Genomic DNA, 52,761 nt, shown 5'->3' with positions numbered 1-52,761 from the left:
TGGCCCTGTGTCTGGTCGCCAGAAAGACCATACTTGTCAACAGTTTCCTGTGCCCAGGTCAATGTTGCTGTGTTAGTCGGTGCAAGATATAAGGCCCCTCCTGTTCTATTTGTACCCCATGCAAGGTTAATATCTCCTCCATATTCAGAAATAGGCATGCCATTAATTATTAGAGTGCCTTTTACATTATCCGCTGCATAAAACATACTATCGACAATACATCCACCCGGAACAGTTAAAATACCAATGTTATATTCAGAGATAGTTGGAGAAGTTCCGGACATTCCCATCATCTGAAACATACCGGACAGATTTGCATGATTATTGATTTTCCACTTATCAAAGCCTAAAAATGTGACTTTGCTTGCTGACATTCTAAAACAAGAAAACATATTATTCATATTTTCGATTTTGGATACATTCCACTTTGATACATCAAGAGCAAATTCGCATTTGTCTGCACTTGCGCAACTTTCAAACATACTTACTGCGGTTTTAACATTTTCAAGATTTAAGTTTTCTAAACCGGAAATCGTAACAGCTTCAGCTTCATATCCAAGCATATAGAACATTTTCTGTGTCGTTGTAACATTTCTTGTATCCCATCCATCCAAACCCGAAATCATAATAGATTCAGCACGATATCCGATTGAATCAAACATCTCTGACATATCTGTAACATTTGAAACATTCCAGTCTTCCATTCCTAAAATGGCTATGTTACCAGCGTTTTGTCCTACCCACTGGAATGTACCATGCATGTTTTTCACATTTGACATATCCCAAGTTTCAAGCCCGGAAATTGTTACGCTCAAAGTCTGACTTCCAAAGCTATAGAACATTCCGTCAGTAGAGGTTACGTTTGACATATCCAGATTTGAAAGTTCTGCTGAAGAAGCATTGGTGCAGTTAAAGAACCATTTTGAAGTATCTGTTGGCGAAATTTTACTGCCTATTTCAACACGTTTTATATTATATCTTGAATTAAACCATGGAACCCCGGTATCTCCAAAGGCATAGTCGTTTTCTGTCCCATCCCAAGCTGGAAATTCCTTGCTGGCCGCACCATGCTTTGCTTCGTTGTTCTCTTGATCTGAATCAAGTTCATTTAGAATGAGAGTACCATCTTCATATAAAACAGTCCTTGTTCCATCAACTACCACAACTTTCGCAACTGCCTTTTTCAGCTTCTCTATAGAAACTTGTTGAGAATTCTGAATCTCAGAATCCTCCAAACTAGAAGCATCTACACCTTCTATATCAGCTTCTCGCACTTCATCAATCGGAATTTGCTCAATAGAACTATCCGGTTCTTCTGCAAAAACCGGGACCGCCATAGTCAAAAGCATAGCCATTATTAGTAATATTGACAACCATCGCTTAGATCTCTTTTTCACATCTTCCTCCCTCATTTCTTTAAAAAAGAACGTCTCAATGGGGACGTCCTGCTCATTAGTCGTTCAGATAAAGGTCGATAATCGTGTTAGTCTGACCAATCAACTCATTATCCATGTCGTAATTGTAAATTTCTGCAATTGCTTGATTCTTCCCTTGTTTAAGGGTGGATGTATCTACAATATCCGCCTGTATTGCATCTCCGGATTTAACAAGTCCGGAATCATATACGTAGGAATCCCCTACTTTAATTCTACATTGTAGCTGCCTTCCTTCATTGAGATTTGCAAAAGCAAGATCCTGCATGGTATCCTCATAAATCTGCACCGCAGAATTGATGCGAATTCTCACCTGCCCGCCGCTTGTATCGCTTAGTTTTTCATCAGTATGCACGATAACAGCTGTTTTGCTGGTTTCAAGCCTGTTCGAGTTTAGGACATAAAACAGTCCTGCTCCCATGAAAGCAACTGCAATCAGTAAAATGATAATCAGTATTTTTTGCTTCTTGTTTTTTTCATTTTTAGTTTCCATTACGTCCTCCTATCTGTCTAAGTAATACTGAATTATATCAGACTTAAGGTAACCACGATACTAGCTGCCTGTTCATGGTTTACAGCTGTTGTTACAACGCCGGTTTTTCCTGTAAAGGTAATATTTTTTGATGCTCCAGCTGCAACACTACTTTCATCCTTTGCAAAGGTCGGACAGGTCTTGATAATATCCCAGGTGGAACTGCCCAATGTCGAAGTCAGCGACAACTTCTTCGCATTTGCATTTAATAACTTAAAGTTGGTAGTTGCGTCAACAAAAGACCATCCGGTTGCAGCAGTAGCAGTAACCTTGTCAATGTTAATAACTCCAGCTGTACCGTTATTGGTGATAGTTACTTTATCAACAATCAAATCAACAGAATTTGCAGAGCCAGTCATATCAATGGATTCTGTCACTGATACATCGATTGCCGTTGCCGGCACAGTCATATATGCTACCACATTGCTTTCATCAGCAAAGGCAGCGACAGAAGTGCTAACCATCATAAGCAGCACACATAGAATAGATAAAATCCTCTTTTTCATTTCATGTACCTCCTTGTGCTTTTACTTACGATTATTTCACTACAGAAACGGTTGTAACGAAGTTAGCAACCTTAGTCTTTTCCTGTGCAGTAGTTACTCTACCAGTCTTGCCTGATAAAGCTACTGTAACTTTTTCGGTTGGGTCAATATTTCCTGCACCAGTGTATGCGCTAGTGGACATATCGTGGTCTCCAGCGACCATAATGCTAATCTTTTTCGCATTAGCTCCCAATCTTGTAAAGTCAGTGGAATCTGCAACTACAGTCCATCCATTATCGCCAGTTACTTCAATGCTTGCTGTCAGCACACCAATTTTGCTATTGTTGATGACTTCCAGGTCATTTGCAACTAAATCAGCGGAATCTGCAGTACCAGTGAAGATGATTTCCTCAGTTACACTAAAATCGATTGCTGTAGCAGGTACATTGATGTAAGCCTGTGTTGTCTGCGGATTAGTTTCGACTGCAAAGCAGTTAACAGCGGTTCCGAGAGTTAACGTTAGTGCGCAAAGCGCAGTGATCATTTTCTTTTTCATTTTTGTTTTTCCTTTCGTTTTTTAAATTTTAATGGTTAAATATATTTTTTCGTGCCAGATTAAGCGACACGTAATGGACTTTCAGTATTGCCAAAAACGTTTTCCATTAGAAACAGATATGTCGTTGACGCCTTTTTCTCTAGTCTTTCTGGTTCTTTAATGAGGATGTTAATGCACTCAGCAAGCCATTCATCCGCATTACTCATATAGTACGAACCGAGCTGTAATCTCCCATTCTCTTTGATTAGCTATTCCAGTTTCTTAATGCTTTGTCCTGGCCATAAATGCCAACTTATACTCCAAATTATATGACGAAGTTTCTTTCACATAGATTGTTGCTTTTACTATGGTGGATGTGATATAGCCACCATTACCATTCGTTTAAAAAGCCCGTCTCACATATAGGATGGCAAGAGTGCGTATTCATATAAATTCTTGACTTCACCGATGGTGTAAACGCTTGTCTCGTTATTTCCTTCCTTTAAAAAACCAGCCACGCATCGAACACGTGGCTGGTTTTTACAAAAAAAGTATTTCGACAAGAGTTTATATCTCTTGTCGAAATACTTTCTACAATGAATCACTTCTGACATCAAAACGCGCTTCAACTCTTTGGGCAATCCTATCAAAGCGCCGCTCGATTTTCAAGCTTTCTCCAATGATAACAGCTGAAACATCTGTAACTACTACAATCATGTTTCTTATTTGGCCTTTTTGCTATTGGCTTTTGTCTGGAATTTCTCATTTTTTATGATAAATCTCTCGTGGGTGCCTTCTCCAATCAAACCCGCTTCATCATAAGCTGCCACTTTAAATACCAGTTTACGTCCATCAATTTCCACAAGTTCGCTTTCGCAGCGAACCACCATATTAAGTGGTGTTGCGGAAAGATGTGCTACGTTAAGCAGGGTTCCGACAGTGCCTTCGTCTTCTCCGAGGTATGGTGCCACACTCTCCCATGCAGTTTTTTCCATCAGTGCAATCATAGACGGTGTTGCAAAAACCTCCAACGTGCCGCTTCCCATAGTAAGTGCTGTATTTTCAGCAGTTACCTTTATTTCCAGCGAGCCTTTAATTCCCTTTTCCAGCATGTTTAATATCCTCCTATTATTTGGTACAAGTCCCTATTTATTTCTATTAGTATATCTTAATTGCTTGCTGACTGCAACAATATACCAAAGATTCTCATTTACATTTTTTCGCTTTTAAGGTATAATTGCTTAGCTAATGACATCTACAAGGAGGATTTATATGAACTTCTATACAAAGAACGGAAAAGGTTTACTACTGTGTATTGCACTCGCTATCCCATCTTGGTTTGCCGGCAAAGCATTCCCGATTATTGGCGGTGCAGTAATTGCTATTTTAGCCGGCATGGTCGTCACACTTTTCTTCAAAGAAAAAGGCAGCTTCGAACCCGGTATTAAGTTCACCTCTAAAAAAATTCTGCAGTGGGCAGTAATTCTTTTAGGCTTCGGGCTGAATCTTAACGTAATTGTTGAAACTGGCAAGCAGTCTTTGCCAATTATCGTATGCACCATTGCAACCTCGTTAATTATCTCCTATACTTTGCACAAGATCATGAAAACGCCAGCTAATATTTCTACTTTAGTCGGCGTTGGCTCTTCAATCTGCGGCGGATCTGCCATTGCAGCAACCGCTCCAGTTATTGAAGCAGATGACGAAGAGGTTGCTCAGGCTATTTCCATCATATTCTTTTTTAATGTCCTTGCTGCAATTATTTTCCCTACTTTCGGAAATGCTATTGGCTTTGATACTACTTCAGGAGAAGCTTTTGGCATTTTTGCAGGAACTGCAGTCAATGACACCTCCTCAGTTACAGCCTGTGCTGCAACCTGGGACAGCATGTGGAGCCTCGGTTCTGCTACTCTCGACAAAGCTGTCACCGTAAAACTGACGCGTACTCTTGCAATCATCCCAATCACTTTAGTACTTGCCTTTATGCGCACGAAAAGGGGACAATCTGCCGATGGAAAAAGTGTTAGCATCAAGAGCATCTTCCCGTTCTTTATCCTTTATTTTATCGGCGCGTCCATCATTACTACGCTTGCAATATCCGCGGGTATCTCCGCAGAGTTCTTTGCTCCAATCAAAGAACTTTCTAAGTTCTTTATTGTCCTTGCCATGGCAGCAATCGGGCTGAATACTGATATCGTAAAGCTCATCAAAACCGGTGGTAAACCACTGATTATGGGACTTTGCTGCTGGGTTAGTATTACCGGAGTCAGCTTGATTTTACAGCATATGATGGGTATTTGGTAAATATATAAAAAGTAAAAGCACGCCTACATGCAGCCAATCTGCAAAGACGTGCTTTTTTAATACTCATTCTTCCAGAATTGCCTCTGAATGCTCTCTATCTAAAATCATAATTTCACATACGCCTCCCAGTCTTGACTCTACTTCTCGTTTCAAGTCAGTCAACACTTCCATCAATTCTTCATACCGTTCTAAATCTATAAGTTCGCAGCATAGCATCGCATTCTTTGTTTTTTCTGTCAGCATGGTGCGCTCAGCCTCTCTCCAGGTCCAGCATCTGCAAACAGCACCGGCGTCGTCTTTGTAGATCAGTTCTTCTGTAAGCGGAGGTTCATTGTTTTCGCCACCGATGACATAAAACATTTCATCGCCATCAGCTTTCGTCAGCAGCAAATTTCCTTCCAAGCAGTCTATGTCCTCGCCGCCACAAGGCATCGCATGGCTCAGAGATACACTGTTATAAATATCCACAATCGGATTAATTGTTCCGAGATGATTTTCCTTGGAAATACGTTTCATCAAAGCTTCGATGGCACATCTTGCGCCCTTCTTGGTCTTAAACTTCATGTAAGCTTCTCTCCAGACTTTAATCACTCTGTTATCTGTGAAGTTAGGTTCTGTCAAAAACGTCAAAGCTTTCCGTTCTCCTTCTCGAATCAGCTCCTCATACTTTACCTCATCATTATGATATTCGTTGGTAATGCCCTTACAGATTACAATTCCAATTTTACAGTCCGGAAATAATCCCCAGAAATCATCTTTACAAATTAGCTTTTTCATCGTTGGTAAACCTTCCTTTCATTCTGTTGATTCAAGTATATTTTACCTGAACCGACCTGTCAAGACTCCCAGTTGCGAACTTACTGCACCATCCATTCCTCAAGCCAAGCTTCTGCAGTTTCCTGAAAACTTTTTATTGCACTGGATGCTGGACCTGCCGCCCTAATCGCAAATCCGATTTTACGGCTTTCCGGTGGATTAAAAGACTTCGCCAAAATGGGAAAATTTAAGTGTCTAAGCAACAGCTCTGGAAAAATCGCAAATCCAAACCCGCTACTAATCATAGACAACATAGTAAAGTCGTTATCTACTCGATATGCAACATCTGCTTTCTTGCCATAACGTTCAAAGATGTCATCTACTTCTCGCTCCGAACTTACCAAAGACTGAATATATGGATACTGATCCAGCTTGCTGGCAGGAAAGCAAGGCTCATCTGCTAAAGGATGATTCTCTCCGACGACTGCAACCACCGGGTCTTCATAAAATTCCGTCACTTCCATCTTTTTCTTTGCAGGAAGGACTACAAAGCCACAATCTACTTCACCTGAGCAAATCATTTCCTCCAGTCTATCATAATCGTCACAGCATTTCATCTCGACCTCTACTCCCGGATAGTGCTTCTGATACTCTTTTACCATGGCAGGCAGCCAATTAGTATGAACACTGCTGAAGCTCCCAATTCGCAGCAACCCAGAACTCAAATTCTTTATCTCATGGACCTTGTTCATCAGAAGGTTTTCACAATTGCATACACTGCGAATATATGGTAGCAGCAGTTTTCCTTCTGCGGTAAGCACTGTACCTCCATAATTGCGAACAAACAACTCTACACCAAGTTCTTCCTCCAAAGAATTAATCAGATAGCTGACACCGGTTTGTGTGTAGCCTAAACTCTCAGCTGCCTTTTTCAAACTGCCCATTTCTACTACAGCTAAAGCCGCTTCATATTTCGGATTCGGCATGTTCGTCCTCCTTTCTCCCCACAAGCAAAAGAGGGGGGGTATAAGTTTTTCTTCAAATTCAGTGAACAATTTCTCGTTTTACATTTACCCTATTTTCGATTATACTATTCTCGAAGAACAAGTGCAAGAGAAAATCCAAGCTCTCTATGTGCTTTAATCGTCATAGCAAGTCAAACACTTCTGTCATGTTTTACTATGCCGACGATGTCTACCCATAAGCGAGATCAAAATAGGGAAGTTGGTCTCGTTTTTTCTTTTTAAATATTTTAATCCTCTCCTCGTATGTCTAGGCTTCAATATTATTTCTGCCTTTATTTTTTACAAATAGAATCAATATAAGCATAGCTGCGCGGGGCGGCAATTGACAGCCAGTCCGGCTTCATCATATAAATCGCAAAGAGTTCTGCTGCATACTCTGTCTGCGTCTGATAGTGTTCTCCCAAATTCAGTCTTCTTCTCTCTGAGAAACAAGAGAAAAATGATTTACCTGTACCATCTAACAGCTCTGGCTGCAGTCTCGTCATGACATGTCCCACCTCATGAAAAAAACTGCCTTCCAACAAATAAGGTCTCTCTGTTTCCTTCAAATAAATTCTTGGTCTTTTTTGTCGACTAGTTGTATACCCACTATAACCTGCTTCTTCAAAAGCATCATTTGGTAATTTCTGTGTTATGGTAATTTGTAACCTTCGCAGATTGCAATGTTTCCTCACTTTCTGCGGAAGCATTGCATATTGATACCTCACACGATTTCTAACATTTTTTTCTTTCTCCATAGGCTGCTTTATTTTCAAAGGAAATTCCACAGCTCGTACATCAATAATAGCTTTCTCTGCCTTAGAAATAAAACCTGTCTTTCCATTCACAAATACTTTATACCAGTTCTTCGTTTGCCCAATAGTACAAATGGCATTTTCTTGATATTCTCTGCCACTACTGTTTCTACAGGGGCTATCATAAACCATCACCCCATCATCAAAGATTAGTTCTTTAAAATATGTACTGCTTGTATAACTCAGTTCTGGCTTTATATTGGTTAAAAATTTCCCGTCAATATATGTTTTTTCTCCAAAAAAGCGGGTTTCATAATAGGTGCGTATCTTTCCATCTTTATCTTTGTGCCTGCTTCTCCCATATACTGCCACACCTTCACCTTCTCCATAAACACCCAGGATATTGCTATACTGGGTACCTTTGTAATAACTACTAAAGCCTGCTTTCTTGAAATACATCTTCTCTGCTGTTCCTGCATAGCCTATCTTAGCCTGCAGACAGAATAAAACACATATTGTAAGTACTATGATAACTACTCTGACACCTAAATTTTTCTGTAATGCACCTTTAATCATCCTGCTCTTTTCTCCTTCTGTAAATCGTTACGAAAACATCACCTGCCCCAAACAAAACCAAAAGGTAAATTCCCAAGGACTGTAAGTCTCCTGTTTCTGGAATTATTATTCTACCTAATTGCTTTGTTCTTTGTTCTGAGTTAATCATGCTTTCTTCTTTTTCAGATTCATTCTTTGGAATCTCTTCCGGCTGAATTTCCACCGTATCCTGTATATAAACACTTTTACTTTCCGGAAGATTAAGATATCCTCCGGTCTCTGTCTGCATATTTTTTTCTACTGCACAAACCGGGGCAGCCATCGTTAAAATAAACAACAGTATACTAAACAGGAAGCAATCCATTCTTAAGATTTTTATTCTCACTCTATCCTCCTACTCTGCCTCCACAGTTACAGCCAAACTTGCAATATGTTTCCTGCTAAGCGGCACACTGACCATACCAGTTTTCCCTTTAGTTTAAACTTTCTCTGCTGTCTCTTTACCCTCCCTTCTCTGCTTGTATAGTTTTTTCTAGCTAAGTTTATGTACTCTGCACGCTTCCTTCCGTCACAAAACTGCTTGAAGTAGCCCCCATCGTTAATACAAGTGCGCAAAGCGCAGTCATTATTTTCTTTTTCATTTTCTTTTCCTTTCATTATTTAAAATTATATATAGCTTTCGTGTCTCCCGTTTCTTAGGCAACATGCAACGGATTTAATATACGTTCAGCACCTGTCGCATTAAAAACAAATAGGATCTAGGGGCCTTTTCTTTCAATTCTTTTGGAGATTTCACCAGTACTCGCAAAATTTCAGCCGCCCATTCTGACATGGACTTTGCATAATATGGCTCTAACTTCAATTTCCTTTGCTCCAGCAGCAGTTTATCCAAGTCCTTATCTTCATTCAATAAATACCTGGTGACAGCATGTCCTACTTCATGGATAAAGCTGAACTCAATCCCTTCATCTTTCAAATAGATTACAGCCTTGTGAGGTCGACTTTCTGTATATCCCAAACTTCCGTTTCCTTCAAAAGGCTCTATAAAATGTTCCTTGCAATAAATTTCCACATTTCGCTGCATCAATCTCTCGCGAATTTTCTGAGATAATTGTGCATACTGCAAATAAATTCTTTCTTTCATATTGGTTCGCTCTGCTGTATCAGGATACTCTTTGTCAGAAATCCTAATCGGAATATAATCAGGTTTTCTGACATTTTTGATGGAATCCGAATTTTTTCGAATATAACCGATTTTTCCTTCAATATAAACAACATACCAATTTCCAGCCTGTCCGATAGTATAAATGCTGCGGTCCTTTGTCTTTAAAACTTTGCCTGAAATGCTTGGTCTGTCATGAATTTTTATTTTATCGTCTACTTTCAATTCTTTAAAAAGATATCGAATTGATACAGGTTTAGCTGGTTTTCTGGAACTCACCTTAGATCGAGGAATATAAAGAATTTGTCCCAAACATTCCACCTCATAATAGTAGACCTTTCTACCGCCAGATAAAATCGCCTTTACAAGACCTTTTGTGGCTACTTTTTGGTTTTTTCCAATGGGCACTACCGCATATCTTGCAGTTTCATGCCCACTACTATATAGCCAGGTCTGTTCTTTGGCATACATGATTTTTTCTGTGTCTCCAAAAGAAACTCTGCTGTTTCCCAAAAGCAACAATCCAATAAAAAATACACTGATTACTTTTCTTTTCATATATTCCCTCTTATTTCATTTGAATTTAAACTAATACCAACTGCTAACAGGTTCGCATTTTATTGACATATGTTCAAAACCCTGTTATAATACTTTTATAAATAACATATGCTAATAATGATGACAGAAGGAGCTTCCATGCCGAGACCCAGAAAAAACAGAATGGTAAACACCATGCCGACAAGCGAAGGCTTTATTCCGGCAGGCTATGAACCAGAATGCTGCAGCAGACTTTCCTGCGTTACCATGACCGTAGATGAATATGAAACCATTAGACTCATCGATTATCTGGGTATGACCCAGGAAGAGTGCGCCGCTTCTATGCAGGTATCAAGACCTACGGTGACTAACATTTACGAGTCCGCACGATACAAGCTAGCAGATGCGTTGATTCATGAAAAACCACTGCTCATCGGCGGAGGCAACTATGATATCTGTCATAAAAACAAAAAAACAGCAACTATTACAAAGGAGACTACCACGATGAAAATTGCAATCACTTACGAAAACGGGCAAATCTATCAGCACTTCGGTCACTGCGAAAACTTCAAAATTTATCAAGTCGAAGACGGCAAAATCCTCTCTTCTTCCATTGAAAATGCTGCTGGGAGCGGTCACGGCGCTCTGGCTGGATTTTTGAAAAATCTCGGTGTCGATGTACTGATTTGCGGTGGCATCGGCGGTGGCGCACAAAATGCGCTGGCACAAGCTGGAATCAGACTTTACGGCGGCGTATCTGGCTCTGCTGACGAAGCTGTCCAGGCACTGGTCGACGGTACTTTGGTATATAATTCCAATGTACAGTGTAGCCATCACGGCGAAGGTCACACCTGCGGCGGCGGAAATTCCTGCCATCACTAAGGTTTACTTATTACAATTTACACAAAAGGACTGCTTTCGTCATAATACCCCCAAAGCAGTCCTTTATTCTTCTGCAATATCTAGTTTTCCTTCCTCCCTACGATAAATATAAACCGAATCAGACAAGTATTCATCCCTGTCCACAAATCTTCCATTAACCCTCAAAACCGTTTCTTTCAGGTCATCGACTTTCTGTCCCATGTCCCTAACAAGCATCACTTCGTGAATAGAAGAAGGTAGCACATAAATATCTGACTGAAATCCCTCCGCCATGCTTTCCAAAACACCTGGATACAAAATCACAGAAGCGCCCATGGTCTTCTTATGATTGGTCAGCATATAAAGTATATCCGGAATACCTGAAATCCGAAGTTCCATTCGATATTTTGTATTTTCTGAAGCTATTTTGTATAGTTCCTCTTCGCATAGCCGCATGTTCTGCGCCAAATTATTCGTAATAACTGCGCTGTTAAAAGTACCGTCAGGTAAATCCACCATAAGCCTGTAAATAACAGAAAGGTTTAAAAAGTGTCTGTGAGGCACACGAGCCAAAAGTTCCGCGTTCTTCTCCGTATTAATCAGCTCGTAAATGATATTTTCCTTTTTTTCTCCTTCGTCTACAAAAGAGCTCATTTCATCTACATGGGCAAGCCCGTTAAGATATTCAAGTGCAATCATTCTAAGAACACTGTCAAAGGGCTGTCCGCTTTGATAGTATTTGTAAAATCTGTACAGATACAGCATGGTCGATGCGCCTTTCTCTCCTCTTGGGAAAATCATCAGTGCTTCCAAAGGCTCGTTGACTTTATAAACCATCTCTGTTTTAAGCTCCCATTCGCAGTATTTTTCCGGTAAATATCCTTTAATATTTTTGATAACTTCTTCTTTAAATTGCATATAATTCATTTTTATTCTCCTTTTCCACGAAAAAACTGCCCGAATTCAAATGAATTTCAAGGCAGTTACTCGTCTCATAAACTGTGTATTGCTGTATATTGCTATACCTTATCTGTAATTGTTAATATTCCCATAAAAGAAGGATTTTTCATCTATGGCTCGCATCGTTGCAAGAACTCCGTCGAGATGATCAAACTCGTGCTGAATCAGTTCTGATAAATCTCCTTTCAAGTGCATTTCCTGTCTTTTCCAGTTCATATCGTAATATGAAATGATACACTCTTTATGCCGTTCAACTTTGACTAATAGACCCGGAAATGACATACAGTCGTCCATAACTGTCATCTTTTCCTCTGTAGGAAAATGCAATACTGGATTGATGAACACCTGTGGGTTATCCACATACATATATAAAAGTCTTTTCTGTATGCCAATCTGCGGCGCCGCAATGGCACGTCCAGCTCCGTAGATTCTCTTGTACTCCATCATCGTGTCATGCAAGTCGGAAACGACAGTTTCGATGTCTTTCAAGTTCTCTTTTCGATACTCTGTACAGGTCACATAAAGCCGCGGATCACCCAAAAGCAAAATATCTTTTATCATGTTCTTCACCTCTTTTACATTATTTTCAGATTTCTTTGATACATATTTTACCATACTGCATCTGTAAATGCAATCTGCCTACTCTGCCCCACCTGCAGAGCTGGCACTCCTTCTAACCGCGCTGACACGCAAATCCTCAAACTGAAGTAAAACTATCACCCTGCATTCTCCGGCTGCAGTTTTACTGCATTCGATATGCCACTTTGCCTGTTCAGACTTCTGCCGCAGATTCTTCTCAATGACACTCACCGCTGCAGACTTCGCCGAAATCTTTGATGCGCCCTGCTTCAAAGCGTATTGCCCCGCAAAAGCCGCCTCTGCTGAGACTTCACTTAAATATGCCTTGGTTCTCAGAATGTGGTTACACTGCTGCTGATATCCGAGGATCGTGAAAACAAAGAGTAAAATCGACATGGTTATCATCATATTTTTCATGGACTATCGACCTCACGCTCGCTTACTACCGTTCTATCAAGCCGATATTCAAAATAATTTCTTTCACTGTCAATATTCCAAAATTTTGCCATGATGATAACAGGTTTCACTTTCACCTCCACCTGATACGAAGTCGGCTGTCCTCTTCCTACAGGTGTTCTTGTCCCCCTAAGTGTAATTTCTTCCTGCGCGCAGTGAAAAACCTTTGCCAGCTCTTGACGCAGCCAGCTTTCACTGGTATCAGTAATGCAGCCGTCCACCTTCACCATATCCCGAAAAGCGGCGGCTGCCTGATCTGCTGCAGTCATCTTGACATAGAGAAGCTGGCTTTGCGTAAATTCCATGAGAACTGCCAGAAGCAACAGCATACTCGCCACCGATGTTATTAAATTCTTCACACGCCGCACTCCTCTTGATACAATTCTATGTTCCTTTCCATAACCGCACTGCCGGCGCTTTTCAAACTGTCCTTATCCCCTGCAATCATTGAAAAAAGGAAGAATCCCAGCACCATAGTTCCTACAATAATCAGTAAATCCTTCATTGCTATTCTCCGATTTCCATGGACTCAATGCTTTCAACACCCTGCTCCACCACTCCTTGGGCTGCTTCCTTCAAAGACACTTCGCCTTCGCCTAAAACCATAGTGTTGACAATGATAACACCCAATAAAATTGTTCCAATAATAATAATTAAATTTTTCATCTCTCTCCTTCCTGACTAACTTACTCTTCCTCAATAAAACATCTGGTCGATCATCTGCAGCGTATTCATAAACACAACTACAATAGTAAAATTCAACAAAATCGAAAAAATGGTCGCAGTCGCTGCCATGGTGGTAATCAGACTCTTTCTTTCTGCCTTGCTCATACCTTTGGTCATACGCTCTCCCATCAGGGCTTCCTCAAAAGCGGTCATATGCACAATCAGTTCCGCCGGATTGATTTTATCGATTTTAGAAAGAACAGCAGCAAAGTTTGCTGCAATTTTTAGCGGCACCTGCTCAGTAAGAATACGAAAGGCTTCCTCCCCCTGTCCAAGACGATATGCCGACAGAATATCCGCATAAGTATTTTGAAGCGCTCCGCTGCACTCCATTAATTGTTCCAAAATAAAATCAGCAGACATGGGAAGATCCTTATGCACCATAGCCAGGTTTTTCAGTACAATGCAGCTGCTATAAATCTCTCGCTCCATCTTCTGGCTCTGAAACAGTCGCCACCTGGCTAAAATTTGCTGTTTTCCCTTGGTTTCTAGCTCCGGCAACATCTTGCTTGTATATGCTGCCAGTCTTCGCGCCTTAAATAAAGGCGTTGTCTTTATCTTCATCGTAACCGCCTTTCCTAAATGTCCATCTTCTCTCTAGACAAAAATACATTGAGTAGCAGGCTAGCCAAATACATCATGGTCATAATTAAAAACCACTGCAGTCCCAACACTGTGCCAAACTGATACCGGATAAATTTTGTCGGCGTAAAGCCAAAATACCTGCACGCACCCACCACGGTCAAAAGAAAGCTAACCGGTGCTAAGTACTTCAAAATCAGCTTAGCCTCGTTATTTTCCCTTTTTCCATGCTCGATTACCTTACGGCTTTTTATCATCGAGGCGAGCAAATCCTCCAATGCGTTATCGACTCGAACACCGTATAGATAGGCGAAGAAGATATTGGTAGAAAGGGCATTACCCCATGCCGTATCAATTCCATAGCGGAAAGCTGTAAGATGTTGATCCACTTCCTCCTTAGTGACAGACTTCTGCAATCCCTTTGCCAGCTGCAGCAAAAGCTTTCTGGACTCTGGCGCTTTATCCAGCTCCGCCGCTGTCACTTCGATGGCTTCTTTGATATTAAAATCATGAATTTTGTAGTTGTTGAGAAGTTCCTGCAAAAGTACGTCTCCTTCCTTTGAGCGGGAAACCCGACGCCCGTAAAGCCTTGCCATGAGAATAGTATAGGGTAGCAGCCCCATAAAAATCCCACAAAGCAGCGCCATAAAAGGACCTGTTGCAAGATAAGCAGCTAATCCGCTCCCTGCCCCAAGAATAAGGCTAATCAGATAGAAATTTTCTAAACTTGTGAAAAATTTTTCTGTCTCCGCTCCTTCAATGACCAGCGCAAGATGCTGTCCCAAAGGGCTTCTTTTCAGAAAAAGATTTTCGCTTGTAACTTTCTTTAGATTTCTCCTAATATATACTCTGCTGCGAAAAGTCATGTACAGGCTATGTAATGCTGGCAGCTGCCAAATACAAATCCCTGTTAAGAACAGCACATACAAAATCTTATCCACAGGTGCCTCCTTCTGTCTGGTAATAAGCAGGAAACAGCGTTTCTGCCTCCGATTCTGCCATCGGCATATTCGCTGCCAGCTGCGCCAGCAAAAGGTTCATCTCTTTGATTTCTTTTGCAAGCTGTGGATATTTCTCTGCTTTCTCAAGACAAGGATTTGGATTCCAACGCCATACTTTCTCAAAAAAATCGTAGCTACACAGCTTTTTTGCAGCAACTTTATCCTGTTTCACATCATAGGAATATTGCCAAATTCCCTTCAGCACCTTCTTCGATTTGTCCTCAGGCACCTGAGAAAGTTCCAACACATAGTCAAAATTTTTGTATACCTGCGCAATCACCTCTCTCATATCGCCGCCATAACTTTGACAAATCTTGGATGCCATTTTATACGGTACATTGACTGCGTCGTTATCGTGAATGGTTCCCTTACTTCTGGTCGTTCCCGTCGATGTAATATCCAGTGCCAAATAAAAGGCTGGCCCATCGCGCATTTCCTCCAGCAATATATAATCATTGTCACCACGAAGAAGTGATTTTGTAATGGAAGAAAGGCGCTCTCCATCAGCAACCAGCTGCATAATCGGCGCCTTCGGCATAATCTCATGCCACGGTGTTTCCGGATCAGTGGCGATAGCAAGTCCCTCCAAATTCGGATCTTCATACTTCTGCCAAACCTGCATAAAAGTAGTCTTCCCCGACCTGACCTGTCCGGAAAACAGCACATTAAATCCAATTTCTATCATCTTGTAAAACAGTGAAATTGCTGCTTTGGGGATGGTGCCAATCTTTGCTAAATGTTCAAAGGAAAGCTCCGGCAGAATATATTTACGAAAGACCATAATATCCTGCCCCTCCTTGGTTCTATCTCCGGAATAAATGGTAATTCTGATTCCGTTGTTCAAGTACACCTCATGAAAGCCGTATTCCAGTCTCTCATAAGGAGTCGCTAAAAGCAGAGTTCTTTTTAGCTGCTCTCTTCTCCTTCCGGGAATCCTTTGAGGCTGCAGCTGAGATTTTCCGTCAATGAGGCAGTAAAGTCTATCTCCAATCAGTTTTGCTGATGAAGACTGCCTGTACTTTTCATCCATGTCGTAAGCCCAAGGCGCAAGACCGGAAAGACCATAAGTTTCTGCAAAAATCCCTTCCGCCAAATCCGGATACCACGGCGGATACCAGCTATCTGTCAGTTTTTTCTCTCTCAAAATCTCCTTAATTTTTTCCTTATAAAAAGCTGTCTCTGCTGAAAATCCCATCATAGCCCGTTTCTCCCTCTCCAGCTTTCTGTTCTTTGCCATATCGTCAGTTTCGTCCCATTCCTTGTCAAATTCTGCCTCCACAATGGAACAAATTTGACGAAATCGCGCTAGCGGCTCTATCTCATCCGACTCCTCCTTGTGCAAAACTTTGCTCAAATACGCTTCTAAAGAAAATGCTTTTTCCATATCCCCTCCTTCTTCCCTGCCGGTTCAAAGACATCCGCTAAAGTTTCAACTCCTCGTGCAAACTTTCCATAGCGCAGCAGGCTTTTATTTTCCATCTCTGCTTGCCAGCCGTATTCCACATAAGGCACCGTAAAAGCCTCCTCTATTTCACACAGCGACAAAATATCGTTTTTCAAAAGCAGCGCCGGATCTTTCAAATATTTATTGATTACTAAATCTCCTCCCTTCCCGAGAGGCTGCACGATATTCTTCTGCAGCAGAATCAGTCTGCGAATAGATTTGGACTGCTGGGTTGTCATAAAAAATCTGTGGTCCGCTGTATTTAGAGCTGAAATGGTAATACCAAGATTTGCGTCACTGCCACCATCGATAACTGTATAATCAAAATCATCTCCTATCTCAGAGAGGAGTACTTCGAAGGTGTTCTCAGTAAAATACCCGGCAGCGAGCTGGTTTCTCACGCCGGGCAGTACCCATAATCCTCTGACCTCTTCCAAATTCTGATACATATCCTCTGCAGTCACCTTTCCACTTCGAATCGAAGCTTTTAAATCATCGATGGAATGCCTGCTGCTCAATGGCAAAAATTCCTCGCCAAACTTGCCGCTTCCCATCAGATAGAGCACTTTGTTTCCCCTCTGCTGCAACACTTCTGCAAAAGACTGCGCAATCATGGTCGTTCCCACCTGATTATCGCCGCCAAAAAATCCAATTATTTTTTTCATCTGTCCTCCTTTCTAATGATATACCAGTATCATCTTTTCCCCGCTTTCTGCCGCTTTAGACAGCTGCTGCGCCTGTTTATCAGTGACTACAATTTCTACACTGTGATTCTCTTTATCGACAAGGCGCACCGGTGCAGATGTTACAAGTCCGCTGCCAAGAAAAAAATACGCATCGTCTCCTCGTCGAAGTGATGAAGGTAATGCATAAAGCCACTCTTCGGGTACTGTCAAAACGTATTTTCCTTCTTTTGCGCCGGACACAAGTTCTACCTGAATAAAATATTCCTGAAACAGGGGCAGACCTTTATGAATAAAGGCTGCCGCCTCTTTTCCAACCAGCGAATTCTTCTCCCCCGGTGTTATAAAATCTTTTTCTGATACTTTCATCTTCACAGTCTGAAACATATCCTCTCGCAAAATGGTGCCTTTTGCCACATTCTTACTGCACACTAGCACCTCATCGTAAAGAAACTGCGCTTTGCCCCACTTTTCCCAGGTAACCAGCGCTGCTATGCTAACCGCAATAAGCACGATACCGATGATTCGTTTTCCTCTGTCCAAAGGAAACCTCCTTTCTTTTCAAAATAAAAAAGGATAGAAAAAGGACCGCCCTATGGGCGGCCCTCGGTCTATTTCCATTCACCTCTATCTATCCGTAATATCATAATAGCACATTTTTTCTCCCCTTACAATACTTTTTTTAACATTTTTTAAATTTTTTTCCAAAACATCTTACATCATAGATAAATTCTTTGCGACCGTATACAGAAACCTCTGTTTCCAGTATCTCCACAGTTTGTTCGGAAATGCCTTTCCGGTATTTTTGAGAATCAGATTGCTCAGAATAAACGAACGATATTCCTCTGGCACCATGCTCAGCGCCGCATGAATGCCGCGAATCCTTTCTCGCAGCACAGCCCTCTCTACAGCTTTTTCTTCCGTCGGACGATATAAAACAAAATTGCTTGTTCTATCACTGACAATACTTCTGCCTCCGGCTATTTCCTCCTGTTCAAGCTCTGCCAATCTGTTTTCCATTCTCTCCAAATCTCTGACTGCCCAAACGCTCTGATAATACACTGCATCAGGCATAACATACTCCTTATACTTTGTCTGTTGCCATTCTCTTGACATAATCACCTCTTTCCGAAACCTCTGCTTATTTTTTACCATAATTTACAGATTATGTCAATACATTTCCATCAAAAATGACAAAGAAAAAGACACCCTGCATCAAAAACTGACAAAGTGTCTTACCATATAAAATTGATAAATTGTTTTCTAATCCGGATTACCTGTAGAAGCAAGACACACGCCTGTAATGGTCAGGGCTACCCCCACAACAGTATACCAGCCAAAAGGATCGCCTGCAAAAAGACAACCCGACAGCACACCTACTGCAGTGACTGAATTAGCAACTAAATTGGTGCCGATTGTTGCCGGCAGCTTTCCAAGGACGTAGTTAAAAATCAAATAGCTCAGACAAGAACAGCAAATACCAAGAAACAATACGCCACCTAAGACAGTCATATCGTTTAAGCAAAGTGCATATCCGCGTACACCATTGCCCATAGCAAAACTAATTGCATTAAAACAGATTGCGCCCATAACAGAAATAGAAAAAGTAACCTCCAGTGCGTCGAACTCTTCCGAAGCTTTGCTGCTGCTAAGAGAATACAGCGCACCAGAAATAATCGCTGCCAGAAGGAATAGGTAACCGATTCCTTTTCCACCTACAGAAAACTCCGGTGAAAAATATACGCAAACAACCACACCGACGAAAGCCAGAATAATAGCACCAATAATTTTCTTACTGGTTTTCTGATGCAAGACAATTGCACTGATAAGGAGAACCATCAATGGAATCGTCGCAATGAAGATTGAAGATTCCGATGTACTGGTATATTTTACCCCCAGCGTTTCAAACGTTGCATAAATACAGGGCTGTAAAATTCCAACCAATATCAACAGCTTAATATTTTTCCCTTTAAATTTCACCTTCACTATGCGAAGTGCAATCAAAACCAGAAATACCACAGTTGATACTGTCCAGCGAAGTGCTAAAAGTTCCATCACTTCCAGATGATTTAATGTAACCGATGTACCTAAATAAGACATTCCCCACATCAGCGCACAAACAGGCACCAGTGCATACAGGAACCATTTCTTTTCTGTAATCTTTTCTTTCAAATCAATCGCATCCTTTTTTGTTTATTTCTCTGTATCCAATACCCTTATCACATCACCGAAAATACCGTATGCAGTCTGCTCGATTTCAGGTGCATGCTCAATCACAGACAGTTTACCCATCAAATCTGTTGTAATCGATATCACGGAAGTAGTACTGTCGATAGTTGCAAGCATATCCTGCATCTCAACCTCCACCGGTTTTACGCTGGCATACACCCTGCCGTCTTTCCGCCAGCCTCTGCAAAGAAGTTTAATGACCCTTCCCCGTGAAGCCGCTTCTTTGATATCGGAAACAGTAATATTCTCAATTCCGGTCCGATCTACCTCCGAAGGTGTAAGCCCTGCATCCATCAGAACATTTAAAAGCGCCGTAATCTTTGCTGCTGCATCATATCCCTCGATATCCATAGCCGGATTTGCTTCAATAAATCCTTTTTTCTTGCCCGCAACAATAACATCATCGTAAGGCTTTCCCTGTGCCAGTCCCTCCAAAATATAATTAGTGGTACTGTTTAGAATTCCGGAAACCTCTGTCACCTGACAGAATTTCAGTGTATGCTCCACCAGATTAAATACTGGTGTTCCATCCATTACCGTCGTTTCATAGAAAAAGCACAGGCCGTTCTCTTTTGCCAGCGATTTCAACTCGTCAAAAGCCCATGCAACCGGTCCTTTATTAGCCGTAATCACATGCTTACCACATGCAAAAGCCATTTTAATATGATCGATAGCAGGCTGTCCTGTAAAAATCTCCAGCGGCGTCAGCTCACACACTACATCACAGTCCGCTTCCTCAATAACCGCCAGCGCATCCTTATGACAAAGTCCAGGTGTATCATCTGCAAACTTTCCAAAATGCTCTATATCTGCACAGACCTTTAAAAGATCAATACCACCTGCATCGATAATCGTTCCCTTGGAGGCTGTTGCAATGGCGGTAACCTTTACACTTCTGCCATAAATCCTTTGAATCTCCGGAAGTTTCTCTGAAAGCATCTTTACAAATGCCTGTCCGGCATTTCCAAAGCCCAATAAAGCCAGCTTCAGATCGTTCATACTTTATCTTCCTCCTGCAATAACGCCCGGATTCTGTGATTGAGCATATCCAGCGCCACCACATTGAATCCTCCTTCTGGAACAATAATATCCGCTTTTTTCTTACTCGGCTCTACAAACTGCTCATGCATCAGCTTTACTGTCGTCAGATACTGAGCTACCACTGAATCCAGTGTTCTTCCCCGCTCCTTCACATCGCGCAGAATCCTTCTGATGATCCGCACATCTGCATCGGTATCTACGAAAACTTTAATATCACAAAGATCTAAAAGCGCCTGATTTTCAAAGATTAAAATACCTTCCACTACGACGACTTTAGAAGGAGTAACCGGCACAGTTTCAGCTACCCTGTTATGAATAGTAAAATCATACACTGGTCTCTCAATTTTTTTCCACTGTTTCAGCATTTTCACATGATCAACCATCATATCTGTATCAAATGCGTCCGGATGGTCGTAATTCAGCTGGCACCGCTCTTCATAGGTCATATCATCATGGGCTTTATAGTAAAAATCATGACTGAGAATGGTGATCTCATCACTGAACTGTTCTTTAATCTTGTGAATCAGCGTGCTCTTTCCTGATCCGGTACCGCCTGCAATTCCTATTACGATTACATTCTTCATCTATTTTCTGCAAACCTTTCTTCTATGAACTAAGCTCTCTGCTATGCTTTATTTCGGATCTACAACAGGTTCTTCTCTTGAGCGATCCTCTTCGGTCACAGCAGAACCCAGCACCATTGTCGCCTTTGCAAGTTCCTGGACAATATTATTAATCTTTACCAATTTTTCCTGGGAAATATTTCTTCCCATTGCCAGGTCTGTATTGTATAAAATGCTTTCAATTCCACTATGAATATCTGAAATTTTCCGTCTGACTGCCTGAATTTCCTCATCTTCCACTGCTTCTTGCTCTGCCTGCTCATAGTTGAGTATCTGTGCAGTATTCATGTCCAGTTCAAATTCTGAATTTCCCAGCACCACCACGGGTTCATAGCCCAGTTTATCGTGAATCAGTTTGCCAAAATCTTTCTTGGAATCTTCTTCACCGTGTACCAAAAATATCTGTTTCGGCTTCTGTCTAAAGCCTGCAAGCCAGGAGAAAAGGCCATTCTGATCGGCATGACCAGAGAATCCTTCCAAGTTATAAATCTCAGCATTAACATGAACTTCTTCGCCAAAGAGAACGATATCTTTAACTCCTTCTACCAGCAGTTTTCCCAGCGTGCCTTCTGCCTGATAACCCACAAAGATTACGCTGGATCTTGCATCCCATAAATTATGCTTCAGGTGATGACGAATCCTGCCCGCCTCACACATCCCGCTGGCAGAAATAATAATTTTAGGATTTCGGTCCAAGTTCAGCGCCTGAGACTCTGCCGTACTTCTTGTAAATTTCAGGTTCTTAAAGTCCAGCGGATTATCCCCACGCAAAATATAGTCTCTGGTTTCGTCATCAAACACTTGTGCATTCTTTCGGAAAACCTCTGTAGCTGTGGTCGCCATCGGACTATCCACATAGACCATCAACTGATCCAGTTCATCCTTATATTCGCTATGTTCTTCATAAAACTTGTTAAATTCGTAAACTAGTTCCTGAGTTCTGCCTACTGCAAAGGATGGAATCACCACCGTACCACCTCTTCTCGTTGTGTTCAGCACGATATCGAGAAGTTCTTTAATACTGGTGATGTTTGCCGGGTGATTTCTATTACCGTAGGTCGTTTCCATAATCACGTAATCCGCTTTTTTAATGATGGTCGGATCCTTCAAAATGGGACGGTTCACCATGCCAAGGTCACCAGAAAAGACAATTTTAGACTCCTTACTGTCCTCGCAAACCCAGATTTCTGTAATTGCCGAGCCCAAAATATGTCCGGCATCATTAAAGACGATTTTCATATGATCGTTAATCTTAATCTGCTGATCATAGAGTATTGGCTCCACATACTCCAAGGCCTTCAACGCATCATCATAGGTATAAAGCGGCTCTACCGGCGGTTTTCCCGCACGGGCTGCCCGCTTGCTTTTCCATTCCGCATCCTTTTCATGAATAAAACCGCTGTCCTTAAGCATGACATCAAGAAGATCTGCTGTCGCATCGGTGCAGTAGATTTTTCCTGTAAATCCTCGTTTAACAAGAAGCGGAATCCTGCCGCAGTGATCGATATGAGCATGGCTTAAAATGACACACTCTATCTCTTTTGGATCAAAAGGAAACGGCTCGTAGTTCAGCGCCTCCTGTGCTTTTCCCCCTTGAAACTGCCCGCAGTCAAGCAGTACCTTATGATTTGCTGTTGTTAACAAATGGCAAGATCCTGTCACGCCCGAAGACGCTCCACAAAATTTAATTTTCATATGTTCCCTCGCTTTCAGCTATACCTTCGTAGTCCAAAGCTGCGCCTCTCCAGTAGAAACGACGGTGGCGCCTGCCGCAAGTGCAGCCCTGACTTCTTCCATGGTTTCAACGATCCCTCCTGCAATGATGGGCATATCGACCTTCTCCGAAAATTCCCGGATCTTCTTGGTGATAATCCCCGGCATGATTTCTATGATATCAGGTTTTGATATCTTGATGGATTCAACCGATGTTCCCACCGAATGAGAATCTACCATAAAGAAACGCTGTACTGTAATCAGGTCGAACTCTTTTGCCAACTTGACAATGTTGGTTCTGGTGGTCAGCACGCCATCCACCCCCTGTTTTGCCAAAAACTCAAGTCCTGCTCTATCCTTTCCGATTCCTTCTGCAAAATCCACATGGATAAATGCCTTTTTTCCTGCACTATGTATTTCCTTTACACACTGATTTACTGTCATAATGTTGGAATGAAGTAAAAACACCATATCCACATCTGAGCGCAGAGCCTTACTGAAATCTTTCTCTGTACGAATCGCTGCAGCGATGGGCTTTTTCATGAAATCCATAACCATATTTCTCTCCTCTTCTCTCATGGTCAGACGCAAGAAAGGTGAGACCCCCTATTCTTGTATATCCAATTATTACTATTATAATACGTTCCGCCCGGTTTTTGAATAGTTTTTTTGGAATTTGAAATTGTGTACAAAAGCTATAAGATTTTAGCTGAATTTAAAACAAAAAGACACCTCGGGACTTTCAACCCGAAAGTGTCTTCACTTTATAATAAATTTTATTCCTCATCTCCATGAAAATCCGAGCCCTCGGTAATATGCAGGTGATATTGGCCTGCCATGACTACCAGCTTCAACGCCTGCTCATGACTAGCAGAAGGATGATAGCATTCCATACCCTTTAAACCATGCTTTTTCAAATCCGCCACAATGAGGTCCAGATTCTTCCAAAATACTTCACTGCTCGAATCGCCGATTTTCTTTGTCTTCAGAGGATGCGCCAAAACCGCCATGCCGCCAGCCTCTTTGATGATATCGATGGCCTCATAGGCGCTAATCCGCTCCCGCGGCACTTCATCAAACAAATCCCACATGTTTTCCGGCGCGCAGCCCTTCCGTTTCAGGACTCTGGCAAAATTAGGCTTGCCGATGTAGTCTTGTCCGGGACGCTCGATTAAATCCTCGTACACAAGATCATACCCTAAACCCTGCAGGTGCGCAAGCAGTCTTTCGTTGCGATCCCTGCGGGATATCCTCAACTTCTCGATACATGCTTTCAGCGCCGCGTTTTCCGTATCAATATGATAGCCAAGGATGTGCAGTTCTATTTCCTGCCCTTCAAAATCATAGCTACTGCCGATTTCAATGCCCGGTATCACCTTTAGTTCCAGCGCTTCTCCTGCGATAACCGCCTCATATACGCCGTCCACGCCGTCGTGGTCCGTTAGGGCAATCACATCGTAATCTCTTCCCTTGTACATTTTCACAAGCTCCGTCGGCTTCATGGTGCCGTCCGAAAACCAGGAATGCATATGATAATCAACCTTATAGTTCATCTCTCACCTCTATTACTTGTACAAAAGCTCCGCAGAAGTTTCCCTCGCAGCTTCCGCACCTTTCAGATAAGCAACCAGCGAAAGAGCAAAATCCATCGCCGTGCCGGGCCCCTTGGAGGTAATGATATTTTTTGAAACAACGACCCTGTCGCTGCGCACAACAGCACCGGCAAGTTCTTCCTCCATACCATCATAAATCGTGGCTTCGTGTCCGGAAAGAAGACCTGCTCGTCCCAGCACCATCGGCGCCGCACAGATTGCCGCAATTGGCTTTCCCGCTTCATAAAAAAGCTTTAGTTCCTCGTTCAGTTCCCCGTGATTGCACAGATTTATCGTTCCCGGCATACCGCCCGGCAAAATCAGCATCGCGCATCTGTCGTACAGTCCTTCCTTAAAAAGGATGTCCGCTTCTACGCCAATTCCATGAGAACCGTAAACCAATTTATCTTCCATAATAGAAACCGTTTTTACCTGAATATCCGCACGACGCAGTAAATCTACTGCAGTCAGAGCTTCCACTTCTTCAAAGCCGGTTGCTAAAAATACATAAACCATAATTCTTTCTTCCGCCTTTCCTTTCAAAGTCCATCTTCCGTCAATAAAATATCCGTTCCGGCTTTGTCAAATGATAGTTGATATACGTCAAAAGGGCCAAAATCGCTGCGCCAAAAATGGACGCAAAAATTACATACGTTTTAAAAAAGGGATCTCCCAAAATCGTTACCAGCGTTGTCGATTCTTTCGGCAGCTCAATTCCAACCAGAAAATTGTAAGTCCACAGTCGAAATCCCTTGCTGTACCAGCATACGCCCTGTCCTATTAACAGTAGTGCGCTGAGCACGGCCCCCGTTCGATACCTGTTTCTAAGTGCCTCCCTAAAGTCGTTTTTCCACAAATAGATATACACAGCTAACGCAATCGCAAAACAAAACAGTCCAAAGGCAAGCTCAATATTGAGAACCGTCTTTACTCGTCCCATAATCCTCTGCTCCGTCTTATCAAAGATTGGATCCTGGTAGACGCCGTTATCCTCATATACCTGAAAAGATTCTCCGCTAAAAGAAGACCAATAGGAAGATATGCCTGCCGCCATATCCCGTTCCGTCACATTATAGGGAATTTCTCTAATAACTTGACTGTCATTGAAATGAAATACGTAAATTTCCGATACGCGAAGTACCAGATTTGAAGTTAAAATCACAATCATCAGCGGTAGCAGTACCGCTAAAATCATGGAACATAAATAATTAAATTTGTGCATTTTGACTCCTAGCCTACATGAAAAGCGGGGATAGACACCTGTTTGCCTATCCCTGTTTTGCTTCTTATTGTGTTATTTAATGATTTCACACACTGCATCAGGTCCGCAGCCTGCTGCATTTCCTTCATCTGTGTCAAGATGAACTTCTTTCTCGTGTTTTGCGCCAGCTCTAACCAGTACGTTATCAAAGATCAGACCTCTTTCGCCTTCGATTTTGATGCTGACCCAGTCGCCGTCCTTTACGCCTGCTTCTTCTGCCTGCGCGTCGTTTAAGTGTACGTGTCTGAGCGCTGCGATTACACCGTGATCAAGTTCAACTTCACCACAAGGTCCAACCAGCTTACATCCTGGTGTTCCTTCCAATTTACCGGATTCTCTGACCGGCGCCTTGATACCGATGGTTCTTGCATCAGTCAATGCCAGTTCGACCTGTGTTTCTGGACGAACTGGTCCCAGCACTCTAATTCCTGTTAAAGTCTTCTTAGGTCCTACAATATCAACCTTCTCTTCAGAAGCGAACTGACCCGGCTGTACCAAATCTTTGGTAGGAGTCAGCTGATGTCCTTTTCCAAAGAGAACGTCTAAATCCTTCTGACTTAAGTGTACATGTTTGTTGGATAAACCAATATTTACTTTGTAACCCATTTTTATATATCTCCTTTTTATGTAAAAATTATTATAAACAATTTATGTTACTCTTCCAAATAACTGATATATGGAAGATTTCGATACTTTTGATCAAAGTCCAGACCGTATCCTACAATAAACAGGTCAGGCACCTCAAACCCAATATAGTCCCCTTTAACATCTGCAGTTCTTCTGGACGGTTTGTCCAAAAGCGTGCAGATTTTTACACTGTTTGGCTTTTTGATGTAGAAATAGTCTTTAAGCGCCTTCAGGGTATTGCCAGTGTCGATAATATCTTCAATGATCAGTACTTCTTTTCCGGAAATCTCAAGTTCAATATCTTTTTTAATTTTCACTTCACCGCTGCTGATGGTTCCGCTTCCATAACTGGATGCCGATACAAAGTCAATTTCAAGATCCAAATCGATATGTTTCATAATATCTGCCATCCACGGAACTGCACCGCGTAAAGTTCCAATCAGAATCAGCTCTTTACCTGCATAATCACAGGTGATCTGCTCACCCAATTCTTTTGCTCTTTTCCAAATGTCTTCCTGGGTAAAAAGTATCTTCCCTTTGATTTCCTTTACTGCCATGTTTTACTCCTTATCTTCTACATCAAATTCTACACCCTCAACGATTGTTTTGTCACGAAATTTTTTAGATAAATCTTCAGTTTTTTCTCCCAGCCAGTAGGCATCCAGTTCATCTTTTAGAGTCCAAAGGATATAAATCCACAGAATCAAATCGTCTAAAAGAGCAAAAGGAAACAGAACTGCCGGAATAATATCAATCGGTGTGATCAAATATACAATACCGAAAATTACCAGAGCCTTTTTTCTCAGCGGAACAGTTTTGTCTCGCAGAAGGCTTGTAATGGCCGCAATTCTTCGCAGCAAAACTCTAATCGTGATAAACTGCATCTTCTTCCTCCAGAATCTTCTCTATTTCGCAAAGCAGTTCTTCATAGCCTGTCTTTTTCAGCGCCGAAACTGCAATAACCCTATCTTCTTTAGACAGCTGCAGCGTTTTACGAATTAGAGCAATATTCTTCTGCATTTCGTTTCTAGATACCTTGTCTGCCTTGGTCGCAACTACAATACCATCAAGCCCATAGTGGCGCAAATATTCATACATCTGCACATCTTGAGCGCTTGGTTTATGTCTGATATCGACAAGCTGCACCACCTTCCGCAGTCCATCTCTGTTTTTAAAATAGGTTTCCATCATGTCGCCCCAGTTTTCGGTCGTGCTCTTGGAAACCTTCGCATAGCCGTAGCCCGGCAAATCCACAATTCTGAATGCGTCGTTGACAATGTAAAAGTTGATGGTTCTCGTTTTACCCGGGCTCCCGCTGACTCTCGCCAGCTTCTTCCTGTTCGTCAGCAGATTCAAAAGAGAAGACTTGCCCACGTTAGATCGCCCTGCAAAGGCAATCTCCGGCATGTTGTCCGGCGGATACTGGCTCGGCTTTACCGCCACAGTATCCAAATCTGATTTAATAATTCTCATGATTTACCTGCTTTATTTTACCAGTGCTTCAGAAAGCGCACTGCTTACATGATCGATTAGTACAAATTCCATCTTTCTGCGAACGGTATTTGGAATTTCATCAATGTCCGGTGCATTATCCTTTGGAAGCAGCACTTTCTTAATGCCTGCTCTATGCGCCGCCAGCACCTTTTCTCTAATACCGCCAACCGGAAGAACTTTTCCGCGAAGGGTCACCTCACCGGTCATAGCAACGTCTCTTCTCACCGGTATGCCCGTCAAAGTGGAAATGACTGCGGTGCACATAGTTACACCTGCAGACGGACCGTCCTTCGGCACTGCTCCTTCCGGCACATGGACGTGCAAATCGTATTTCTTGTAAAAATCTTCTTCAATGCCCAGCTCATCTGCAACAGAGCGAATATAACTGATACCTGCCTTTGCGGATTCCTGCATCACATCGCCCAACTGACCGGTCAGAACCAGCTTGCCGCTGCCGGCAACTGCAGTGGTTTCAATCTGCAGGGTATCGCCTCCTACTGCAGTCCACGCAAGTCCCGTGGTAACACCTACCTGATTCTCACCTTCTACCATATCGAAGTGGAATCTGTGTTTTCCCAGATACTTTTCCAGATTGGACGGCGTAATGCTGTAGGATTTTGCCTTTGCAGAGACAATCTTACGGGCAACCTTTCGACAGAGGTTTGCAACCTCCCGTTCCAGATTTCTGACACCGGACTCTCTGGTGTAGTAGTTAATCAAATCGTGGACCGCTTTCTCGGAAATTTTGATGTTATCCTTCTTCAGTCCGTGTTCCTTCACCTTCTTTGGAATCAGATATCTCTGAGCAATCTTTACCTTTTCTTCCTCGGTGTAGCCAGGTACTTCTACGATTTCCATTCTGTCAAGAAGCGGTCTTGGAATAGTATCGGTTGAATTTGCCGTCGTAATAAACATAACCTTAGAAAGATCAAAAGGTACTTCCAGGAAATGATCTGTAAAAGTGTTGTTCTGTTCCGGATCCAGCACTTCAAGCAGCGCAGACGCCGGATCACCTTTAAAATCAGCACCGATTTTGTCTACTTCGTCGAAAAGGAATACCGGATTGTTAGTACCTGCGTCTTTCAGGCAGGAAATCACTCTGCCCGGAATTGCACCGATATAGGTTCTTCTGTGGCCTCTAATCTCAGCTTCATCGCGCACACCGCCCAGGGACATTCTGACAAATTCTCTGCCGGATGCCTTTGCAATGGACCTTGCAATAGAAGTTTTTCCTACTCCCGGAGGTCCCACAAGGCACAGGATCGGTCCTTTTATTGCTTTGGACAAATGAATAACAGCCAGATACTCCAGCACTCTTTCTTTCACCTTGTCCAGCCCATAGTGATCTTCATTGAGAATTTTTTCAGCCTTTTTCAAGTTTACATTTACCTTAGATGCTTTATTCCAAGGTAACGCCAAAATAGTCTCCACATAGTTTCTGATTACCGTTGCCTCAGCAGAAGACGGCATCATCTTGGAAAACTTGTTAATTTCTTTTTTAATTTTTTCTTCAACCTTTTCAGACAGATGCAGCTCCTCCAGTTCTTTCAGCCAGTCTGCGGCTTCCAAACCTGCGTCCTCGTTGACGCCCAGTTCTTCTTGAATCGCCTTCATCTTTTCTCTGAGGAAGTACTCTTTCTGATTGTGGTCGATATTTTCCTTTACTTTCTTAGAAAGTTCTTTTTCAATTACTGCTATTTCATTTTCCTCAGCAATGATTGTAGTCAGCACCCGGATTCTCTCTGAGAAATCCATGGTCTCCAGTACTTTCTGTTTACGGCTTGTGCGAATCAAAAGTTCGTTTGCAATTTTATCTGCTACAACGATAGGATTCTCACTGGAAATCGCCTTATCAACCAGATCATCACTGACCTGACCGGTCAAAGCTGCATACTCAATAAATGCCTCCGTCAGTATTTTCATTGCCGCTTTATCTTCCGGCGACATCTGCTGCAGATCAAGTTCTTCTGCAATCTGCTTTACCGTACAGGACATGAAGTCTTCTTCCTCAAGAGGCTGTATCAGCTGTGCTCTGCAGACGCCTTCCACCAGCACTCTGACAGCATCACCCTGAATTTTCAGCATCTGTTTGATTCTGACAATCGTACCGAGGGTATAAATATCGTCAAATGTAGGAATCAAGACATTATCATCTTTCTGTGTTGATACAAAGAGCAGTTTATCATCCGCCATTGCCTTTTCTAGTGCATGAATGGACTTTTCCCTTCCCACATCGAAATGAATTACAGTATTTGGAAAAATAGATACACCCCTAAGCGGAATACAAGGGAAAATCACTTTGTTTTCTTCTATCATCTGTTTCCTCCTAATGGTTCGTTCCTAGAACGCAAGTGATTGGTTAAACGAACCTTATGCTTTGGGAGACCTAACTCAATAAGCGAAGCGAATTGTAGTAGGTCCCCTGTCAGGAGTGCAGTGCTTTAGCACGTGGCACTCTACGACCAGTTCCCAAGAGCAAATGCGATTGGCTAGACGCTAGTCGTATAATGGTTCGTTCCTAGAACGCAAGTGATTGGTTAAACGAACCTTATGCTTTAGCGTCCCAAGAGCAAATGCGATTGGCTAGACGCTAGTCGTATAATGGTTCGTTCCTAGAACGCAAGTGATTGGTTAAACGAACCTTATGCTTTGGGAGACCTAACTCAATCAGCGAAGCGAATTGTAGTAGGTCCCCTGTCAGGAGTGCAGTGCTTTAGCACGTGGCACTCTACGACCAGTTCCCAAGAGTCAATATGATTGGCTGAGCTAGTCGTATCACTATACGAAAGGCGGCCGTCGCCGCCTGTTTTATGAGGCGTCAGCCTCGCTATTCGCATCTTTATTTTCGTCAACAATCAGCGTCGGTGCCTGACCGTTTTCGATGGTCTCCTTGGTTATGATACACTTTACGATATCATCTCTTGAAGGAATTTCAAACATGATATCATTCATCGCTTTCTCAAAAATGCTGCGCAGACCTCTTGCGCCAGTTTTTCTCTCGATTGCTTTCCTGGCAATTGCACTGACAGCCGCATCTTCAATTTCCAGTTCTACCTGATCCATTTCAAATAGCTTCTTGTACTGCTTAATCAGTGCGTTCTTAGGTTCACGCATAATCCGTACGAGAGCTTCCTCGTCCAACTCCTGCAAAGCAACCAGCACAGGCAGTCTTCCAATAAACTCCGGAATCAAGCCGAATTTCAAAAGATCCTCTGGCTGAATTTCAGAAAGCAGCTTGCTGTCTTCCTTTTTTACAGAAGTCGTCGTTTGATTAAACCCAATGACTCGCTCGCCCATTCTTCGCTGAATAATATTGCTGAGACCGTCAAAAGCGCCGCCACAGATAAAAAGTACGTTACTGGTATCAAACTGAATAAACTCCTGATGCGGATGCTTACGTCCACCCTGAGGCGGTACATTAGCAACAGTACCTTCCAGAATTTTCAACAACGCCTGCTGCACGCCCTCGCCGCTGACATCTCTAGTAATAGACGGATTGTCTGATTTTCTGGCAATCTTATCAATTTCGTCAACATAAATAATGCCCTTTTGAGCCTTTTCTATATCAAAATCTGCCGCCTGCAACAGGCGAAGCAGGATGTTTTCTACATCTTCACCAACATATCCAGCTTCCGTCAATGCTGTTGCATCAGCAATGGCAAAAGGTACATTTAGTAGCTTTGCCAATGTCTGGGCAAGCAGTGTCTTACCAGAACCTGTCGGTCCTATCATGACGATATTGCTCTTCTGCAGGTCAACATCCCTATCTGTATCGTCAGTTCTGTTAATTCTCTTATAATGATTGTATACTGCTACGGCCAGAGTCTTCTTTGCAGAATCCTGTCCAATGACATAATCAGACAGGGTATCAAAGATTTCTTTTGGTTTTGGCAGCTGATATCCCACGTGCTTGACTGGCGTCGTCATCTGTTCCTCACGCTCAGCTTGTTCTATAATGCCCAGACACATATCTACGCATTCATCACATATATAAAGACCCGGTCCTGCCACAAGACGTCTGACCTGGCTCTGCGGCTTTCCGCAAAAAGAACATCTCGCTTCTTTTTTTTCGCCAAATATTTCTGACATAAATATCCCCCTCTACTTATTTATTTGGATGAAATTACTTTATCAATCAATCCATAGGAGGCAGCGTCCTCTGCACTCATAAAGTTGTCTCTGTCGGTATCTCTTTCAATGATAGCTAAATCCTGACCTGTATTCTCGCTGAGAATTCTGTTAAGTTTCTCCCTTGTCTTCAAAATCCAATCAGCATGAATCTTGATATCAGAAGCCTGCCCTTTTGCTCCGCCCAGCGGCTGATGAATCATCACCTCCGCATTAGGAAGCGCAAATCTCTTACCTTTTTTCCCTGAGGACAGAAGGAATGCACCCATGCTGGCTGCAAGACCCACACAAATGGTGGAAACATCGCATTTAATATACTGCATGGTGTCATAAATAGCCATGCCGGCGGTTATAGAACCGCCGGGGCTATTAATGTAAATACAAATATCTTTCTCAGGGTCCTCTGCTTCTAAGAACAGCAGCTGTGCTACCACCAGACTGGCGATTTGGTCGTTAATCTCATCTGCCAGAAAAATAATTCTGTCCTTTAACAGTCTTGAATAAATGTCGTAAGAGCGCTCTCCTCTACCAGTCTGTTCAATTACATATGGTACTAAAGCCATTCTTTTGTGTCCCCCTTATTTCTGTTTGTTTATATTTTAAGCTTCTTCAGCTTTCTTCTCAACCTTGTTTACTTTTGCCTTGTCATACAGCATGTCGATTACTTTCTTCAACTGGATGTCCTTTTTGAAGAAGGTCAGGTTGTCAGTGCCGATCATCTCTCTGATCTGCGCTACATCTACATTGTATGCGTTAGCCATGTCTTTCAGTTCAGTTTCCATTTCTTCTTCGGAAACTTCTACCTTTTCGGCTTCAACGATAGACATCAGAACTAATCTGGTTCCAACCTTCTTAGCTGCGTCTTCTCTCAATTCTTCTCTGAAATCCTTAGGCTCTTTCTGTAAGAACTGCAGATACTGTTCTAAAGAAAGTCCCTGATATCTCAGCTGGTGATCCAGTTCCTGCGCCATTCTGTCGATTTCGTCCTCTACCATAACAGCCGGCACTTCCGGTTTGTTTGCTTCGTAAACTTTTTCGATGACAGCGTCTTTTGCAGCGTTCAGAGCCATTGCATCAGCGTTTGTCTGTAGTCTTTCCTCAGTTGCTTTCTTTAATTCATCCAAAGTGTCATATTCACTGACATCTTTTGCGAATTCATCATCAAGCTCAGGAAGTTCTTCCACTTTGATTTCGTGGATATGGCAGTGGAAGACTGCTTCTTTTCCTGCAAGATCAGGCGCGTGATACTCTTCAGGGAACGTTACTGTTACATCCTTGTCCTCTCCTGCGTTAACGCCAACCAGCTGTTCTTCAAATCCCGGAATAAACATACCGGAGCCAATCTTCAGTTCCTGTCTTTCTGCAGTGCCGCCTTCAAACTGTTCTTCGCCTACAAAGCCAGAGTAATCTAAAATTACAGTGTCACCATCTTCAACGGGTCTTTCAGCTACGACCATTCTTGCGTTTCTCTTCTGCAGCATTTCGATTTCTCTATCCACATCTTCTGCTGCAACAGTCTGAATGACTTCTTCTACCTCTACACCCAGATAATCTTTTACATCTACTACTGGATATACTGCTACAGTAATAGTGATAGTGAGCGGCTTTCCTTTTCCGATTTCGGAAAATTCAGCAGCAGGACTGTCGATGACTTCCAGCTGCAGCTCACGGATCGCTTCTGGATAGTTTTCCTGGAACATGTTGTTAATTGCATCCTCAAAGAATACGCCTTCGCCATAGTGCTTCTCGATGATACTTCTAGGCGCTTTGCCCTTTCTGAAACCATCTATCATAAACTGATTTTTAGATGCCTGATAAGCCTTAACGACTGCAGCCTCAAATTCTTCCGCAGTAAAATCCATAGTAAACTTTACCTGGTTATTCTCTTTGGAAATAAAAGTTGTTTTCATTGATATATATCCTCCTAAAATTATAGCAAGTTCATTAGCTCTACATTCAATTCTGAACATAGAATGCATATTATTATACACTTTTTGGCGCATAAAGTAAAGGATTCTAACAAAAATGACTGCTAAAAACAGTCATTTTTCTTTAAATGAGGTCTAATCCTCTCTTATATTTGCTTCTATCTTCCGCCAAAAGATCATATTTTGCAGAAATTCTTTGTCCCAAAGCAATCATATCCTCTTCATCACCGGAATAAAGCTCAATTTCCATTTCAGAAATCGGTGCAGTGTTTTCTCCACAAATAATCTTACCTACATCGATGGAAAGCTCGCTGATAGATCTTCCAGTATCAATTCTCACCTGTCTGCGCACAAAGTATATATCCATCAATGGAACCAGAGTTCTCTTTCCAACCAAATCTACCAGCACCTGACACATCTCGCTCTGATCGAAAATCTGAATATCCGGTATAGTCAGCTTAGACTCATCATCTACCGGCACGTTGATTTCTTCTCTCTTGTGCATACCTTCATCACTGGAACCGTTCCATTTCAATGTCGCAATCAGCTTGCTTCCTTCTTTTCTAACGCGAAAAGCGATTCCTTCCCTGAAAAGCCTTCTATCTTCAGTATCGAAATATACTGCATGCATTTCAAGTTCTTCTTCTGTATCCTTATCTTTAATGCTTTCCAGATAAGGGTCATGCAAAATTTTTTTAATGACTTCCTCATCTTTTACCGCATATTTCAGTTCAATTTCCATAGTTTCCTCTCATCTCACGGATTTTGTCACAACCTATGTTCTACCACAAATCTCATCGAAAGTCAATAGAATACCTCTTCGATAAAATACAGACCCGGCTTTCTGCCTGTCAGCCACTGTGCCGCTTCAATAGCACCTTTGGCAAAAATCGTTTTTGAAAAAGCAGTATGTTTAATCTCTATCACTTCGTCTTTCATAGCAAAAATAACGGTATGTTCTCCAAAAATTGTACCGCCGCGAACGCTGTGAATACCTATTTCGTTTCTTCTCTTCTCCTCGCCGCAGCGACCGTATTTGCGTTCCCGTTCTCCCAAGGGATCGCAGACCTTAGCTAGCGCAAGCGCCGTGCCGCTGGGCGAATCCACTTTCTGATTGTGATGTTTCTCGATGATCTCCATATCGGAACAGTCCGACAAAAGCGGCACCGCATAGCCTACAATCTTTTTTAAAGAATTGATGCCATAAGAAAAGTTGGAACTTTTAATAATCGGCGCAGATTCTGCCAAACGCCGAATTTTCTCCTCTTCTTCCTCTGTATAGCCTGTTGTTGCAAAAACTGCACCAACACGACCTTGTCGCTCTTCAATATAACGGTAAATTCCATCCAAAGCACCAGGGTGACTAAAATCAATGACAACATCTGGTTCTTTAATATCCTCTAGTCTCTCTCCCAATGCAGGTTCAATATTATACACCTTATCGATACCAGGATTCTGCAGTGCCATATCTCTGACAATACGCCCCATAGTACCGGTTCCTACGATTGCAAGATTCATAGGTTCATCTCCTTTCACGTATAATATCCAGTTTATTCTTTTGTGAAAGGATTTGATACTTTTTTCTGGATTCCATAACAAATCGGCACCAGATACAAATAAAAGCTAAAGGTAATTGCTCCAATCCCCACCTGCATAAATCCAAGAGGTACGGTACAGGCAATCGCCCATGGAACAGTCCCCGCCAGCAAAATCACCGAATTTTCAAGGTCGATGGCAAGTTCTTCTTTTGTTGCAGAAAGCACCTCATATGGTTTCTTCAAAAAATCGCAGCACATCATCGATGCGATAGTTTGATTGCAGAAAATCCCAAGAAAGCCATAAGAAATCAGCACCATAGTAGGAAATCTTCCAATTTTCTTTGCAACGAAGAGAATTTTCTCCTGCAGCACACCCAGCATGTCCGTTCCCGTAAAGATACCCGAATAGGTACTGGAAAGCGACACGATACACACAATCTCTATCATGGAAAGCATGCCACCGCCATCTAATATTTTTCCAAGGCCGCCTTCGCCGGTATATCCAAAAATCAACGTGTGAAGCAGAGTCTGCAAAGACATATCCTCACAAAACAGACTGACCACACTGCCGCTTGCAATACTGACAAGCATAGCATAAATGACTGGAACCTTCAAAAGTGGCAGTACCAACATACAAAGCGCCGGCACTACAGCCCATATGGAAAGGCTAAATTCACTTTCCAGATTATGTAAAAAGCTTTGATCCACTGTCTGAATCGGATTTGTAAAGGAAAGCACGCTATAAATCCCCAAAGTTAGAACCAGCGGCATCCATGCGGTCTTTGCCATCCTCTTTACATTAGCAAGCAACTCCGTTTCCGTGATGGTAGCCACCAGAATTGCACTGGACGATACAGGAGAACCTCTGTCCCCAAAGTAAATACCGCTCATCACCGCTCCAGCAGTCAAAAACTCGTCGACACCGCCCGCCCTTGCCAAAGCAATAAAAATGACGCCAACCGTGCCTGCCACGCCAAAAGATGTGCCCAAAGCATAGGAAAGCAGACAGCACAATGCAAAGGTGATAATCAAAAAAATCGCCGGCGTAATCATCTTAATTCCATAATAAACAAAAAAGGAAATAGTTCCTGCTGAACGCCAGACCGCCGTAATAAAGCCGATGATAAACATAATCTCAATAACTATCAGCGCATCCTTCAAACCATCCGCTCCCATCTTAGCGATTTCGCTAAGAGCAAAGCCCTTCCTTTTTCCTACAATCGTAAAAGCAATCAGCCCAATAAAAAGAGCAATTACCATGGTGTACCCCGTAATGATACACCAGACCATCGCTCCAATAAATACGATAAAGCCAATCAGTAAATCCATCCTAGTCTCTATCTCCTTTGCGTCTTCTTAGCAGTTCATCGATAAGCTGTTCGTTGAGTTTCTTTTGCATTTCGCGAAGAGAAGCAGCCTCCGGCATATCTGTCATTTGCATAACCCATAGGTACTTCTTCAAATCACACTGCTCAATACGTCTTGCAATAGCGCTGTGAATTGCCATCGCTCTTTCCTTCGCATTGATTAAATAAACTCGCGCAATAATACCGCCGCGCATTCTCTTAATCTCAATAAAACTGTCTACATTTCCCGCTGTGGAAATTGCCTCTTTGATTTCTCTCGCAATAGTCTGCCCAATAATCCTGGACTGTTCCTTTTGCATGAGTATCCAAAAAGACACTGCCGCAATGGTACCCAAGCAAATACCCGCTATGTCTCCAAAGCTTTCCCTGGTCGCAAAGAGCATAATATATCCGAGCGGAAGGCCAAGCCATTTCATCATTCCAATTATTTTAACTGCTTTTTCCATACTAACCCTCTTGTCTTTTCATTTTCAATTTCCTCATTATTATATGCCCTATCGACATCAATGTCAAAGAAAAATACAAAAGTTATCATATCCAGTTTTTTTGTCTTAATGTAAGAGAAAAAATGTGGTAAAATAAGGACATAGAAAATCGAAATTTTGGAGGCTCCCTGTATGAAACTTAATCAATATTTTGACCATACACAACTAAAACCGGATGCAACTGAAGATCAGATTGCTACCCTTTGCCGTGAAGCAAAAGACTACGGCTTTTATTCCGTCTGCGTCAACTCTTCTTACGTTTCCTTTGCTGCCAGCCAGCTTTCTGACAGCGATGTAAAAATCGCAGCTGTCGTAGGATTTCCGCTCGGCGCCTGCACCACTGCTTCTAAGGTCTTTGAAACGGAAGAAGCCTGCAAAGCTGGTGCAAAGGAAATTGATATGGTTCTCCATGTAGGCATGCTAAAATCAGGAAAATACGATTACGTCAGAGATGATATAGCCGCAGTGGTTTCTGCCGCTGCCGCATATGAGGCTGCCGTAAAAGTAATTTTAGAAACCTGCCTTCTAACCGACGAAAAAATCATCACAGCCTGCCATCTGGCGCAAGCTGCCGGTGCAGCCTTTGTAAAAACGTCGACGGGATTTGCAGGCGGCGGCGCTACCCCGTATCACGTGAGGCTGATGAAAAAAACCGTAGGTGATACGATGCAGGTCAAAGCCTCCGGCGGTATCAGAACCTATACTGATGTGCAAAAAATGATTGCTGCCGGCGCAGACAGAATCGGCGCAAGTGCCAGTGTTTCTATTATGAAAGAGGCTGCCTTAGAAACAAAATAACCCCATACGATTTCGCCGATTTCGTACGGATTGACCGCGTATAGACAAAAACAGGAGCCTTACGACTCCTGTTCTTCTTTGTAATAACGGTTTAAATATAACAAATATCCGGTTCTATTTTTAATACTTTTTCCCGTATACGGGTTGATATATCCGATTACTTCGTTCACAGACGGAAACTGATAATACTCTAGTACCGCCTCAACCTGAGAAAATATGTCATCGCTGTCGCTTACATAAAATGAGTCGACTCTCCCATACAAATTCCTGCACAAATCCGCTATCGTACTGTAATCTGTGTAGCGCTCTGCAAACTTATCTGCTGCTTTCTGCAGTCTCTCCTCATCATCGTCAACCTCTACGAGGTCGTCTGTAATTTCCAAGTCGTAAAAGATAACACTGCGTACACTTTCTGCAATACTCTGTACTTCCCAGTCTTCGTCACTGTAATCTGATGTCGAATAGACCGTATCCCAGTTATCATCGTAGTAGTTTGTATCGCTTCCATCACACATACTGAATAATGAAACTGCGATGATTAAAAGGATACCTGCGATTACTTTCAGTCCGGAGCCGTCAAAGTTACCTTCAGCATGCCCGCTGCTATTCTGACTCCTGGCAGCCGCATCTCCAAGAGACGGCGGCTGCGTCGCATCTTCCTGCGATGCATTTGCTTCTCCGAAGTTTTCTTTTAGATTTTCTTTTATACTATCTCGAAATTCCTCCGCCTTTGTCTTGAAAGCAGATAAGTCCGGCGTCTTAAATTCTCGCTTTTCACTACTGTTAGAGTTTACCTCTTCCCGTTCCAGTCTCAGCTTCTGCAGCGGATGAAATTCTTCCCCTTCCATCTCCTGCCGTCTTTTCTCATACTGCTGTTCCTTTGCTTTTCTGCGGTCTCTTCGCGCTTTATCTTCGTCCGCCTCCCGCATTCTGGTCAGCGTTCTTTCCGAAAGATCAGTGCCCCCTGGACTTCCACCGGCTCTTTGATATGCTCTGGCATACGCTTCGTTCAGTTCCGCAATCTTTCTTCTGACATACTCCGGATCGTCCTCATAATCAGCGCTTTTATATTTTGTCAGCCGCTTCGCGTAGGCCGCCTTTACCTGCTCCTTCGTAGCGTCCTCTCTCAGTCCTAATAATGCAAAATTTCTATCCATCACTTACCTCTTTTGCTTCTGGGAAAACTTGCTTCGTTTAGTCGTATTATATAATAATTTCTTCATCGCTGCAATAGCTTTCACCGTTCATTGCACGGCAAACACACGAAAAATATAACATTGACAAAATCCTTATTATTGCAACATACTGTTGAGCGCCAACTTCAACATTTTTTATCTAAATTCTTGCGTTCGCTCTCATGAAAATGCCAACTCCGCCAAAAAATTTTTTGATTCTTGCGTTAATCGGGCGGTTTGCTTCTTTTCATTTTGAAAAAACGCCAACCGTATTTCAATTTTTGCGAAATATTGCGTGCAAACGCAAGAATCTCGAAAAAAACTTTGATGTTGGCGCTACGCTTCCGCATTCCGGTCAGCCAGGGATTTCGCTAACAAAAGCTGGTACACTTTGACCTTGCTGCGTGAGTTCAGATGGTGGATTTTTGACAGCTAACGCAATCTTTCATGCGTTTGCAATGCCGCAGTCAAGGATAAAAATATGCGAATGATAGATTTGCACAACGCATTTCCGACATAAAAAAACTGCCGACCATACTGATTACTCAATATCTTCGGCAGTTTACATTGGTCGGAGTAGTCAGGCTCGAACTGACGGCCTCTGCGTCCCGAACACAGCGCGCTACCAACTGCGCCATACCCCGTCGCCAACATATAATATTATAACATAGTTTTTCAAAAAGAAAAGAGGGAAATTTATAATTCTCATAAATTCCCCCGTTCACGTCTGCACCATTATCAGCATTTTTGCCCTAAATGGTGCAATCTATTATTTCATTTTGCAGTAGCCTCTTTGCATTTTCGATATCTTCTGGCATGAATCTAAATACCCAAAATTCGTTTAATATGCGCTACATTGCGCCTCGACGCGAAAACATTTTCTCCATTGGTCAGCGTCATGCAAATGGTGCCGCTAAAGCTTAAATCCAGCTTTGCGATATGCTTTAGGTTTACAATTTCTGAATTGGAAATACGCAGAAACAACTTCTGATCCAGCCTTCCCTCAAGTTCATAAAGTCTCAGCCTGATTACAAATTCCCCCTCCAAAGTCTGCGCGAAGACCTTTTGTTCCAGTGCGTAAAATCTAACGATATCTTTCGGATCAAGCAAATAAACCATGTCGTCCAAAAATCCCGCCAGCAGATTCTGCTTTGCACTGGACAACCTTTGAATCAGTTCGTGAATTTCTTCCGTCATACAGCTGGTTCTAATGGTGACTTCTGATTCGGTGCAAACTTCGTCTATTTCTATTTTAATCTCCACCTGTGCAACCTCCTTATTCTGCTAATCGGTATATTTTAGCATTTTCTCTATCAAAGCTCTCCCGATTTTTGATAAGTGGTCGCTTTTCCCCTACAATTGGCATTTTATAGTAGCCAAGTGATAGTCTCCTTTGAAATTTCAAATCCTAGCTTTCTTTGCAATGCTTCAGAAGCTTCATTGCCGATGACGATTTCTCCATAAGGGATGTCGCCTTTGTCAATCATGTAGTTGATCATAAACCGTTCCAGCGCCTCGCCATAGCCGCGTCTCTGATATGTCGGAAAAATATCCAAAAGGCCCAGACTGCCATCCAGGTGATTTCCCGAAAATCCTACAAAGTCCTCGCCTGCAAAGGCGCAGAATAAATTGCCGCGGCGGCTGATTTCGTCTACTTCTTCCGGTGGAATGGTATGATAAACTTCTTTAATTTTCGCAATATATTCCGCGTTTGCGCGCTCAATACGCAGGTCTGTCTCAAGTTCCACTTTTTCCTTAGAAAAGCGCGCGACCTTCTTGCATGGAAAAAAAGTGTACAATCCAAACTTCTCTGAAGCGTAAGGTACCAGTTCCTCCTGGCACAAAACAAGCTGATAGCAGTCTGTAATGCAGTCTATCAGGTCTTTCCCCTTTTCTAAACTTGCGGCTGCCAGCATGTGAACATTACTACTTTGATCCAAAAGCAGCACCCCATCCTCTGAGGCGTCTAAAAACTCAGCTGTACCCCTGCGAATGGATTCTAGCATGGCAATATGCAGCAATCTATTTTTTTCCAAATATTGAATCGCTTTATCCTTCATAGTTTTACCTCTCTTATATATTGTTACCACAAACTAAGGTTACTGCAGTCTATATCGATATCGAATTTCGCGCAGGTTTTTACCGCCAATACAATCCTCAAAAACATCATCCGTCTGCTGAAAACCGAACTTCTCATAAAAACGCCTCGCACTGACATTTTCCTCAAGAACCCACAAAAATGCTTCTTCATATCCCTGTGCCTTCAACTCCATAACAACGGATTCTAAAAGAATCTTTCCATAACCCTTTCCCATATAATCGGGCAACAGATAGATTGAGATGATCTCTCCCTGCTCTGCAAACTGTTCAAAACGAGACTTACAGAAGCTACTGGTTCCCATAATTTCTCCATATTCTATTAAAACCATTGTCTCCCATCCCTCACAATCCAGATTTTGCGCCCACTTTCCTGTAGGAATCGAATCCAAATAGTCCTGCGGGATTATGCCGCGATAGGTATACTTCCAGCTTTCCTCGTATACTTTACTGATTGCCACTCTGTCATCGTCTGCTTTGATGTAGCGTACTTCCATACAATCCCTCCTCTGTTTTTTTATTTTATCATAAACAGATTCCTGATTCAAGCAGGATACCGTACCTATTCACAGCGAAGCAATATAAAATCCCTATCTGCACACTCTTTCCGCATCGATAGGGATTTCTTTTTCAATTACTTTTTTTCGAGATTGATCTCAGAAAGCCACGCTGCGACCTCTGCTTCTCTTACTCTGCCCGGCAAAAGCCTGCCTGGCAGCCATTTTGCAGAGCCTTTGCAAACAGCTTGTAAATCAGCCTCAGTTCCGCCCAGACCACTGCCGCCGGATGTAGCAAATACAGCAATCTGCTTTCCTGAAAAGTCATAACTTTCCAAAAATGTTTCGATAATTCTTGGCGCTGTATACCACCAAATTGGAAAGCCTATCAGCACTGTATCGTAGCCTTCCATGCCGCTGACCATGTCCGCAATGGCAGGTCTTGCAGCTTTGTCGTTCATTTCCACGGTACTGCGGGATTTTTTATCCATCCAGTTTAAATCTGCAGAGGTGTACGGCACTTCCGGCTTAATTTCATATAAATCACCGCCGCAAGCTTCTGCAGTCTTCTTTGCAACGCCTGCAGTCACCCCACTGGCAGAAAAATACGCAACTAAAGTTTTACTCATTATTAATTACTCCTTTTATCTTCTTTTATTTACATACCTCTTCAATGCATGTAAGAGCATTGAGGGTTCTCGGATAGCCGATATACGGCAGACATGTGGTTACCGTCTCAATCAAAAGCTTCTTAGTATTTCCCACAGATAAATTTCCTGCGGCATGGGCTTTTGCCTGAGGATCGCAGCCACCGATAGAAATAATTGCCGTAAAAGTAAGGAGCTCGCGAACCTTTAAATCCAAATATCCCCGCGTATAATAGTCACCAAAGCAGTTAGCAGACAGGCAGTCCTGTATATGTTTTGTTTCTGCAGGAGCACTTTCTCTCATCCTACGAATTTGATCGCCGAAAATACTAATCTGCACAGCCAGCCCTTTCTCAAATCGTGTATCTGCCGTTGTCTCAGACATATCTTCCCCCTGCGGCTCTATACCAAGCGCGCAAAGAGTCTCATTGACTACTGCAAGGGCTGCACTGACTCTTGGATATCCGATGTACGGCGCTGCCTGATACATCGCCTCTTTGATTTCTGTCACAGATACTCCTGCAGCAATACACGCCTGCACCTTTTCGGGAGTCTCCTGTAAGGTCTGAATTGCTGTCAAACAAACCAACCCAACCATGCCTCGGAGTTTGCCATCCGCTAAACCATACTCTGCAATTTCATTTTCTAAAAAAGCTTTTTGTATTTCATAAAAGCTGTTATCGTACTCCTTCATAATGCGTCTCCTATTTCAGTTTTCCATACTCCTCATCGGAAACCGGTTCCAGCCACTCATTGCTACCGTTTTCAGCAGGCACCTCGATAGCAAGATGCGCAAACCAGCTGTCCTTTGCCGCACCGTGCCAATGTTTTACACCCCTTGGAATATTCACCACATCGCCGGGATGAAGCTCTCTTGCTTCTTCGCCCCACGCCTGATAATAACCGCGCCCTGCCGTTACCAGCAAAATCTGTCCGCCTCCTTTATCGGCATGGTGAATATGCCAGTTGTTGCGGCAACCCGGCTCAAAGGTCACGTTACCGATGACAACCTGCTTCAACGACAGCATATTCAAATAGCTCTGTCCCGTAAAATACTGTGCAAAACCATCATTTGTATTTCCCATAGGAAATATGGATAACTCTTTTCTTTCCACTTTCTTAACCTCCGTCTATTCTTTTCAGTCCAATCTTCTGCCTGCTCTTACATGCCCAAAGCGCCTACGAATTCTTTCATTGCCTGGGAAATTTTGATCTGCTGCGGACATACAGCCTCGCAGCTTCCGCATCCGATACATGCACTCGGCTGTTTTTCCTTTTCCACAGCAGAAAGCGCCATCGGCGCGATGAAACTCATACCTCCTGCCAAAGTGGTTGAACGATGCTCATTATACAGAGAAAGCAGATACGGAATATCAAGACCCTGCGGACAGTGAGTCGTACAGTAACGACATTCAGTGCAAGGTAGCGCCACCTTTGCCGCCATCTCATCTGCAATTTTCTGCAGTACTCTCTGCTCATTCTGATTCAAAGACTTTTCAGTCTCAAAAGTTTCGATATTTGCAAGAAGCTGCTCCATGTTTGACATGCCGGAAAGGATCATCGTAACCTCCGGAATGGATTGCAGGAATCTGAAAGCCCAAGATACCGAAGTTTCGTCAGGACGAAGTGCAGCTAATTTTGCAATTTCCTCTTCGGTGAGGTTTGCAAGTCTACCACCGCGCAGAGGTTCCATCACCCATACGGGAATTTCATATTCTTTCAAAAGTTCCAGCTTTGCCTGCGCATCCTGGAACTTCAAATCCAGATAGTTCAGCTGAATCTGACAAAACTCCATCTCTTTGCCGTACTTTTCCAAAAATCGTCTCATTACAGGAGCTTCTCCGTGAGCAGAAAATCCCAGATGTTTAATTCGTCCATTTTTCTTCTGCTCCATCAAATATGCAAAGATGCCATGACTTTCGTCCAAATATGCGTCAATATTCATCTCGCACACATTGTGGAATAAATAAAAATCGAAATGGTCAGCCCTGCACTTTTCCAGCTGCTTCTCAAAAATCTCTTCGACTTTATCCATGTTAGAAAGGTCGTAGCCGGGAAACTTTGTCGCAAGGTAGAAGCTGTCTCTCGGATATTCTGAAAGAATTTCTCCCATAATCAGTTCAGAGTTTCCCTCGTGATAGCCCCATGCTGTATCGTAATAGTTGATTCCCTTTTTCATCGCCTCGCTGACCATAGCAGATGCTGCCTGTTTGTCAATTTCAGCATCCTTTCCGTCCACGGTCGGAAGCCGCATAGCGCCAAAGCCTAAAGCTGACAATTTTAAGTCCTGAAAATCTTTATAGATCATGTTCCTTCTCCTTTTTCTGTTTTTTTATGGTGTAAATGAGATAATCGAGGCAATCCAATTTCTTCTGCTCTTCATGAACCTGCTCTAAAAGCTGGCACCTGTATCTGCATAAAATCTGCAGCCGTCTGTCGTATTCTCTTTCTCCACAGCATGCCAAAACCTGTTCGATGGTCGCATTGCTGCATCCTGCATCTTCCAGATTTTGAAGCAGCCCTGTATCACATGCCCTCTGCTCTTTCATTTGTTCGCCTCCTTCATTTCCATTATACTTACGCATCTTTCTAATAACAAATACTTATAAAGAATACTCTCATATAGACAAAAAGCATGGTTGACAGTATAGTAAATGTCCGCTTATAATAGATTCAACATGAAAAAGGAGGTTCTTCAATGGAATTAAGAGTGTTACGGTATTTTCTGGCAGTTGCCAGAGAAGAAAGTATTACAGCCGCCGCCCAGCAGCTTCATGTGACGCAGCCCACCTTATCACGACAACTAATGGATTTAGAAGAAGAACTTGGAAGTCCTCTCTTTATTCGTGGTAATCGAAAAATCACCTTAACGGAAGAAGGTCGTTTTCTGCGTAAACGAGCCCAGGAAATTATCGATTTGACTGATAAGACACAAGCTGAGTTTAACAGTGTAGAAGATATGATTACAGGTAATGTCCATATCGGTGCAGGAGAGACCCAGGCGATTCGTCTCTTAGCAAAAGCTGCCTGTCGCCTTGGCGATGAGCAGCCGCATATACATTATCAATTGTTCAGCGGCAATGCCGATGATGTCATGGAAAAACTGGATAAGGGACTTTTAGATTTTGGTATTGTCATTCAGCCTGTGGATATCAGCAAATATGACAGTTTGCAGCTACCTTATCAAGATGTCTGGGGTGTTCTAATGCGGCGTGATGCCCCTTTAGCAAACAAGGATTATATAGAGCCTGCAGATTTAAAAGATTTGCCGCTTCTGTGTTCCAGACAGAGTCTGCTCAAATCAGATCTGAGCGACTGGTATGGTTCAGACTTTGAACAACTAAACATCATTATTCGCTATAATCTCATCTACAACGCAGCTCTGATGGTAGAGGAAGGTCTCGGCTATGCCATCACCCTTGATGGTCTCATCAATACCACAGGCGACAGCACATTGTGTTTCAGACCACTTGCACCAAAACTGACTGCAAACCTTTATCTCATTTGGAAAAAATATCAGGTATTTTCTAAAGCCTCGGAAAAATTTTTAGCGTATTTGAAAGACGATCTTTCTACAGCAATGCCTCCGCCCCTTTATTAGCGTAGGCTAACTGCATTATCAATCTATACTTTCGTCTTCATTTTGTCAAAATATACTACCATAAATTTGACAAAGCAGTGACAAGCTTTTTATCTTTACGCAGTATGATTCATCTTTTATATCTTAAATGTATCCCCAAACCAGTTTTACTGCATATAATGTATCATAATACAACAAAAAATAATAACGAGGTGGTTTCAATTGGATAACCATAATCTGTGGTTTCATTCGCAGGACTTATTTTGTATGAAAAGTCGTCCCAGCAAAGAAAATCGTCAAAATATATTACAAAACTCACCAGATTTTAAGCCCGAAGAAAACACATCTAAACCCGATGCTTCTCAGTATACAAACATGCCATCCCCTTACTATTGCGAACCTGGACCAATGGGTCAAAGAGGCGAGCCCGGCCCTTGCGGTCCTCAGGGAGAACGCGGTAAAACCGGTCCACAAGGCGTTACCGGTCCGCAAGGGCCGCAAGGTGCAACCGGACCGATGGGACCAAAAGGCGATCCTGGAGCACAAGGTCCGCAAGGTCCTCCCGGCTATCCACAAAACAGTGTGTTTGCATCATTCATTAATGCAGAAACTCTTTTACCAGAAGAGATTCTCCTTCCATTAAATACACACATACCAGATCCAAGTGGAAATATTTCTCTCCATGACTCCTGTTCCATTATTTTAAAACCAGGATATTACACAATTTATTATCATCTATCTACAACAGCAAAATCGTCTGGCGCCATAGAATTGATGCCGTTTTTTAATGACTCTAATCAGTCGTTATATGCAGAATGCATCAATGTTGAAAAACGAAATGAATTGGTAAAATTGTCAAGATATTTTATCGTTGAAACTCATGATGACACTTCTTTGCAATTTACATGGTCTTCTTCTGTCAATACCGCCAGAACGACTATGAATATCATTATACAAAAACTCAACAGACAATAAAACTATAGGAGGACCAAATATGATCACAATAAGTCTTTGTATGATTGTTAAAAATGAGGAAAAACACCTTGCCCGCTGCCTTGATCATATCGCAAATCTTGTAGACGAAATAATTATTGTAGATACTGGTTCAACTGACCAGACATTAGAAATAGCATCTAAGTACACATCGAAGATTTATACCCATCCTTGGATAGACGATTTTTCTGATGCCCGCAACTACGCTTTTTCCAAAGCATCTATGGACTATTGCATGTGGATAGATGCAGACGATGTTCTGGAAAAAACAGAATCCCCAAAATTTCTACAGCTCAAACAGACACTAACATTAGATACCGATATCGTAATGATGAAATATCATACAGCCTTTGATGAAGCTGGCAATCCTTCTTTTTCCTATTTTAGAGAACGTTGGATAAAAAACTCTCCAGACCACCGTTGGGTCGGTGCCGTTCACGAAGTAATTCCGCTAAATGGCAAGATAATTTATTCTGACATTGCAGTCTGTCACAGAAAGATCGGTACAGGAGACCCTGATCGCAACTTGAAAATATACCAAAAACAACTGTCCACAGGAAGGCCTATGGATCCAAGGCAACAATATTATTATGGAAGAGAACTATACTATCATCAAAAATATGAAGAAGCAATTTCAGTTTTTGAACGTTTTATGTCATCATCGGAAGGATGGATTGAAAATAAATTAGAAGCATGTTCTATCTGTGCCGACTGCTATTACCAATTAAATCAAGAGACCTCTGCTCTTCTGACTCTATTTCGCAGTCTCTCTTTCGATTTACCAAGAGCTGAATTATGCTGCCAGATTGGGAAACATTTCTTAGAGCGCAAAAACTACCAAAATGCTATCTATTGGTATAAAAATGCACTGCAGGCAAATCGAAATGAGTATGCTGGTGGTTTTATTTTGCCTGATTGCTATGATTACGTTCCTTTTTTACAGTTATGCGTGTGCTATGACAAATTAGGAGATAGACAAAAAGCAAAAGAATATAATGAGCGTGCTGGAATTTGTAAACCTCATTCAAAAGCATACCTTTATAACAAGCAGTATTTTGATGACTTGAACGTATAACCTGTGCCTTCTATGTCAATGAGAAAAACTTGGCGCTGCGTATTGTAACCAACATAAAAAATTATCATATAATATATATGTCAAAAGTTTTCGATTTTCAAGAAAACCTTTTGTTAATAATATAGAAAGGATATGTTTGATATGAATTCAAATAATTCATATAATTATAATACAAATCAGTACGACAACCCATATTTTTCTCCTTGCTGTAATCATGAACAGGATTGTCCAAAAGGTGATCAGGGACCGCAAGGTCCTCAGGGAGAAAAAGGTGATCCTGGCTGCCCTGGTCCAAAAGGTGACAGAGGAGAACAGGGACCGATGGGACCACAGGGTATTCCTGGCGCACCTGGTGCGAGAGGACCAAGGGGAAACACGGGACCGGTTGGACCTACTGGCAATACCGGACCAAGAGGTCTTGAAGGTCCAAGAGGATACGCAGGGCCACAGGGTATCCAGGGGATTCAGGGAGTTCGCGGTGATGTCGGACCAAAAGGTGATCCCGGCTGCGAAGGACCGAAAGGTGATATTGGACCACAAGGTCCAGTAGGAAATACCGGCCCAACTGGTCCCATCGGTCCACAGGGCGATATAGGGCCGCAGGGTCCAAGAGGCATTCCTGGCATCACAGGACCGACTGGTCCTACTGGACCAATGGGGCCGCAAGGTGTTACTGGTGCACAAGGTATTCAAGGTGTTACTGGTCCAATGGGAACCCAAGGTCCAAAGGGCTGCCCTGGAGATGACGGACCAACCGGACCAACTGGACCTATCGGTCCAACTGGCGCTAACGGTGTAACTGGTCCTACTGGCCCTGCTGGCGCTGACGGTGCAACTGGACCGACCGGTCCTGCTGGCGCCGATGGCGTTACTGGTCCAACTGGTCCGACTGGCGCTAATGGTGTTACTGGTCCTACCGGTCCTGCTGGCGCTGACGGTGTTACTGGCCCTGCCGGTCCTACCGGTCCTGCTGGTGCCGATGGCGTTACTGGTCCTGCTGGTCCTACCGGTCCTGCTGGCGCTGATGGCGTTACTGGTCCAACTGGTCCGACTGGCGCTGATGGCGTTACTGGTCCCGCTGGCCCTACCGGTCCTGCTGGTGCAGATGGCGTTACTGGCCCTGCTGGTCCTACCGGTCCTGCTGGTGCAGACGGTGTTACTGGCCCTGCTGGTCCTACCGGTCCTGCCGGCGCTGACGGTGTTACTGGCCCTGCCGGTCCTACCGGTCCTGCTGGTGCAGACGGTGCTACTGGCCCTGCTGGTACCGGTGCCATTATCCCATTTGCTTCAGGACTTCCAGTTGCTTTAACAACAGTAGCTGGTGGGCTTGCCGGACTTCCTGCCTTTGTTGGTTTCGGAAGCAGTGCGCAAGGACTTACAGTACTAGGTTCCAGCATTAATATTACAAATGCTGCAGGAACGCTTTCAAACTTTGCTTTTCAGGTTCCTCGTGCTGGCACAATTACCTCATTCAGTGCATTTTTCAGCACAACAGCAGCACTCTCTCTGGTGGGCTCCACTGTCGCCGTAAATGCACAAATCTATCAATCCACAACACCTAATAATGTGTTCTCTCCGATTCCTGGAACTTTAATCAACTTAACACCATCACTTACTGGAATCATATCCATTGGAACATTATTAAATGGTTCTCTCACAGGACTCAACATTCCAGTAACTGCTGGAACCCGACTGATGCTGGTATTCTCAGCATCGGCAAGCGGTCTAACACTGGTTAATACTGTTGTAGGATATGCAAGTGCTGGCTTGAGCATTAATTAAGATTAAAATAAACTCTTTAGCGAAGCAGTTTCAGCTGCTTCGCTATTTCTTTATGCAGCCCGAAAACTGGCTCTACATTTTGTCAAATCCCATAAATTGCATAGTCGAATGACTTCAAATTAAATTTCATTCCATATATAGCAAAATAGATAGGCTAAGCCTATCTATTTCTTTGGTGCGGTCTAAGGGATTCGAACCCCCACGGTTTCCCACACGGACCTGAACCGTGCGCGTCTGCCAATTCCGCCAAGACCGCATATTTAATTTTATCAGCTGTGTTCCTGCCGACTATTCTATTATACATGACTACAGAAAAAATGCAAGTAAAATTTTTAAATTTTTTAGAGTTTCTTCGTATTTTTCCTGATACATTGACTGTAACTGAGAATGATTTCCTTTCGCTGAATAAACCTGCCCTGGCAAATCCCATTACTTTGAGCCAGACATCAGTCAGCTTGATACCTTCACTAAATTTTTTTATCATTACAGAACTTTACCCTTTGTTTGCCATAAAAAAGGAAAATATATCTACAAATCAGGCAAAAAAGGAGTGGATTGCTTCCGCAACCCGATTTTATCCTATATTTTCTCCTCATACAAATAAATTAGTACAAAGAAGTCGTTCTCCACTGCTCTTTTAACTGTAATCTCTGTTAGATTTTCCTTTTTTTGAACCAGCTAAGGGTAAAGTTCTGTAATTCATTTTAGCATCTCTATGTGAACCATCACCCTGAGGGCAATCTTGGTGCAAACACTCTTCCGTAAGTCTGTGGCAGCTCTACGTTTTACCGATATTGCTCTGCTAAAATTCTTGCCACATGTACCCCGCTGGCAGAAGCCTGCGACAGAGAGTGTGTCACACCAGAACCATCACCCAAGGCATAAAGCCCCGGTACACAGGTTTCCAGATTTTCATCAACTCGCACCTTAGAATTGTAAAATTTGACTTCTACACCATAAAGCAACGTATCTTCATTAGCCGTTCCTGGTGCAATTTTGTCCAAAGCGTAAATCATTTCAATGATACTATCAAGTTGTCGCTTTGGAATCACCAAACTCAAATCCCCCGGCGTTGCTCCAAGGGTCGGGCGGGTAAAACATTTTTCCATGCGCCTTGCACTGCTGCGGCGTCCCTTTACTAAATCACCGAATCTCTGCAGCAGCACACCACCACCCAACATGTTGGAAAGACGAGCAATAGATTCACCATATTCATTGCTGTCCTCAAAGGGCTCAGTGAAAGTGTTGGATACCAAAAGCGCAAAGTTGGTGTTTTCCGTATGCAGAGACGGGTCTCCATAACTGTGTCCGTTGACCGTAACAATACCATTGGTATTCTCCGATACCACCTCACCGCAAGGGTTCATGCAAAAGGTTCGCACCATATCATTGTAGCGATCTGTCTTATAGACAATTTTGCCCTCATAAACTGCATCGGTAATATGTTTAAATACCTCAGCTGGAAGTTCAACACGGACGCCGATATCAACCCGGTTCTTTTTCTGCTCAATTCCCAGTTTGTCGCAAACACCAGAAATCCACTTGGATCCAGATCTTCCTGTTGCAAGTACCAGCTTGTCGCACGTAAAATCGCCCTTATTGGTATGCACCACAAAGCTGCCATCTTCCGCACGCTCCACATCCTCTATGGTCGTATAAAACTGAGTGTCGATTCTCTCCTTAATATAGTCAAAAATTCTGCCAAGAATTTCAATATTTCTGTCCGTTCCCAGATGGCGTACCTTTGCCTCCAACAGATGAAGATTATTCTGCAGGCAGCGAGTTTTCAAATCAGAATCGGCAGTGGAATAAAGCTTAGCTTCAGAACCGCCCATGGAACAAAGTACGCTGTCCACATACTCCATCAATTCCAGCGCTTCGTCTATTCCGACATATTTGTGCAAGTCACCACCAAACTGGGTCGTGATATTGTACTTTCCATCAGATAAAGTTCCTGCGCCGCCGTAGCCGTTCATAATATGGCACGGACTGCATTTCACACAGGTTTTCGTCTTGCCTGTCTTAATCGGACAGACTCTCTTCTCAAGCGGCGCTCCCTTATCCAGCATTAAAACACTTGCCTTATGAGAAAGCTTTGTCAGCTCATAGCTCATAAAAACACCGCTGGCTCCTGCACCTGCGATGATGATATCATATTTTTTCATCGTCCTTCTCCTTATTTTATCAGTACCTGCTTTAGGCACACGCAAAAATAGAACCGCCTCATAGAAGCGGTCCTTATGAATTACAAGCCTTCGTTCGGCAGTACTTTATTCAGCTTCTGCCATAATTGCATCGAATTCCTGTACAACACTGTTAAACAGTTCTTCATCTTCAATATCAACCAGCTCAAATTCGTCTTCGCCAACTTCATTATATCCATAAAGATAAACATCATCTGAATCATCTAATGGAATCAGTGCAATGTAATCCTTACCGGCATGATCGAAAATACCCATAATTTCACATTCCAGTTCAACGCCGTCTTCAAACTCTAAAGTGATGATATCAGCCTCGTCCTGCATGTTGTTCTTGTTCTCTGCCATATTAATCCTCCATTTCGCCGGAATCTGTACCGGCTTCCAATTGTTTCTTCACTATCTTAATAATATACCATTATTACTGAAATTTATCAACTAAAATATTCTTTTATGTTCTTTGCGATCTGCTCCAAAAGTGATAATGTCTTAAGAAAGCGCAAGAGAAAATGTCCCAAAAGGATTCCTAAAAAACACATATCA

Annotated in this window: 62 protein-coding genes and 2 tRNA genes; 9 read left to right on the top strand and 55 right to left on the bottom strand. The window is 42.6% G+C overall.

Going from position 1 to position 52,761, the window contains the following annotated elements; translation table 11 throughout:
- From D1155_RS12730 to D1155_RS12710, 5 genes are all read right to left on the bottom strand, one after another.
- On the bottom strand, positions 1 to 1,397 hold a 1,397-nt coding region (locus D1155_RS12730; protein ID WP_160202791.1), incomplete at its 3' end, for a BspA family leucine-rich repeat surface protein.
- A 55-nt stretch (positions 1,398 to 1,452) separates the two neighbouring features.
- On the bottom strand, positions 1,453 to 1,926 hold the full coding sequence (locus D1155_RS12725; protein ID WP_160202790.1) for a hypothetical protein: 474 nt from the start codon (positions 1,924 to 1,926) through the stop codon (positions 1,453 to 1,455).
- 32 nt (positions 1,927 to 1,958) lie between these two features.
- A complete protein-coding gene (locus tag D1155_RS12720; RefSeq protein ID WP_160202789.1) occupies positions 1,959 to 2,471 on the bottom strand; it encodes a hypothetical protein in 513 nt (170 codons plus the stop codon).
- A 31-nt stretch (positions 2,472 to 2,502) separates the two neighbouring features.
- The gene (locus tag D1155_RS12715; protein ID WP_160202788.1) at positions 2,503 to 3,006 is read right to left on the bottom strand and encodes a hypothetical protein; all 504 of its coding nucleotides are present in this window, start codon (positions 3,004 to 3,006) and stop codon (positions 2,503 to 2,505) included.
- A 701-nt stretch (positions 3,007 to 3,707) separates the two neighbouring features.
- Positions 3,708 to 4,097, bottom strand: coding sequence for a thioesterase family protein (locus D1155_RS12710; RefSeq protein WP_160202787.1), 390 nt, complete (start codon positions 4,095 to 4,097; stop codon positions 3,708 to 3,710).
- A 160-nt stretch (positions 4,098 to 4,257) separates the two neighbouring features.
- Between D1155_RS12710 and D1155_RS12705 the strand changes: the two genes are divergently transcribed.
- Positions 4,258 to 5,289: a YeiH family protein gene (locus D1155_RS12705; RefSeq protein ID WP_160202786.1), complete on the top strand. Its 1,032-nt coding sequence runs from the start codon at positions 4,258 to 4,260 to the stop codon at positions 5,287 to 5,289.
- A gap of 63 nt (positions 5,290 to 5,352) precedes the next feature.
- Here D1155_RS12705 and D1155_RS12700 read toward each other — a convergent pair whose 3' ends face one another.
- The 5 genes from D1155_RS12700 to D1155_RS12680 all read right to left on the bottom strand — a co-directional run bounded on the left by D1155_RS12700 (position 5,353) and on the right by D1155_RS12680 (position 10,079).
- Positions 5,353 to 6,066, bottom strand: coding sequence for a phenylalanine--tRNA ligase beta subunit-related protein (locus tag D1155_RS12700; protein WP_160202785.1), 714 nt, complete (start codon positions 6,064 to 6,066; stop codon positions 5,353 to 5,355).
- An 80-nt stretch (positions 6,067 to 6,146) separates the two neighbouring features.
- Positions 6,147 to 7,031: a LysR family transcriptional regulator gene (locus tag D1155_RS12695; protein ID WP_160202784.1), complete on the bottom strand. Its 885-nt coding sequence runs from the start codon at positions 7,029 to 7,031 to the stop codon at positions 6,147 to 6,149.
- 311 nt (positions 7,032 to 7,342) lie between these two features.
- The gene (locus D1155_RS12690) at positions 7,343 to 8,380 is read right to left on the bottom strand and encodes a hypothetical protein (protein WP_160202783.1); all 1,038 of its coding nucleotides are present in this window, start codon (positions 8,378 to 8,380) and stop codon (positions 7,343 to 7,345) included.
- Positions 8,373 to 8,744, bottom strand: a complete 372-nt coding sequence (locus D1155_RS12685; protein WP_160202782.1) for a hypothetical protein — start codon at positions 8,742 to 8,744, stop codon at positions 8,373 to 8,375. Before D1155_RS12685 ends, D1155_RS12690 begins: the two co-directional genes overlap by 8 nt.
- 330 nt (positions 8,745 to 9,074) lie before the next feature.
- A complete protein-coding gene (locus D1155_RS12680; protein WP_160202781.1) occupies positions 9,075 to 10,079 on the bottom strand; it encodes a hypothetical protein in 1,005 nt (334 codons plus the stop codon).
- A gap of 117 nt (positions 10,080 to 10,196) precedes the next feature.
- Here D1155_RS12680 and D1155_RS12675 point away from each other — a divergent pair, with 117 nt between their 5' ends.
- A complete protein-coding gene (locus D1155_RS12675; RefSeq protein WP_279261852.1) occupies positions 10,197 to 10,940 on the top strand; it encodes a NifB/NifX family molybdenum-iron cluster-binding protein in 744 nt (247 codons plus the stop codon).
- A 63-nt stretch (positions 10,941 to 11,003) separates the two neighbouring features.
- Here D1155_RS12675 and D1155_RS12670 read toward each other — a convergent pair whose 3' ends face one another.
- From D1155_RS12670 to D1155_RS12520, 32 genes are all read right to left on the bottom strand, one after another.
- The gene (locus tag D1155_RS12670) at positions 11,004 to 11,846 is read right to left on the bottom strand and encodes a DUF5688 family protein (protein WP_160202780.1); all 843 of its coding nucleotides are present in this window, start codon (positions 11,844 to 11,846) and stop codon (positions 11,004 to 11,006) included.
- A gap of 99 nt (positions 11,847 to 11,945) precedes the next feature.
- Positions 11,946 to 12,440 (bottom strand): peptide deformylase, encoded by a 495-nt coding sequence (locus D1155_RS12665; RefSeq protein ID WP_160202779.1) that lies wholly within the window; start codon positions 12,438 to 12,440, stop codon positions 11,946 to 11,948.
- A 78-nt stretch (positions 12,441 to 12,518) separates the two neighbouring features.
- The gene (locus D1155_RS12660; RefSeq protein WP_160202778.1) at positions 12,519 to 12,875 is read right to left on the bottom strand and encodes a hypothetical protein; all 357 of its coding nucleotides are present in this window, start codon (positions 12,873 to 12,875) and stop codon (positions 12,519 to 12,521) included.
- Positions 12,872 to 13,273 carry a hypothetical protein gene (locus D1155_RS12655; RefSeq protein WP_160202777.1) on the bottom strand — a complete coding sequence of 134 codons (402 nt, stop codon included), beginning with the start codon at positions 13,271 to 13,273 and terminating at the stop codon, positions 12,872 to 12,874. Before D1155_RS12655 ends, D1155_RS12660 begins: the two co-directional genes overlap by 4 nt.
- Positions 13,270 to 13,419, bottom strand: a complete 150-nt coding sequence (locus D1155_RS15600; protein WP_201759595.1) for a hypothetical protein — start codon at positions 13,417 to 13,419, stop codon at positions 13,270 to 13,272. Before D1155_RS15600 ends, D1155_RS12655 begins: the two co-directional genes overlap by 4 nt.
- 2 nt (positions 13,420 to 13,421) lie before the next feature.
- The gene (locus D1155_RS12650; RefSeq protein WP_160202776.1) at positions 13,422 to 13,580 is read right to left on the bottom strand and encodes a hypothetical protein; all 159 of its coding nucleotides are present in this window, start codon (positions 13,578 to 13,580) and stop codon (positions 13,422 to 13,424) included.
- Positions 13,581 to 13,610: 30 nt separating this feature from the next.
- Positions 13,611 to 14,204 (bottom strand): hypothetical protein, encoded by a 594-nt coding sequence (locus D1155_RS12645; protein WP_160202775.1) that lies wholly within the window; start codon positions 14,202 to 14,204, stop codon positions 13,611 to 13,613.
- 14 nt (positions 14,205 to 14,218) lie between these two features.
- Positions 14,219 to 15,163, bottom strand: coding sequence for a hypothetical protein (locus D1155_RS12640; protein WP_160202774.1), 945 nt, complete (start codon positions 15,161 to 15,163; stop codon positions 14,219 to 14,221).
- On the bottom strand, positions 15,156 to 16,607 hold the full coding sequence (locus tag D1155_RS12635) for an ATPase, T2SS/T4P/T4SS family (protein ID WP_160202773.1): 1,452 nt from the start codon (positions 16,605 to 16,607) through the stop codon (positions 15,156 to 15,158). The genes D1155_RS12640 and D1155_RS12635 overlap by 8 nt, the downstream gene beginning before the upstream one ends.
- Complete coding sequence (locus D1155_RS12630; RefSeq protein ID WP_160202772.1) at positions 16,586 to 17,332, bottom strand: hypothetical protein; 747 nt, start codon at positions 17,330 to 17,332, stop codon at positions 16,586 to 16,588. Before D1155_RS12630 ends, D1155_RS12635 begins: the two co-directional genes overlap by 22 nt.
- Before the next feature lie 12 nt (positions 17,333 to 17,344).
- Complete coding sequence (locus tag D1155_RS12625; protein ID WP_160202771.1) at positions 17,345 to 17,893, bottom strand: SAF domain-containing protein; 549 nt, start codon at positions 17,891 to 17,893, stop codon at positions 17,345 to 17,347.
- 171 nt (positions 17,894 to 18,064) lie between these two features.
- Positions 18,065 to 18,466 carry a hypothetical protein gene (locus D1155_RS12620; RefSeq protein ID WP_160202770.1) on the bottom strand — a complete coding sequence of 134 codons (402 nt, stop codon included), beginning with the start codon at positions 18,464 to 18,466 and terminating at the stop codon, positions 18,065 to 18,067.
- Positions 18,467 to 18,613: 147 nt separating this feature from the next.
- Complete coding sequence (locus tag D1155_RS12615; protein ID WP_160202769.1) at positions 18,614 to 19,522, bottom strand: DMT family transporter; 909 nt, start codon at positions 19,520 to 19,522, stop codon at positions 18,614 to 18,616.
- Positions 19,523 to 19,543: 21 nt separating this feature from the next.
- A complete protein-coding gene (locus tag D1155_RS12610; RefSeq protein WP_160202768.1) occupies positions 19,544 to 20,578 on the bottom strand; it encodes a hypothetical protein in 1,035 nt (344 codons plus the stop codon).
- Positions 20,575 to 21,204, bottom strand: coding sequence for a uridine kinase (gene udk / locus D1155_RS12605; RefSeq protein ID WP_160202767.1), 630 nt, complete (start codon positions 21,202 to 21,204; stop codon positions 20,575 to 20,577). The genes D1155_RS12610 and udk overlap by 4 nt, the downstream gene beginning before the upstream one ends.
- Before the next feature lie 48 nt (positions 21,205 to 21,252).
- Complete coding sequence (locus D1155_RS12600) at positions 21,253 to 22,938, bottom strand: MBL fold metallo-hydrolase (protein WP_160202766.1); 1,686 nt, start codon at positions 22,936 to 22,938, stop codon at positions 21,253 to 21,255.
- Between the two features lie 18 nt (positions 22,939 to 22,956).
- On the bottom strand, positions 22,957 to 23,508 hold the full coding sequence (locus D1155_RS12595; protein WP_161909316.1) for a glycerol-3-phosphate responsive antiterminator: 552 nt from the start codon (positions 23,506 to 23,508) through the stop codon (positions 22,957 to 22,959).
- A 224-nt stretch (positions 23,509 to 23,732) separates the two neighbouring features.
- Positions 23,733 to 24,509 carry a PHP domain-containing protein gene (locus tag D1155_RS12590; protein WP_160202764.1) on the bottom strand — a complete coding sequence of 259 codons (777 nt, stop codon included), beginning with the start codon at positions 24,507 to 24,509 and terminating at the stop codon, positions 23,733 to 23,735.
- A gap of 12 nt (positions 24,510 to 24,521) precedes the next feature.
- Positions 24,522 to 25,064, bottom strand: coding sequence for a DJ-1 family glyoxalase III (locus tag D1155_RS12585; protein WP_160202763.1), 543 nt, complete (start codon positions 25,062 to 25,064; stop codon positions 24,522 to 24,524).
- 40 nt (positions 25,065 to 25,104) lie between these two features.
- The gene (locus tag D1155_RS12580) at positions 25,105 to 25,770 is read right to left on the bottom strand and encodes a DUF1461 domain-containing protein (protein WP_160202762.1); all 666 of its coding nucleotides are present in this window, start codon (positions 25,768 to 25,770) and stop codon (positions 25,105 to 25,107) included.
- A 72-nt stretch (positions 25,771 to 25,842) separates the two neighbouring features.
- Entirely contained in the window at positions 25,843 to 26,415 is a 573-nt protein-coding gene (locus tag D1155_RS12575) for a phosphate propanoyltransferase (protein ID WP_160202761.1), read from the bottom strand.
- A gap of 47 nt (positions 26,416 to 26,462) precedes the next feature.
- Positions 26,463 to 26,993, bottom strand: coding sequence for a hypoxanthine phosphoribosyltransferase (hpt, locus tag D1155_RS12570; protein ID WP_160202760.1), 531 nt, complete (start codon positions 26,991 to 26,993; stop codon positions 26,463 to 26,465).
- 3 nt (positions 26,994 to 26,996) lie between these two features.
- A complete protein-coding gene (locus D1155_RS12565) occupies positions 26,997 to 27,320 on the bottom strand; it encodes a DUF1232 domain-containing protein (protein WP_160202759.1) in 324 nt (107 codons plus the stop codon).
- Positions 27,301 to 27,909, bottom strand: a complete 609-nt coding sequence (gene yihA, locus D1155_RS12560; protein ID WP_160202758.1) for a ribosome biogenesis GTP-binding protein YihA/YsxC — start codon at positions 27,907 to 27,909, stop codon at positions 27,301 to 27,303. Before yihA ends, D1155_RS12565 begins: the two co-directional genes overlap by 20 nt.
- Positions 27,910 to 27,921: 12 nt before the next feature.
- The gene (lon, locus tag D1155_RS12555; protein WP_160202757.1) at positions 27,922 to 30,246 is read right to left on the bottom strand and encodes an endopeptidase La; all 2,325 of its coding nucleotides are present in this window, start codon (positions 30,244 to 30,246) and stop codon (positions 27,922 to 27,924) included.
- Positions 30,247 to 30,738: 492 nt separating this feature from the next.
- Positions 30,739 to 32,019: an ATP-dependent Clp protease ATP-binding subunit ClpX gene (gene clpX, locus D1155_RS12550; protein WP_160202756.1), complete on the bottom strand. Its 1,281-nt coding sequence runs from the start codon at positions 32,017 to 32,019 to the stop codon at positions 30,739 to 30,741.
- Between the two features lie 20 nt (positions 32,020 to 32,039).
- Complete coding sequence (gene clpP / locus D1155_RS12545) at positions 32,040 to 32,621, bottom strand: ATP-dependent Clp endopeptidase proteolytic subunit ClpP (protein WP_160202755.1); 582 nt, start codon at positions 32,619 to 32,621, stop codon at positions 32,040 to 32,042.
- 36 nt (positions 32,622 to 32,657) lie between these two features.
- A complete protein-coding gene (gene tig, locus D1155_RS12540) occupies positions 32,658 to 33,968 on the bottom strand; it encodes a trigger factor (RefSeq protein ID WP_160202754.1) in 1,311 nt (436 codons plus the stop codon).
- A 142-nt stretch (positions 33,969 to 34,110) separates the two neighbouring features.
- Positions 34,111 to 34,728 carry a CYTH domain-containing protein gene (locus D1155_RS12535; protein ID WP_160202753.1) on the bottom strand — a complete coding sequence of 206 codons (618 nt, stop codon included), beginning with the start codon at positions 34,726 to 34,728 and terminating at the stop codon, positions 34,111 to 34,113.
- Positions 34,729 to 34,790: 62 nt separating this feature from the next.
- Positions 34,791 to 35,504 carry a 4-hydroxy-tetrahydrodipicolinate reductase gene (gene dapB / locus D1155_RS12530; RefSeq protein ID WP_160202752.1) on the bottom strand — a complete coding sequence of 238 codons (714 nt, stop codon included), beginning with the start codon at positions 35,502 to 35,504 and terminating at the stop codon, positions 34,791 to 34,793.
- 32 nt (positions 35,505 to 35,536) lie between these two features.
- Entirely contained in the window at positions 35,537 to 36,853 is a 1,317-nt protein-coding gene (locus D1155_RS12525; RefSeq protein ID WP_160202751.1) for a Na+/H+ antiporter NhaC family protein, read from the bottom strand.
- A gap of 1 nt (position 36,854) precedes the next feature.
- Positions 36,855 to 37,337 carry a hypothetical protein gene (locus D1155_RS12520; protein WP_160202750.1) on the bottom strand — a complete coding sequence of 161 codons (483 nt, stop codon included), beginning with the start codon at positions 37,335 to 37,337 and terminating at the stop codon, positions 36,855 to 36,857.
- 171 nt (positions 37,338 to 37,508) lie between these two features.
- On the opposite strand from D1155_RS12520, the gene deoC reads away from it, so the two are divergent.
- Positions 37,509 to 38,174, top strand: a complete 666-nt coding sequence (gene deoC / locus D1155_RS12515; protein ID WP_160202749.1) for a deoxyribose-phosphate aldolase — start codon at positions 37,509 to 37,511, stop codon at positions 38,172 to 38,174.
- Between the two features lie 59 nt (positions 38,175 to 38,233).
- Here deoC and D1155_RS12510 read toward each other — a convergent pair whose 3' ends face one another.
- Positions 38,234 to 39,331, bottom strand: a complete 1,098-nt coding sequence (locus tag D1155_RS12510) for a hypothetical protein (RefSeq protein WP_160202748.1) — start codon at positions 39,329 to 39,331, stop codon at positions 38,234 to 38,236.
- 200 nt (positions 39,332 to 39,531) lie between these two features.
- On the opposite strand from D1155_RS12510, the gene D1155_RS12505 reads away from it, so the two are divergent.
- Positions 39,532 to 39,744 carry a hypothetical protein gene (locus D1155_RS12505; RefSeq protein ID WP_160202747.1) on the top strand — a complete coding sequence of 71 codons (213 nt, stop codon included), beginning with the start codon at positions 39,532 to 39,534 and terminating at the stop codon, positions 39,742 to 39,744.
- Positions 39,745 to 39,917: 173 nt separating this feature from the next.
- Here D1155_RS12505 and D1155_RS12500 read toward each other — a convergent pair.
- The 9 genes from D1155_RS12500 to D1155_RS12460 form a co-directional block, all read right to left on the bottom strand.
- Positions 39,918 to 39,993 (bottom strand) — tRNA-Pro (locus D1155_RS12500).
- A gap of 178 nt (positions 39,994 to 40,171) precedes the next feature.
- Complete coding sequence (locus tag D1155_RS12495) at positions 40,172 to 40,612, bottom strand: LytTR family DNA-binding domain-containing protein (protein ID WP_160202746.1); 441 nt, start codon at positions 40,610 to 40,612, stop codon at positions 40,172 to 40,174.
- A 104-nt stretch (positions 40,613 to 40,716) separates the two neighbouring features.
- Entirely contained in the window at positions 40,717 to 41,409 is a 693-nt protein-coding gene (locus D1155_RS12490) for a GNAT family N-acetyltransferase (protein WP_160202745.1), read from the bottom strand.
- A 39-nt stretch (positions 41,410 to 41,448) separates the two neighbouring features.
- On the bottom strand, positions 41,449 to 41,943 hold the full coding sequence (locus tag D1155_RS12485) for a GNAT family N-acetyltransferase (protein WP_160202744.1): 495 nt from the start codon (positions 41,941 to 41,943) through the stop codon (positions 41,449 to 41,451).
- Positions 41,944 to 42,080: 137 nt separating this feature from the next.
- Complete coding sequence (locus tag D1155_RS12480) at positions 42,081 to 42,572, bottom strand: flavodoxin (RefSeq protein ID WP_160202743.1); 492 nt, start codon at positions 42,570 to 42,572, stop codon at positions 42,081 to 42,083.
- Positions 42,573 to 42,597: 25 nt separating this feature from the next.
- Positions 42,598 to 43,284: a carboxymuconolactone decarboxylase family protein gene (locus D1155_RS12475; protein WP_160202742.1), complete on the bottom strand. Its 687-nt coding sequence runs from the start codon at positions 43,282 to 43,284 to the stop codon at positions 42,598 to 42,600.
- A gap of 10 nt (positions 43,285 to 43,294) precedes the next feature.
- Positions 43,295 to 43,675, bottom strand: a complete 381-nt coding sequence (locus D1155_RS12470) for a cupin domain-containing protein (RefSeq protein WP_160202793.1) — start codon at positions 43,673 to 43,675, stop codon at positions 43,295 to 43,297.
- Between the two features lie 77 nt (positions 43,676 to 43,752).
- A complete protein-coding gene (locus D1155_RS12465; RefSeq protein ID WP_160202741.1) occupies positions 43,753 to 44,898 on the bottom strand; it encodes an aldo/keto reductase in 1,146 nt (381 codons plus the stop codon).
- The gene (locus tag D1155_RS12460; RefSeq protein ID WP_160202740.1) at positions 44,888 to 45,139 is read right to left on the bottom strand and encodes a hypothetical protein; all 252 of its coding nucleotides are present in this window, start codon (positions 45,137 to 45,139) and stop codon (positions 44,888 to 44,890) included. Before D1155_RS12460 ends, D1155_RS12465 begins: the two co-directional genes overlap by 11 nt.
- Positions 45,140 to 45,288: 149 nt before the next feature.
- Here D1155_RS12460 and D1155_RS12455 point away from each other — a divergent pair, with 149 nt between their 5' ends.
- The 4 genes from D1155_RS12455 (at position 45,289) to D1155_RS12440 (ending at position 50,020) form a co-directional block, all read left to right on the top strand.
- The gene (locus tag D1155_RS12455; RefSeq protein ID WP_160202739.1) at positions 45,289 to 46,191 is read left to right on the top strand and encodes a LysR family transcriptional regulator; all 903 of its coding nucleotides are present in this window, start codon (positions 45,289 to 45,291) and stop codon (positions 46,189 to 46,191) included.
- A gap of 201 nt (positions 46,192 to 46,392) precedes the next feature.
- Positions 46,393 to 47,145: a hypothetical protein gene (locus tag D1155_RS16020; protein ID WP_275557853.1), complete on the top strand. Its 753-nt coding sequence runs from the start codon at positions 46,393 to 46,395 to the stop codon at positions 47,143 to 47,145.
- 19 nt (positions 47,146 to 47,164) lie between these two features.
- Positions 47,165 to 48,238 carry a glycosyltransferase gene (locus D1155_RS12445; protein ID WP_160202738.1) on the top strand — a complete coding sequence of 358 codons (1,074 nt, stop codon included), beginning with the start codon at positions 47,165 to 47,167 and terminating at the stop codon, positions 48,236 to 48,238.
- Positions 48,239 to 48,379: 141 nt separating this feature from the next.
- Complete coding sequence (locus tag D1155_RS12440) at positions 48,380 to 50,020, top strand: exosporium glycoprotein BclB-related protein (protein ID WP_338546529.1); 1,641 nt, start codon at positions 48,380 to 48,382, stop codon at positions 50,018 to 50,020.
- 173 nt (positions 50,021 to 50,193) lie between these two features.
- Here the strand turns inward: D1155_RS12440 and D1155_RS12435 are convergent.
- Positions 50,194 to 50,276 (bottom strand) — tRNA-Leu (locus D1155_RS12435).
- Positions 50,277 to 50,322: 46 nt separating this feature from the next.
- Here D1155_RS12435 and D1155_RS12430 point away from each other — a divergent pair.
- Positions 50,323 to 50,661 carry a hypothetical protein gene (locus D1155_RS12430; RefSeq protein WP_160202736.1) on the top strand — a complete coding sequence of 113 codons (339 nt, stop codon included), beginning with the start codon at positions 50,323 to 50,325 and terminating at the stop codon, positions 50,659 to 50,661.
- A gap of 144 nt (positions 50,662 to 50,805) precedes the next feature.
- Here the strand turns inward: D1155_RS12430 and D1155_RS12425 are convergent, their stop codons facing one another.
- Complete coding sequence (locus D1155_RS12425) at positions 50,806 to 52,185, bottom strand: NAD(P)/FAD-dependent oxidoreductase (RefSeq protein WP_160202735.1); 1,380 nt, start codon at positions 52,183 to 52,185, stop codon at positions 50,806 to 50,808.
- A gap of 105 nt (positions 52,186 to 52,290) precedes the next feature.
- Entirely contained in the window at positions 52,291 to 52,566 is a 276-nt protein-coding gene (locus tag D1155_RS12420) for a DUF1292 domain-containing protein (protein ID WP_160202734.1), read from the bottom strand.
- Positions 52,567 to 52,761 lie beyond the last annotated feature (195 nt).

The organism is Anaerotruncus sp. 80, from assembly GCF_009936115.1.
GTDB classification, from domain to species: Bacteria; Bacillota; Clostridia; order Peptostreptococcales; family Anaerovoracaceae; genus Senimuribacter; species Senimuribacter intestinalis.
The sequence above is the reverse complement of the archived record's forward strand: the minus strand, read 5'-3'. Positions and strand labels throughout refer to the sequence as shown.

Coding starts and splice junctions, on each gene's coding strand:
- D1155_RS12665 (WP_160202779.1), bottom strand. CDS start 12,440: ATGATAAAAGATATTTTGCTTTTGGGTGATCCGCGGCTTTATGTGACC.
- D1155_RS12720 (WP_160202789.1), bottom strand. CDS start 2,471: ATGAAAAAGAGGATTTTATCTATTCTATGTGTGCTGCTTATGATGGTT.
- D1155_RS12715 (WP_160202788.1), bottom strand. CDS start 3,006: ATGAAAAAGAAAATGATCACTGCGCTTTGCGCACTAACGTTAACTCTC.
- D1155_RS12430 (WP_160202736.1), top strand. CDS start 50,323: ATGACTACAGAAAAAATGCAAGTAAAATTTTTAAATTTTTTAGAGTTT.
- D1155_RS12465 (WP_160202741.1), bottom strand. CDS start 44,898: ATGATCTATAAAGATTTTCAGGACTTAAAATTGTCAGCTTTAGGCTTT.
- D1155_RS12725 (WP_160202790.1), bottom strand. CDS start 1,926: ATGGAAACTAAAAATGAAAAAAACAAGAAGCAAAAAATACTGATTATC.
- D1155_RS12610 (WP_160202768.1), bottom strand. CDS start 20,578: ATGAACGATCTGAAGCTGGCTTTATTGGGCTTTGGAAATGCCGGACAG.
- D1155_RS12525 (WP_160202751.1), bottom strand. CDS start 36,853: ATGGATTTACTGATTGGCTTTATCGTATTTATTGGAGCGATGGTCTGG.
- D1155_RS12485 (WP_160202744.1), bottom strand. CDS start 41,943: ATGGAAGTACGCTACATCAAAGCAGACGATGACAGAGTGGCAATCAGT.
- D1155_RS12455 (WP_160202739.1), top strand. CDS start 45,289: ATGGAATTAAGAGTGTTACGGTATTTTCTGGCAGTTGCCAGAGAAGAA.
- D1155_RS12505 (WP_160202747.1), top strand. CDS start 39,532: ATGAAAATGCCAACTCCGCCAAAAAATTTTTTGATTCTTGCGTTAATC.
- D1155_RS12585 (WP_160202763.1), bottom strand. CDS start 25,064: ATGGTTTATGTATTTTTAGCAACCGGCTTTGAAGAAGTGGAAGCTCTG.
- D1155_RS12490 (WP_160202745.1), bottom strand. CDS start 41,409: ATGAAGGATAAAGCGATTCAATATTTGGAAAAAAATAGATTGCTGCAT.
- D1155_RS12590 (WP_160202764.1), bottom strand. CDS start 24,509: ATGAACTATAAGGTTGATTATCATATGCATTCCTGGTTTTCGGACGGC.
- udk (WP_160202767.1), bottom strand. CDS start 21,204: ATGAAGAATGTAATCGTAATAGGAATTGCAGGCGGTACCGGATCAGGA.
- D1155_RS12440 (WP_338546529.1), top strand. CDS start 48,380: ATGAATTCAAATAATTCATATAATTATAATACAAATCAGTACGACAAC.
- D1155_RS12425 (WP_160202735.1), bottom strand. CDS start 52,185: ATGAAAAAATATGATATCATCATCGCAGGTGCAGGAGCCAGCGGTGTT.
- D1155_RS12690 (WP_160202783.1), bottom strand. CDS start 8,380: ATGATTAAAGGTGCATTACAGAAAAATTTAGGTGTCAGAGTAGTTATC.
- dapB (WP_160202752.1), bottom strand. CDS start 35,504: ATGAATCTTGCAATCGTAGGAACCGGTACTATGGGGCGTATTGTCAGA.
- D1155_RS12480 (WP_160202743.1), bottom strand. CDS start 42,572: ATGAGTAAAACTTTAGTTGCGTATTTTTCTGCCAGTGGGGTGACTGCA.
- D1155_RS12580 (WP_160202762.1), bottom strand. CDS start 25,770: ATGCACAAATTTAATTATTTATGTTCCATGATTTTAGCGGTACTGCTA.
- D1155_RS12595 (WP_161909316.1), bottom strand. CDS start 23,508: ATGGATTTCATGAAAAAGCCCATCGCTGCAGCGATTCGTACAGAGAAA.
- D1155_RS12650 (WP_160202776.1), bottom strand. CDS start 13,580: ATGAAAAATTTAATTATTATTATTGGAACAATTTTATTGGGTGTTATC.
- D1155_RS12565 (WP_160202759.1), bottom strand. CDS start 27,320: ATGCAGTTTATCACGATTAGAGTTTTGCTGCGAAGAATTGCGGCCATT.
- D1155_RS12520 (WP_160202750.1), bottom strand. CDS start 37,337: ATGGAAAAAGCAGTTAAAATAATTGGAATGATGAAATGGCTTGGCCTT.
- D1155_RS12695 (WP_160202784.1), bottom strand. CDS start 7,031: ATGCCGAATCCGAAATATGAAGCGGCTTTAGCTGTAGTAGAAATGGGC.
- clpP (WP_160202755.1), bottom strand. CDS start 32,621: ATGGCTTTAGTACCATATGTAATTGAACAGACTGGTAGAGGAGAGCGC.
- D1155_RS12710 (WP_160202787.1), bottom strand. CDS start 4,097: ATGCTGGAAAAGGGAATTAAAGGCTCGCTGGAAATAAAGGTAACTGCT.
- D1155_RS12620 (WP_160202770.1), bottom strand. CDS start 18,466: ATGTCAAGAGAATGGCAACAGACAAAGTATAAGGAGTATGTTATGCCT.
- tig (WP_160202754.1), bottom strand. CDS start 33,968: ATGAAAACAACTTTTATTTCCAAAGAGAATAACCAGGTAAAGTTTACT.
- clpX (WP_160202756.1), bottom strand. CDS start 32,019: ATGTCAGAAATATTTGGCGAAAAAAAAGAAGCGAGATGTTCTTTTTGC.
- D1155_RS12535 (WP_160202753.1), bottom strand. CDS start 34,728: ATGGAAATTGAACTGAAATATGCGGTAAAAGATGAGGAAGTCATTAAA.
- D1155_RS12705 (WP_160202786.1), top strand. CDS start 4,258: ATGAACTTCTATACAAAGAACGGAAAAGGTTTACTACTGTGTATTGCA.
- lon (WP_160202757.1), bottom strand. CDS start 30,246: ATGATAGAAGAAAACAAAGTGATTTTCCCTTGTATTCCGCTTAGGGGT.
- hpt (WP_160202760.1), bottom strand. CDS start 26,993: ATGGCAGTAAAGGAAATCAAAGGGAAGATACTTTTTACCCAGGAAGAC.
- D1155_RS12475 (WP_160202742.1), bottom strand. CDS start 43,284: ATGAAGGAGTACGATAACAGCTTTTATGAAATACAAAAAGCTTTTTTA.
- D1155_RS12670 (WP_160202780.1), bottom strand. CDS start 11,846: ATGAATTATATGCAATTTAAAGAAGAAGTTATCAAAAATATTAAAGGA.
- D1155_RS12645 (WP_160202775.1), bottom strand. CDS start 14,204: ATGAAGATAAAGACAACGCCTTTATTTAAGGCGCGAAGACTGGCAGCA.
- D1155_RS12445 (WP_160202738.1), top strand. CDS start 47,165: ATGATCACAATAAGTCTTTGTATGATTGTTAAAAATGAGGAAAAACAC.
- D1155_RS12600 (WP_160202766.1), bottom strand. CDS start 22,938: ATGAAAATTAAATTTTGTGGAGCGTCTTCGGGCGTGACAGGATCTTGC.
- D1155_RS12675 (WP_279261852.1), top strand. CDS start 10,197: ATGATGACAGAAGGAGCTTCCATGCCGAGACCCAGAAAAAACAGAATG.
- D1155_RS12460 (WP_160202740.1), bottom strand. CDS start 45,139: ATGAAAGAGCAGAGGGCATGTGATACAGGGCTGCTTCAAAATCTGGAA.
- D1155_RS12700 (WP_160202785.1), bottom strand. CDS start 6,066: ATGAAAAAGCTAATTTGTAAAGATGATTTCTGGGGATTATTTCCGGAC.
- deoC (WP_160202749.1), top strand. CDS start 37,509: ATGAAACTTAATCAATATTTTGACCATACACAACTAAAACCGGATGCA.
- D1155_RS12630 (WP_160202772.1), bottom strand. CDS start 17,332: ATGAAAAAAATAATTGGATTTTTTGGCGGCGATAATCAGGTGGGAACG.
- D1155_RS12420 (WP_160202734.1), bottom strand. CDS start 52,566: ATGGCAGAGAACAAGAACAACATGCAGGACGAGGCTGATATCATCACT.
- D1155_RS12660 (WP_160202778.1), bottom strand. CDS start 12,875: ATGAAAAATATGATGATAACCATGTCGATTTTACTCTTTGTTTTCACG.
- D1155_RS12635 (WP_160202773.1), bottom strand. CDS start 16,607: ATGGAAAAAGCATTTTCTTTAGAAGCGTATTTGAGCAAAGTTTTGCAC.
- D1155_RS12470 (WP_160202793.1), bottom strand. CDS start 43,675: ATGGGAAATACAAATGATGGTTTTGCACAGTATTTTACGGGACAGAGC.
- D1155_RS12510 (WP_160202748.1), bottom strand. CDS start 39,331: ATGGATAGAAATTTTGCATTATTAGGACTGAGAGAGGACGCTACGAAG.
- yihA (WP_160202758.1), bottom strand. CDS start 27,909: ATGAGAATTATTAAATCAGATTTGGATACTGTGGCGGTAAAGCCGAGC.
- D1155_RS12575 (WP_160202761.1), bottom strand. CDS start 26,415: ATGGGTTACAAAGTAAATATTGGTTTATCCAACAAACATGTACACTTA.
- D1155_RS15600 (WP_201759595.1), bottom strand. CDS start 13,419: ATGAAGGATTTACTGATTATTGTAGGAACTATGGTGCTGGGATTCTTC.
- D1155_RS12680 (WP_160202781.1), bottom strand. CDS start 10,079: ATGAAAAGAAAAGTAATCAGTGTATTTTTTATTGGATTGTTGCTTTTG.